The sequence below is a fragment of the Leuconostoc sp. DB-1 genome (genome assembly GCF_013414845.1).
GTDB classification, from domain to species: domain Bacteria; phylum Bacillota; class Bacilli; order Lactobacillales; family Lactobacillaceae; genus Leuconostoc; species Leuconostoc mesenteroides.
In genome coordinates this window covers 1,490,172-1,547,842 of record NZ_JABFNJ010000001.1, presented here as the reverse complement: position 1 = coordinate 1,547,842, position 57,671 = coordinate 1,490,172, and the positions used below count along the sequence as shown (strand labels likewise).

Sequence of the window (57,671 nt, the reverse complement as noted above, 5' to 3'; positions counted from 1 at the left end):
TCGTGAAGGCGAAGGAATGATCTTCTCTAGCGTTGATGAAGCACGAATTGCTTTTGCAAGCAAGGTTGTTCATTATCATACACGAGTAGGTATTCAGACTTCTTCATTCCCAAGCGAAAAGCCATTTACTGACGAGCAACGTTCAAAGATTATGATCACTTCGGTAGGTAAGTTATTCTTTAACGAAATTTTGCCTTCAGATTTCCCATATATCAACGAACCATCAGAAGATAACTTTAAGCGAGTTGATGATAGTTTCTTTATTGATGCTGGTGAAAATATACATGATTATTTGGCTGATACATCGATCGTTAATCCTTTCAAGAAGGGCTTCTTGTCAGATATTATCGCTGAAGTATATAAGCGTTATAAGGTGACAGAAACTTCATTATTGTTGGATCGTATGAAAGATTTGGGTTACGACAAGTCTACTGAATCTGGTTTAACAGTGTCAATGACGGATGTATTGGAATTAGAGGAAAAACCTGCTATTCTTGAAGACGCTCATAGTCAAGTTGCCACAGTAACAAAGCAGTTCCGTCGTGGTTTGATAACTGATTCGGAACGTTATCAACGTGTAACCGAAATTTGGACAAAAGCCAAGGATATTATTCAAGACAAGTTGATTGAATCGTTTGAACCAACGAACCCTATCTTTATGATGCAAGATTCTGGGGCTCGAGGTAACATTTCGAACTTCGTTCAATTAGCTGGTATGCGTGGATTGATGGCTGGACCTGGTGGTAAGATTATTGAATTGCCAGTTACAGCTAACTTCCGTGAAGGTTTGACAGTGATGGAAATGTTTATTTCTACTCACGGAGCTCGTAAGGGAATGTCAGATACGGCCTTGAAGACAGCTAACTCAGGTTACTTGACACGTCGACTAGTTGATGTGGCTCAAGATGTTATTGTACGTGAGTTTGACAATGATTCAGATCGTGGTGTTGCTGTTCAAGCAATTATGGATGGCACATCTGTGGTTGAACCATTGTACGATCGTATTCTCGGTCGTTATGCAATGAAGTCTGTATTTGACCCTGAAACAGATGAAAAGATTGTTTCACGTAATGAAATGATTGATGAAGATGTTGCCAAGAAGATTGTGAATGCTGGTATTAAAGAAGTAACTATTCGTTCAGTCTTTACATCAACAACGGAACACGGTGTTTCAGTGCTTGACTATGGTCGAAACTTAGCATCTGGTGAAGAAGTTGAAGTTGGTGAAGCCGTTGGAACTGTTGCTGCACAATCAATCGGTGAGCCAGGTACGCAATTGACAATGCGTAACTTCCACACGGGTGGAGTTGCCGGTGGTAATGATATTACGCAAGGTTTGCCTCGTGTTCAAGAAATTGTTGAGGCGCGTATTCCTAAGGGACGTGCAGAAATTTCTGAAGTTACGGGTACAATTACTGTGATTGAAGAAAATCCTGCAGACCGCACAAAGTCAGTTACAATTGAAGGCGAAACTGATACAAGAACTTATACATTACCTTTGACAACACGTATGCGTTTTGGTGAAGGTGACGAAATTAAGCGTGGTGAGGCTATCAACGAAGGACCAATTGATCCTAAAGAGTTGTTAGCTGTTACAGACACTTTGACAACAGAATCATATATGCTAACTGAAATTCAAAAGGTTTACCGTTTGCAAGGTATTGAAGTTTCTGACAAACATATTGAAGTAATGATTCGTCAAATGTTACGTAAAATCCGTGTCATGGATCCAGGTCAAACAGACTTGTTGCCAGGAACATTAATGGATATCGCTGATTTCAAGCGCGCTAACGAACCAGCTTTGTTTGAAGGCTTAGTACCAGCGACTGCTCGTCCAGTTCTGTTGGGAATTACTAAGGCTGCGCTTGAGACAAATTCATTCTTATCTGCCGCATCCTTCCAAGAAACAACACGTGTTTTGACAGATGCTGCTATTCGTGGCAAAAACGATCCACTTGTTGGTTTGAAAGAGAACGTTATTATTGGTAAGATTATTCCTGCCGGAACTGGTATGGCTGAATATCGCAAGATCAAGAGTAAAGTTGTCGGGGATGTTATCGCTCAACCTGAGTCTGAAAGCGAAGAAGCTTCAGATATTCCTAAGTTAGACGATGTTGCAAAAACATTTGACAACTAAAAGCATAGTATTAAAAAACACTTATCATATATGATAAGTGTTTTTTTTAATTATAAAAAAAGTATTTTTAAAACAAATGTGCATATTATGCCAAAAATGATACCGTTTATGCCAAAGAGCTTCTCATATTCATTAAAAATAGGTAAACTTAAATAGTTCTGCAGAACATTTATTGAAATTTGTACGCAAGTCAATATAATTGCGTATAATTGAATTATGCATAATTTAAATTACAGACAAATGAACGGATTATCGCTGGCTTATATTGGCGATGCAATCTATGAACTAGAAGTACGACGGCACTTATTGTCTTTAGGCTTAACAAAAGTAAATGAACTACAAAAACGTAGTAAACATTATGTTTCCGCGAAAGCGCATGCTGCGTTATTTGAGCAAATGATGGTAAGCAATATCCTAACCGATGATGAATTAGATTATTTCAAACGTGGTCGTAATGCTAAGTCACATACAAAAGCAAAAAATACTGATGTCATTACGTATCGAATTTCAACAGGTGTTGAAGCATTATTTGGTTATTTGTATATGTCTGAACAACATGAGCGCATCTTAGAACTAATGACATGGATTTTTGAACAGGTGGAGACAGGGAGTACAAACAAATGAAACCAACAGAATCAACAGAATTCGTTTACGGGCATCATGCCAGTGTTGAATCGTTAAAAAGCACGCAAGAAATAAATAAGGTTTGGCTACAAACAGGATTACAAGACAAAATTCGTAACGAAATTACGCAATTGGCCAAGAAGAAGAAGTTGGTTATTCAGCAGGCACCAAAGTCAAAACTAGATGAGCTAACCGATGGTGGTAATCATCAAGGTGTTGTTTTAAGTGTGGCGGCCTTTGAGTACGCGTCAATTGATGATTTATTTGAACAGGCTGACAAAAAAGGCGAAGCACCATTTTTTGTCATTTTAGATGGCATTGAAGATCCACACAACTTAGGGTCTATTTTGCGTACTGCTGATGCAGCTGGAGTTCACGGTATTATTATTCCAAAACGTCGGGCAGTTCAACTGACGGCAACCGTTGCTAAGACATCTACTGGAGCCATTGAACATGTTCCTGTTGCTCGAGTGACGAACTTAGTAAATATAGTGGAAGAGCTTAAGAAGCGTAATGTTTGGGTTTTTGGAACAGACATGGCTGGTGATGATTATCGCCGTTGGGATGCAAATGGCGCGGTAGCGTTGATTATTGGTAATGAAGGGAGAGGCATTTCGCCATTATTAAAGAAAAAAGTTGATGGTATGGTCACGATTCCAATGGTGGGGCATGTTCAGAGTTTGAATGCTAGTGTTGCTGCTAGTTTGTTGATTTATCAAGGATATAATTCACGAAATCCGTTATAAGTAGTTGATTAAACTACTAATATGGCGGGAGTATATAATTGGGGACAGATAGATTAATTGGAGCAGTTATCGCGGCGCAAAGGGGGCACGAATTTGCGTATAATGTATTGATTAAACATTTGAAAGCGGCTATATTTGATGTGCATTCGCGAAAGATTAGCGGTCGAATGAAACAGGATGATTGGTATTCAGAGGGATTAGAAATCCTGATGAAGTGTGTACAAAAGTATGATTGTAATCGACCACGGGCTAAATTTTCGACTTATTTTATTACGGCGTTATCAAATAGGGCTACTGATTTAGTTCGTCATCACTACACTGAAAAAGCGCAATTTAACTATAAAATGCTGGCTATGGATGACGATTTAACGACTATTAATGTGGGAACTGACACATATAATCCAGAACATATTTTTGCATTGCGTGAATCACTTTCAAAAATAAATATGGCTGAATCCGTTGCTTTCAAAGAAGCACTATTACAAATCATAGGGGCACTTAAATATGATATTGAAGATAGTGAAAAAAGACGATTTGAGCAAATGCAATATCGTTTAAAAAAGATCATACAAGAAATTGCTATAAAATAAAAGCAGCCCATCTGGGCTGCTTTTATTGTGGTTTTCGAAAGTTATTATTAGTGTTTTCCTTAAGTATATGTTCTTGTATTAATTTCACAACTTCTGTATTTTCTGGGAGACTTGAATGTTGCGCATCATCTCCAGAAACAGTAATTTGAGTATAGGATTTGACATGTTTTTGGAAAATATACTTTCCGGCTAAAACACTTTGAACTGGAACGATACCGTCATCTGTATAATCTTCTGTACCAGCTATCGAATACATAACCAAATTAGAGGGTAATTTGGTATTTTTTTCAATAAAGTCTTTTAACATGACTGTGCGACGTTGTGATGAGGATTCAGAGAAGTTGAAGGGGGTGCCTAGCGTCATTAAGGTTGCCATATTGAAACTATCAGAACTGTAGTAATTTTCTAAATATCTAGTCCAAATGAGCCCGCCGTTTGAGTGGCCAATTCCTTGGAAATTATGGAAATGATAACGATCTTGTAAATCAATAAGAGCAGTATTTAGCCACTTAGCCTGCTTTTTAATATTGTCGTAACCATCAGCATTGTTTTGAAAGCCAACGACAATAAATGGTTGCTCATCACTAGATCGAATTTTGCCACTGTATACCAACTTACCATCTTTAGTGACCCAAACTTTTAAAATATCGTGTCGCTGGCTCTTAGTGTTGAGCTTAGTTAATAGACTATCAAATCGATTGACTGAAGCACTTGAACCCGGAATTAGAATAATTGGTGACATATGTGATGTTTGTATTTTCGATTGTGTGGTACGAGTGTGGACAACCCAACTATGACTAAAAATACCAATTACTATTAATAATATGAAACTGGATAAGATGATTAGTTTATTTCTCATTTTGTACCTCAGCGTTATCAAGTTCGATAAATGGCTTGTAAATCAATACCGTCAACCCAAAGACTATTGCTACCACAATTAAGGAAGATAATTTACCGCTTCCTAAGAATGCAGTTAATAAATTAGGAGCATTATTTGGTATCACTAGGGAAGCCGGCTTTATCAAATGTGTGGCAATTGCTACATAGCCAACCAAGGTGCCTGCTACGCTAGACAAAATCATAGGAACCAACATCAGAGGTCTTAAGAATAATGGTAATCCAAAATAAAGCAATTGATTATTATTGAATAAGCTAGGGAATACGGATAACAGTCCTAAATTTTGCTTTCTTTTTGATGACATAAATAAAAGCAAAAAACTAATTGCTAGTGTATTGCCAATGCCACCAAGTAATGAAAACGTACCATACACACTATAGAGATTTTCAGGGTATGGCAATGTCGCGTGAGTATTTTTCAAAATAACATCTAAATTTTTGACGACAGCGTTAATTGTTGTTTGATTGGAAGTTAGTTCGTTCGGCAATGCAATGCCTAACCAATACAGAACTGGTGCACATGCTCCTACTAGTAGGAGACCAACGAATGTTGTGAAGAAATTAGATGACAAAATACTACTGATTAGTAACTGTAACGTAGTTTGTTGAACATACGGTTGAACCAAAAAATAGAGGCCAAGGATAAAAGCGGACCAAACTAAAAATCTTGCTGAATAAGGTTGTAGGGTTTTACGAAAGAGTCTTTGGTATTGATAATAGGATTCACTACTGAGCAAAGTTAATACGGTGACCACTAAATATTGTGAAACATTATGTGAAAAATCTTGTGTATTGACAGTGAAAAGGAGGTAGGTGGCCAAAAAATTGGTTAATATTGGTAATATGTTATTTTTTATGCGGCGGTAGATTAGGTATTTATTTGTCAAGGCAGCGGCAAAAATCATGAGAATAACGACGTCCAAAATAGAAAGAATTATTTGCAGGCCTGTTATTTTTAAATTGATATTAAAAATGACAGGGAATAAAGCATTCGGTGCTAAAAATAATACGAACAACAGACGCAAGTAAACGTCGATTGCCAGAACGGGGAGTGTTTGTCGCATTGCTGAGAATATTGCTTGGAAAACATGGTTTTTTAATACAATATTGTCTAGTTTAACAATAAGCGAGAAACATTTTTTAATCATAGTAATCTATCGTTCCATTCTTTGATATATAAATTTAACATTCTGAAATATGTATGTTATAATAAGGTTCATTATATTATTAACGATACTTTAAAGTTAAAATAAATAGCTTTTAAAGAGACAATTTATACGGGGGTTACTGCGAATGTTAAAGCATTTTTTCCAACATCCAGTTATTAATTTTGTTGGGCGTACTGTTTTTTATTTCTTAATCATTTTATCACTTTTGTACTTATACGGCTATTCTGGCGTTGGGGAAGGACATTTTCTTTACAATGAATTTTAAATGGGGGAGCACACATGATTGATAATGTGTTAAAACAGGTTGATCTCATCGCGACAACGCAGCCTAAAAAAGTTGCGTATGATGAATTGGGGAAAAAGCATACTTATGAACAGCTGAAAAAAGCATCTGATAGTTTAGCTCATGCTTTAGATGAACTAAATTTGCCGGAAAAAGCGCCAGTTATGGTGTATGGTGGGCAGCAATTTGAAATGATCGCCAGTTTCTTAGGCAGTGCTAAATCAGGGCATGCCTACATTCCAGTTGATGTTAATTCAGCAGAGGAAAGATTGACAGATATTATTGAAATTGCTAAGCCTGCAGTGATCTTAGCTATTGATGAGTTACCAACATCAATTTCAGATATTTTAATAATTGATAAACAACATCTGGATCGTATATTTTCTACGAATGTACCTTATGAATTGACACATTCTGTTCAAGAAAATGATAATTTTTATATTATTTTCACTTCTGGGACAACAGGGCGTCCAAAGGGCGTTCAAATTTCACATCATAATTTACTAAGCTTTACTAATTGGATGATCGGCGACACATTTGACTGGCAAGAAGGCAGTAATGTGTTATCACAGCCACCATATTCTTTTGATTTATCAGTGATGGATTGGGTTCCCACAATTGTTACGGGTGGGACTTTGAAAGCATTACCCAAATCAGTAGCTGAGGACTTTAAACTATTATTTGCCACTTTACCAAAGTTAGACTTAACTACATGGGTTTCGACGCCATCATTTGCTGATGTTGCCCTTCTGGATCCAGAATTTAATCAAGCGAACAATCCAAATTTGAAGGCCTTTTTGTTTTGTGGCGAAGTACTAACACGTACGACAGCAGAGAAGTTACTAGCGCGCTTTCCAAAGGTGAAAATATACAATACGTATGGGCCGACAGAAGCCACAGTTGCTGTTTCAAGTATACGCATTACCAAGAAGATCATCGAAAACTACGATAAAATGCCAATTGGGTACGTAAAGAAAGATACGTTAATTAGTATTCAAGATAGCAATGACCAAGAAGTTTCTTCTGGGGAAAAAGGCGAAATTGTGATTTCTGGCCCTTCGGTTTCCAAAGGTTATTTGAACAACCCTGAAAAAACAAATGACGCTTTCACGAAATTTAACGGTGAACAGGCATATAAAACCGGTGATTTAGCAACAGTTGATGAAAATGGTTTGTTGCATTATAAAGGACGTAGTGATTTTCAAATCAAATTACATGGGTTCCGAATTGAATTGGAAGAAGTTGCGCAACAATTACAACAAAGTCAATGGATAGAACAAGTAGTCGCTGTTCCACGTTATGACGCTGATGGTAAAGTTAAGCAGCTGTTGGCCATTGTGGTGCCCAAAGAAAATGACTTTTCTAAACCTATGTTGTTAACAAATGCAATTAAAGATGGCATGAAAGACATTATGATGCCTTATATGATGCCGAGTCGATTTATATATCGCGAGTCAATGCCATTAACACCAAATGGTAAAATTGATTTAAAAGGGTTGATTGCTGAGGTGAATGGCAATGCTTAATCTACAACCCTATGCAGATCCGCAGTACTTCATTATTTTATTGTTGGCTCTAGTGCCTCTAGCCATTGGTTTATACTTTGGAAAGCGTATAGCTTGGTATGAAGTGCTGGTCTCACTTGTCTTTATTTTCTTGATGTTTGATGGTGAGAAATACCATGAAGGTATCGCATTAATTATCTACATGATTTGGCAATGGCTGCTTGTTTGGGCCTATACTTTGTATCGTAAAAAGTACAACCAAGCTTGGGTGTTTTATGTCACAACTATTTTAGCTATCTTGCCACTAGTATTAATTAAGGTTGCGCCAGTTGCTAATTGGTTGCAAGTGACAACCTTACTCGGATTTATGGGTATTTCGTATTTGACATTCCGTTCAGTTGGTATGGTGATGGAAATACGTGATGGTTCGATTCAAGAATTTAATCCTTGGCTTTTCTTGCGGTTCATGCTGTTTATGCCAACAATTTCGTCAGGTCCTATTGATCGGTACCGTCGTTTTGTGAAAGATGTTGAGAAAGCACCGACACGCGATAAGTATCTAGAAATGCTTGGCAAAGCTGTCAAATACCTTTTCATTGGTTTTTTGTATAAATTCATCGTGTCTCATGCTTTGGGAACTGTATTAATGCCAAATGTTGAGCGTATGGCGATTATTTCTGCACATGCTCAAGGCGGATGGTCATGGTGGATAATAGCGTACATGTATATTTACGGTTTGAATTTATTTTTTGACTTTGCTGGATATTCAATGTTCGCTGTAGCAACTGGCTACGTGATGGGAATTGAAGTGCCAATGAATTTTAATTTACCATTTTTGTCCAGGAACTTAAAAGAGTTTTGGAATCGTTGGCATATGACTTTATCATTTTGGTTCCGTGACTTTGTCTTTATGAGACTCGTGTTTCTGATGATGAAGAAAAAATGGTTTAAAAGTCGAGTCACAACGTCAAACGTGGCTTATATCATTAATATGTTGATTATGGGATTTTGGCACGGATTGAAATGGTACTATATCGCTTATGGCTTGTTTCATGGTGTTGGTCTTGTTGTCAATGATATGTGGTTACGCTATAAGAAAAAGCATCACGTACCGCATAATAAATTTACGAATGCGTTAGCGATTGTGATAACATTCAACGTAGTAATGATTAGTTTCTTACTATTCAGTGGTTTGTTAGACAAAATCTGGTTCCAACGTTAGTGTAAAGAAAACAAATAGAAAATAATAGCTATTATATAAATGATAGTATTAGAAATCGAGGGAAAATAATGGACTTGAAAGAACAAATAGTAGAAATCTTAAACACAATTATTGGTGAAGACATTTCTGACCAAATGGACGATGATTTTTTTGAGAATGGGTTGCTAGATTCAATGGCAACGGTAGAATTATTACTTGATTTAGAAAGTAAGTTCAATATTCAAGCACCTGTCTCTGAATTTAATCGCGATGAATGGAACACACCAAACAAGGTAGTTGCTAAAGTTGAATCATTGATTGGATAAAAAAATGCTGAAAAAACGGGGGCTATGGTGGATATTTGGTCCAGTAATCTTGGCATTCGTCATGGTTACTGCACTATTTTTGGCACCATTTTCATTAAATTATTTATCAAATAAAGATATTCAAAAAGCGTCTGTGTCATTTTCTAAAAATGTTTTTAAAGGCGAAAGCGTCAAAATGGCGGCCTTTAGTAATTCAAAGACAAATTATGTGCCTTTCTTTGGGTCAAGCGAACTCCTCCGTCTGGATACAATGCATCCATCGGTGTTGGCAGCAAAGTATAAGCGTAATTATCAGCCATTTTTGCTTGGTCAGGCTGGAACAGAATCTCTTTCGCATTACTTGGGGATGCAAGAAATGACACCGGCTTTGCATAAAAAGCAGGCAGTATTTATTATTTCGCAACAGTGGTTTACCAAACGTGATAGTAAGTGGGCATTTCCACAGTTTTACTCACCGTTGCAGACCGTTAATTGGTTACGAAACATTAAGACAATTAGTGCAACTGATCGATTTATTGCGAAACGATTATTGGAACAAAAACAAATTAGTGACAATAGCTTTTATGCTCGTCTCATTACAAAGATTAAAAATAATGAGCCTTTGTCAGAAACTGATCAGAGCTTGTTAATGTTACGAAATAGAATGTTATTGCGCGAAGACCAACTATTCTCAAATTTTTCAGTATCTAATAATTGGGATAAGCAAGTTGAGCCAGCACTAAAGTCGTTACCAAAAACTGATAATGTATCGTTGTTAGAGCGGGAAGCGATGAGAGTTGCGAAGAAGCAAACTGGTAATAATAAATTTGGCATAAAAAACTCGTTTTTCAGAATGCGAGTCAAACCAAGTTTGAAGAAGCTGGAAAACTCTCAAAGTCATTTTGATTACCGACAGTCTGATGAGTATTCCGACTTTCAGGCTGTATTACAAGAGTTTGCAAAAGAGCATACTGACGTTTTGTTCATTATTCAGCCTGTTAATAAAAGGTGGTCAAAGTATACTGGGCTGAGTACAAAAAGATATTATCAGAGTGTGGATAAAGTAAAAAAACAGTTAAAGTCACAAGGCTTTAACCAAATTGCTGACTTTTCTCATGATGGTGGACATAAGTACTTTATGCAGGACACCATCCATATGGGATGGCGAGGCTGGGTAGCTGCTGATACGAAAATAAAGCCCTTTTTTGCACGAGGTTATCAAGAACCAACATATCATATCAATGATAATTATCTATCCAAAAAATGGCAAAATTTGATACCAACAGACAAAAATCTTAAAAACTTTAAATAATAGGGGTCAAAAGGGTTAAGTGTAGGCAAAAAAACTTTGTCAACACTTGACCTTTTGTTACAATAGAACCATGATTATAGGAATTGGAAATGACACAGAAGCGATCAGTCGAGTTGCAGAAATAGTCGAGCGTCAGAAGAGTTTTATAACACTCATTTTGACGCCGGCAGAACGTGCTGCAGCGGCCGAGCGAAAAGGTAAGCACCAAAACGAATATATTGCCGGACGTTTCTCTGCCAAAGAGGCTTTTTCAAAAGCCACCGGCTATGGAATCGGTGAGAAAGTTCAGTGGCAAGATATTGAAATTTTGAATGAGCCAAATGGTCGACCTGTAATGAAAGTGAAAAACTTCCCCTATCATACCTATGTTGCAATCACACATAGCGGTGATCAAGTGAATACGGTTGTTGTTATTGAACGTTTGACACTGCTGGAAAAAATGAGTATAAAGCTGTTTCCTAAACGAGGAGTATTATCATGACAGACAATGATATATTATGTTTACGGCCGACATGGCTAGATATTGATTTAAAGGCAATTCAGACCAACGCTAAATTAATTATGAGGCATGCGGGCGCACAAAGATTGATTGCTGTGGTTAAAGCCAATGCTTACGGACACGGTGCAAAACAAGTTGTGGGGGCTTTATTTGAGGTGGGTGTCTATGATTTTGCGGTAGCGACGATTGGTGAAGGTGTTGACCTGCGTAAATATTATCCCCAAGCAGAAATAAATATTTTTCTACTTGGTGTTCAAGATGTTACCCAAACAGAAGTTATGGTGGAAAATCGTTTATCACCAGCTGTTGGAACAACTGAATGGCTTGATGAGGCAGTAAATTACATCAAAGATGGGCAGAAACTAGATGTTCAATTAGCTGTTGATACTGGTATGGGTCGAATGGGTGCTCATTCAGCAAGTGCTGTTGAAGACATGTATCATCTGATTCAAGGTACTGAAAAGTTTCAATTGGCTGGTGTGTTTACTCATTTTGCCACAGCTGATGATAATAATCAAAACTATTATGATGAACAAGTCCAGCGTTTTTATCAGTGGGTACAATCAGCTGGTATTCCTAAACAGTACTGGCATTTAGCAAATTCAGGGTCTGCGATTTGGCATCATGATGAAATTTATACGGATACGATCCGGGTCGGTTCTGTGCTTTATGGGTATAATCCTGGTGCCCCTGAAAAAAAGATGCCCTTACCCTTGAAACCAGCCCTACAATTGAAATCAAAGTTGGGGTCAGTACATCAATTGACAACTGGCGAGTCAGTAAGTTATGGTGCAACATATACGGCAGAGAAACCACAATGGATAGCTACTTTGCCTATAGGTTACGCAGATGGCTATCTGCGTCGCATGAGTGGTATGAAGGTCTTGGTCGATGGACATATTGAACATGTAATTGGACGTGTCACAATGGACCAGATTGTGATAACATTAAAGCAGAAATACCCTGTTGGAAAAACTGTAACTTTGGTTGGCCTTGAAGGTGAGAATCAAATATCGGTAGAAGAGATTGCGGAATATGCTCAGACGATTCCGCATGAAATACTAACAAATTTTGGTGCTCGGTTGCCTAGAATTTATTAAAAAGCGTCTCACGACGCGTACATAGAAGTGAGAATATTATGACAGAAGAACATCAAGCAGTTATGCGTGGTGACGTATTTTACGCCGATCTAAAGCAAGGAATAGGCTCTGAGCAGGCTGGGGTGCGGCCCGTTTTGATTATTCAAAATGATGTAGGAAATGCCAATTCCCCTACAACTATTGTCGCTGCGATAACGTCCCAAATTTCTAAACCGAAGTTGCCAACACATGTATTATTACCTGAACATATGAGCGGTATGAAAAGAGATTCAGTCATTTTGGCAGAGCAAGTGCGAACAATAGATAAGCGCCGCTTACGTGACAAAATTGCACATATAAATGCTTCTTCAAATGAAATGCAACTTGTGGCACATGCTTTGCGGATTAGTGTGGGGTTGAAGTAAAGTTGTCACTATATTTAACTTATTTTTAACCTACGATTTGTATAATAAATGTAATAAAACAGGTAAACAGGAATATGAAAATGTCAAAAGCAATTAAAATACTATTAATCGAAGACGATGTCAATCTAGCAGATAATGTTGTTGGTTTTTTGCAGGACTTTGCAGATATCAATGCTGTTACAGATGGACTTGATGGTGAATTTGAGGCGCAAGAAGCACCGTATGACCTGATTATTTCTGACCTCATGCTACCTGGCGAAACTGGCTTAGAGTTGATCAAAAATTTGCGCGCAAATGATGTTGAAACGCCAGTTTTGATTTTAACAGCAAAAACTTCACTGGATGATAAAATAGAAGGTTTCAATGTTGGTGCTGATGATTATTTAACGAAGCCCTTTCATCGAGAGGAATTACTTGTTCGTGTAAAGGCACTTTTGCGCCGTTCAGGGGTCTATTCTGAGGATAATACGCTAGCGGTTGGGGATGTGATGATTAACCTAGAAAATCGCGGTGTGCAAGTGCATGGTCAACCGGTTAAATTAGTCGGTAAAGAATTTGATATCTTAACTTATCTTGCACAAAACAAAAATATTATTGTCACTCGTGATCAAATTTTTGATCGCGTATGGGGTATTGATTCAGATACGACAATCAACGTTGTTAATATTTATTTGAATAACTTACGTCGAAAATTAGAAGCCGTTGGACAAAATAATTTAATTAAGACCCTACGTAATATAGGGTTTATTCTAGAGGTAGAGGATGCCGAACGCAATCAATAAAAAGCAGCAAGTACGTGGATTTATCTGGTTACTCGCCAGCTTTTTTGTTATATTTTCAATTTTAGCTAGTGTCATTTTCGTATCATACACTCGAACGGTCTTTAACAGTGCGGATTCTGCAATCAATCAGACGCTTTCGATGTATGATAGTAATGGTTTACTTTCAACTTCTGACAAGGATGTCAAGAAGCCACAACCTTTGTATAATAATACCAGCACGCGAACAGAAACATGGTTATTTGACAAAAATGGTAAGTTGATAATTGATAGCAATACGGAGGATACACGTCAAGCAGCTTTGCAAAAAGCGCTACAACAAGCTATCAAATTTGATAAAGCAACAATGACGGTTAAACCCAATACCTATAAATTTTATGGTAATTATTACCGAATCATTGGTTTTCAGTTCAAGAAAAATGCTGCTAAGGGCTATAATCAAATTGCAGTCCATGGTATGGTAACGGTTAATGTTACAGACACCATGGATAACTTGAATAATTTTAAGAAAGTATTGTTCTGGTCCTTTGGTCTTTTTGGTATTTTGTTAGTGATAGTATCATATTTAATTGCTCGGCGAAATATGAAACCAATATTAAAATCCTGGCAACAACAACAAGACTTCGTTAATAATGCGGCTCATGAATTACGGACACCTATGGCCGTTATTCAAGGTAAGCTAGAGACAATGCTGACAAAACCGGAATCAACGGTTCGTGATCAGTCAAATGCTATTATTTTATCGCTTTCTGAAGTGCGACGGTTAAATTCTTTAACAAATAATATGTTAACGTTAGCAAAAACAGGGTCTAATATGACCACCATTGAAAAAGAATCAACGGATGTCAAGCAATTCTTAGAAAACATTATTACACCATATCAAGAAATGGCAGAGTTTGAAGAGAAAGCTGTGACACTTGAGGTTGATGTAAATCAAGCGATATTTATAGATCAGAAACGAATTCATCAGTTACTAGTTTTGTTACTTGATAACGCATTGAAGTACTCAGATGCTGGTGCGACAATTGCTGTGAAAGCAGGTATTGAAAAGAAAAAGTTTGTCCTCACCATTGCTGATAGCGGTCGAGGAATTAGTGATGAGGCTAAAAAACATGTCTTCGATCGTTTCTATCGTGAAGACAAAACTGGTAATCGTCAAACTGGTGGTACCGGACTTGGATTATCGATTGCTGAATGGGTAGTTCATGCTCACGGTGGTAAAATAACAGTAGCAGATAATCAGCCGCAAGGTACTGTTTTTAAAGTCATTTTACCCCTTTAATGTTTAATTTACTTTATGTCATTATTATGGATATAATAGGGTGTGGATTTTGTCAGAAAAGCAATAATGTACACATATGAAAGGGCGAGTTATGAAAAAGCATTCTTTAATTATCGTTGCTATAGTTTCGGCATTGGTAGCAAGTTTTGTTGTCTATTCTGGATTGCAACCAGATTCTTGGTTCCAGCAACGTACAAATACAACAAAAACAAGCAACTCAGCTGGTACAACAACTATTGCCAAAACAGCTTACACAAGTAGTGATACGGCAACAACGGCTTATAACAAAGTGAAAAACGCTGTGGTTACCGTTCAGAATTTACAGAAAACATCGTCAAGCAGTAGTTGGTCATCATATTTCCAGCAAAATCAGCAAGATAGTAGTTCTGAATTGGAAACAGCATCAGAGGGTTCAGGTGTTGTTTATAAAATTTCTGGTGGCTATGCGTATATTATTACCAATAATCACGTGGTAGCTGATTCTGATGAATTACAATTAATTACCGCTAGCGGTAAAAAAATCCAAGCAACTATCGTTGGCACAGATTCAAGCAAAGATTTGGCTCTGTTAAAGGCAAAAACCACAGATATCAAAACATCAGCATCCTTTGGTAATGCCAAAAAACTGCAGTCTGGTCAACAGGTCTTAGCAATCGGCTCTCCTTTGGGTTCTGATTATGCTACTTCTTTGACTAGTGGTATTGTTTCAGCCCCACGCCGCACACTTTCTGCTGAAGAAACGGGTTCTTCAGCAACTACTGCTATTCAGACAGATGCCGCTATCAATCCTGGTAATTCTGGTGGACCATTGATTAACCTAAAAGGTCAAGTAGTTGGTATTAACTCGTCAAAAATAGCTTCTTCTACGGACGGTACGAGTGTTGAAGGCATGGGATTTGCTATTCCAGCAGATATTGTTCAGACATTTATTAAGAATACCGAAAAGTAGTAACTAACATATTAACGCAACATAGAAAGAGCCCATAATATCACAAGTTTAGTAATTTCTTGCGATATTTATGGGCTATTTTTGGCATTAAAACTAAAGTGTTGAATGATACCAATCTACGATTTCTTTTGGTGTTAGGCGTTCGCCGTGTCCGATACGTGAAATTTCTTGTCCATTTTCAAACAAAACAAAAGATGGAATACCACGCATGTTATGTTTTGTTGCGACATCAATATTTTCGTCTCTATCAGCATCAAACCATTCAGCAGTTTGTGTAACTTCATCTTTGATAGTTTGAATAAAAGGCTTTATGGCTTTACAATCACCACACCAATCTGCAGAAAGAAACATGACATGACGACCGGGCTTGTTTATATGTTCCTCAACAGCTTCATTTGAGTTATGTGTTGGTTCGTACATAATTTATTTACCTCACTAAATTCTAGTAGAATTGTACCATAAAGTAGTTTCTAATGCTGAATATAAAACCGAGATGAAAGAAGATATAAAAAAATACCATGAGAAATATTAAAAACTATTGACATATATCAAATTAAAAGTTATAGTAATAATCAATATAAACGTTGAAAAGATAAGTACATCTTTGAATCTTAGTTAGAGAGCTCGTGTTTGGTGAAAGCGGGTAAGATAATTAGTTGGAAAATGGTCTTGGAGTTTTTTACGGATACGAGCAAGCGAACACTCATATGTGTTACGCGGTAAGTTGAAATCGGGCGTCCCCGTTACTGGACAACGTATAAACCAAAGCTTTCACAGATGTTCTCGACGAAATTTTTTGGCGTACGTTTGGAGGTGTAAACTGGCAATGTTTACATAAATACCGGGTGGTAACACGTCAATTAACGTCCCGTAGTATCTTTAGATACTACGGGACGTTTTTTATTTTTTAAGAATTTGGAGGGAACGTATGAGTGTTATATTAAATAACGGTTTGTTGAAGCGTGAAAGCTTTGTAATCGGTCGTTTTGAAGTATTAGAACCGACTATCAATATACTCTTGGTCAACTTAATGCCTAATCGATTACAGACTGAAAAGCAGTTCACAAGATTGTTGAGTCATTTACCTATCAATGTGCGAGTAACATTTGCAGTACCAAGTGAGCATGAAATTCGCCACGACACGGATGCAATTATGACTAACTATGTCACACTCAACGATATTTGGCACAAAAAATTCGATGGCATGATCGTTACAGGTGCGCCAGTGGATCGCATGAAATTTGAACAAATCGACTATTGGGATGAATTTCGTCATTTACTAGAATGGCGAAAAACACATGTAACTGAAAGTCTATTTGCATGTTGGGCAGCGTATGGCGCTGGCTATGCAGAGAGAAACTTTCCTGTTAAAGCCTTGTCAGAAAAAATTTCGGGCGTCTTTCAAGCTAGCCAAATTTTTAAACGTCATTCATTATTAAAAGATTTGGAAAACATTAGTATGCCACAATCTCGTTACTTTACGGTACCAAATTTTGGTGTGGCTAGACGCTTGAAAGTTGCTGGTGACGATATTTTGGGCGCATTTATTTTGAGGGATGAACATGTAAACTCAACCTACATTACTGGACATTTCGAATACGACACTGAGACTTTAGAGAACGAATATCTTCGTGATATAGCAATTGACCCAAACACAATTAAGCCTAAGAACTATTTTTATAATAATAAACCAACCAATACATGGCAGACTTATGCTGAAAAATTTTTTGTAAATTGGGGGGAACTGTTGATGGAAAAGATGACTTCATCAAGATCAACAATACCAACATTAAATCAAGAGAGGAACAAGCTGGGTCTAGGGACCTCGCAATGTAAATACTTATGAGCATTAAAATTGATACATTATTAGCACAGGGCGGTAACGGCAGTGATGACATTAAAACAGGGGCAGTAGTTAGTCCATTATATTTTTCAACGGCCTATCGACATCCCAATTTGGGTGAATCATCTGGCTTTGACTATGCACGTTTACAAACACCCACACGTCAAATATTGGAAGAGCAGTTAGCGGATTTGGAACAGGGCGTGCAGGCATTTGCTACCAGCTCGGGTATGGCAGCGATTGATCTTTTGCTTGCGTCATTGATTAAAAATGGTGACCATTTTGTTACCTCGGATGATCTATATGGCGGCACATATCGCTATTTCGATGCCATTGTTGAACAGAGTGGCGTGAGCTATGATGTTTGGAATGGGGTGGATGACATTTCGACCTTAATTAACGAAACCACGCGACTTGTTTGGTTGGAAACACCATCTAATCCAACGATGAAAGTAATCGATATTCAGAAGTTAAGTGCAAAAGTAAAAGGCATCAATCCTGATATTTTAATTGCTGTTGATAACACTTTCTTAACACCTATTTTTCAACAGCCATTGACACTTGGCGCGGATATTGTCGTTCATTCCGCCACAAAGTATCTTGGTGGACATAATGATATTTTGGCTGGAGCAGTAATTGTTAATAGTGATGATTTAGCTGAAAAATTAGAAATATCACTGACGACACGCGGACAGGTTTTAGATTCGTTTAGCTCTTGGTTATTGTTACGTAGCTTGAAAACGTTGCATCTTCGGATGCAACGCCACAATGAAAATGGTCAATATTTAGCCAAAAAATTACCGTGTATTCCCGGTATAGATAAAGTCTTATATGCTGGTGTTGGTGGAATGTTGAGTTTTTATTTGTCAAACGATTATGATGTAGATGCTTTTTTGAAAGGATTACAAATCGGGTCTTTTGCGGAAAGCTTGGGTGGTCCAGAAACGCTAATTACGATTCCTGCGGTGCAAACACATCACGATATGAGTCAAGAGCAGCGTGATCACTTGGGTATTACCAATCAATTGGTGCGTGTGAGTGCCGGATTAGAAGGTAAAGAGGACCTATTGGCAGATTTAAGGCAAGCAGTTGAAGGAGCAAAGCGATGAGTGATTGGACAAATATTATTGATGCAGCAACAACAAATGATCCACTGTCAGGTGCAATTAATACACCGATTCAACTAAGTTCAACCTTTAGTCAAAAATCTTTTGATGAATTTGGAGAATATGACTACGCTCGCTCTGGAAATCCCACTCGTGACGCGGGTGAAAAAGCAGTAGCGCAGCTTGAACATGGAAAGTACGGGTACCTTTTTAGTACTGGAATGGCAGCAATTAGTAGTGTGCTGTTTACCTTATCAGCTGGAGATCATATTGTTGTTAGTAAACATGTTTACGGCGGCACATTTCGAGTTTTAGAAGATGTTTTGCCACGCTGGGGTATCACACACGACTTTGTTGACTTTAGCGATTTGGCAGCAATCGAGCAGGCTATCAAACCAGAGACCAAAGCATTGTATATTGAAACACCCTCAAACCCAGTTTTGAACATTACTGATATTCGAGCGGTAGTTGGTATCGCAAAGAAACATCAGTTGTTTACAATTGCTGATAACACATTTTTATCACCATTCTTGCAGAAGCCTTTGGATCTAGGTGTTGATATTGTGGTTCATTCGGCAACAAAGTTTTTGGCAGGACATTCTGATATTCTTGCTGGTGCTGTCGTAGTTAATGATAAAAAATTAGCAGACCAAGTTTATTTTATTCAAAATGCGGTCGGGGCAACACTTAGCGTTTTTGATACGTGGCTGTTGTTGCGTGGTATAAAGACACTTGGTGTTCGTATGACGCATTCAAGTGAATCAGCGCATAAAATAGCTGAGCATTTAGAGGCTCATGAAAAAGTATCAAATGTCCTATACCCAGGGTTAAAAACACATAAAGGCTATGAAATTCATGCTTCACAAGCTAAAAATGGTGGGGCGGTGTTGAGCTTTGATGTAGGCAGTCAAGAAAATGCTAAGAAAGTAGTGGAGTCCTTACATATCCCAGTATTTTCGGTTAGTTTAGGAGCAGTGGAAACAATTATTAGTTACCCGCCAAAAATGAGCCACGCAGAGTTAAACGTTGATGAGTTGGCCAAATGCGGTATTACTCCTGGTTTGTTACGCTTCTCGGTTGGATTAGAGGATGCAGATGATTTGATTGCAGATTTAGATAGTGCATTAGCCTTAATTTAGCTTGATAGATTACGTATAGGTATTAAAATACCGGTGTTTAAGGAGAAAAATATGACAACTACAGAAACAAAAAAATTAAATTATCATTTTGATCAAGTGGGATCTTACTTACGTCCAGAAAACCTGAAAAAAGCGCGTGAACAATACGCACAAGGCGAAATTTCGCATGATGATTTACTAAAAGTTCAACATGATGAAATTAAAAATCTAGTTGATGAACAAGTCAAGGTTGGTCTATCAGCTGTCACTGATGGGGAATTCAATCGTTCATGGTGGCATTTAGACTTTTTAGGTCAACTAGGTGGATTTGAGTTTTATGATCAAAATGACTCGTACAAGTTTCACGGCCAAAAAACGCGATCAACTAATGTTCGTTTAAATGGGAAAGTTCATGCTAATTTAGACCACCCATTCTTTAAGGATTTTGAATATTTGAAGTCAGTGACACCTGAAGGGGTGGAGCCAAAACAAACAATCCCATCACCGAGTTTGATTATTAATCGCGATCACCGTTCTGATTTATGGTCAAAATATTATGATTCATGGTCAGACTTTTTAGACGATTTAGCTCAAGCTTATCATGATACACTGCAGAAGTTCTATGATCTAGGCGCGCGTTATGTACAAATTGATGATACAACTTGGGCATACTTGATAGCGCAGTTAAACGGTCATGCTGACAATCCCGAGGAGCGTGCAAAGTTTGAAAAAACAGCAGCCGATGATGTTTATGTAATTAATAAGGCATTGGCTGGCTTACCAGAGGACTTGAAATTAGCAACACACATTTGTCGTGGTAACTTTAAGTCGACTTATTTGTTTGAAGGCGGTTATGAGCCAATTGCAAAGTATCTAGGTCAACTAAACTACGATGCCTTTTTCTTAGAATATGATAATGATCGTTCGGGTGGATTTGAGCCTTTGAAAGAAATATACAATAATCGTCAAAATGTTGAAATTGTATTAGGATTGTTAACTTCTAAGTCAGCAGATTTGGAAGATGTTGATGAAGTCGTTGCCAGAATTGACGAGGCAGCAAACTATGTGCCTAAGTCTAACTTGGCTCTATCAACACAATGTGGATTTTCTTCAACGGAAGAGGGAAATATCTTAACGATTCCTGATCAATGGAAAAAATTAGCGTTGATCAAACATATTGCTGATGAGCAACTTGCTTGAGAATGAACACATGTGTTAACAATCACACCTGTAAAATGTTAATATAATAGTAACCGCGGCTAACAATAAAGATCATAAGACAGATAAAATGTTGGCAACGTTGTACCGCGCAAAAACGTTCCAACAGCATGTCACTAAGAAGTAGTATGGCACAAAGACGAAAGTCATTAAGCCATTATCTTATCTTGAAGGAGAAAAATAATGTCAGAAACAGTTGTTGAAAGTTTTACTTTGGATCATACAAAGGTTAAGGCACCGTATGTGCGTGTGATTGAAACACAAGCTGGTCCTAATGGCGGCAGCATTACTAATTATGATTTGCGGTTAACACAACCTAATGAAACATCGATTGAAACGGGTGGATTGCATACACTAGAACATTTATTTGCAGGCCTTGTTCGTGATGAAATTGATGGCATTATTGATATGTCACCATTTGGATGCCGTACTGGATTTCATGTTATCTCATGGGTAAATTACGATTCGGAAACATTAGCTAAAGTTTTCAAAAAAGTATTGGAAAAAATTGTTAGTGATGAAGTAACCGAAGTACCCGCAGCAGAAATCGAAAGTTGTGGTAACTATAAAGATCATAGCTTACATTCAGCTAAGGAATGGGCAAAAATCATCTTAGCCCAAGGTATTTCCAGTGATGCGTTTGAACGTAAAATTGTTTAACGTTTAATGAAAAAAGTATTGACAAATTATTATAATATAGTATGATTATTTTAACAAAGAAAAGATAAGTAGTGTTGTAGCGTTAAAAAGAGAGTTTACATTTGGTGAAAGTAGACAACGTGAACACATGAAAATGGTCTTGGAGTTACTGTTATTGCGAACGCACGCTGATTCATTTGTTGAAACGACGCAAGCAATGGCCGGGAGAGCCCGATATAGCGACATCAATTCTCAATATCATGTACAGATGTTCTCGAAGCATGATAAAGATGATTGATATTGAGGTGTGTAGGCTTTTTGTCTACACATAAACACCGGGTGGTAACACGACGAGTCGTCCCGCAGTCTAAATGAATTAGACTGCGGGACTTTTTTGTTGTTTTGTAACCACTACTAAAATTCAAAAAGTACAAGGGGAAAAATTATGACAACACAGACACTAAAGGCACTAGGATTTCAGCATGTTGGTTCATTTCTACGACCAGCTGAATTAAAACAAGCACGGCAAGATTTTGAAGCTGGTAAATTGACACAAGAAGAACTTGAAGGTGTTGAAAATTCAACGATTGCACATTTGGTTGATCAACAAGTGGCTGCTGGAATAGCAGTAGTAACAGATGGCGAATTCCGTCGTTCATATTGGCATCTGGATAATTTCTGGGGATTTGGTGGCGTTGAAAGATTAAGCTACGGCGAAGGCTACTTCTTCGCTCATGAGGAAACACGTGATGATTCAGCACGTTTAAATGGTAAATTGAGCTTTGACGCCAATGTACACCCATTTATTAAGCATTTTAAGTTTCTCAAAGCACTTGCTGATGAAGCGGGCGTAGAAGCCAAAATTACAATTCCGGCGCCATCTCAATTTTATGCAGAACTAGTTCGTGGTACAAATGCTGATGTTGTATCGAACTTCTATGATTCTGATGAAGAATTTTTTGCAGATATTAAGCGTGTTTACCATGAAGAGATTATTGCATTGTATGAAGCAGGTGCTAAAACAGTTCAATTAGATGACTGTACATGGGGCATGTTAGTAGATGCTGATTTCTGGGAAAAAATGGCTGGATCCGGCTTTGATGTTAAACAACTAAAGGCGCTGTATTTGGACTTGAACAATGGTGCAATTGCTAACTTACCAGAAGATTTAACCATTAACACACATATTTGTCGCGGAAACTATCATTCAGATTGGGCAGCTTCTGGTGGTTATGATGCGGTTGCTGATGAATTATTTGGTCAAGAAAATGTATCAAGTTACTTCCTAGAATATGATTCAGAACGAGCAGGTGGCTTTGAACCTTTGGCTAAAGTATCAGGGGATAAAAAAGTTGTTCTCGGCTTGATTACAACTAAAACGGGTGAGTTAGAAAAGAAGGAAGACATTATTAAGCGAATCCATGAAGCGGAAAAATATTTGCCATTGGATCGTTTATGGTTGTCAACACAATGCGGATTTGCTTCTACTGAAGAAGGTAATATTTTAACAGAAGAACAACAATGGGCTAAGTTAGCACTTGTTAAAGAAATCCTCGATGAAGTTTGGGGATAGATGAATACATCATATATGATGTGATATTTGTAAGGAGTAGAAAAATGCAAGCAACAACGCCTAATCGATTTTTTGAGACAACACGAGCATTAAGTACACTTCTTGGTTGTGGTTTAGTGCAAACACGAATGTGGTATCAGTAATAATTTTATTAAATATTGCATAAAAATAACTTACATGAGGAAAATATTCTATGACTAATCCAGAAAAAAAATACGCATTTGAAACACTACAACTTCATGCTGGCCAAGAAGAGCCAGATTCAGCGACAGGTGCGCGTGCTGTACCAATTTATCAGACAACTTCTTTTGTCTTTAAGGATGCTAAACAAGCTGCTGGGCGATTTGCTTTAACAGATGCTGGCAATATTTATGGGCGGTTAACCAATCCAACAAATTCAGCTTTTGAAGCAAGAGTTGCAGCGCTCGAAGGTGGTACAGCGGCTATATCGTTAGCTTCTGGTGCAGCGGCAATTACCGCTGCAATATTGAATGTTGCTGGAGCTGGCGATCATATTGTTGCCGCATCAACGCTATATGGTGGCACGGTCGAGTTGTTTTCAGAAACATTGAAGAAATTATCTATTGATACAACATTTGTTGACCCAGATGATCCTGAAAATTTTGAAAAGGCCATTCAAGATAATACAAAAGTTATTTTCTTCGAAAGCTTAGGAAATCCAAAAATAAATATTATTGATTTTGAAGCCGTTGCAGCAATTGCGAAAAAACATGGTATTATTTCTATTGTGGATTCTACTTTTGCGACACCATTTTTGACTCGTCCGCTGGAATACGGCATTGATGTAGTTGTTCATTCAGCCACTAAGTTTATTGGTGGACATGGTACAACATTGGGTGGGGTAGTGATTGAAAAAGGAGATTTCGATTACGAGGCCTCAGGACGCTATCCTGATTTCACCACGCCAACACCATCGTACAACGGTATTGTTTGGTCTGATCTAAAAGGTGGCGCATTTGTAACTAAAATCCGTGCAGAACATTTACGTGATACAGGGGCAACATTATCACCACAATCAGCGTTTTATCTGTTGCAAGGATTAGAGACACTATCCTTGCGTGTTGAGCGCCATGTAGAAAACACACGTAAAATTGTTTCTTACTTGAATAATAATGACAAAGTGGCTTGGGTCAGTTATCCAGAATTAGATGATTCTCCATACAAGCCACTCGCTGACAAATACTTTAAGAACGGTGTTGGATCGATTTTCACATTTGGCTTAAAAGCTGGCGAAGCTGGTGCAGAAACATTGATAAATAACTTAGATATCTTCTCGTTATTGGCTAATGTTGGGGATGCTAAGTCTTTGATTATTCATCCAAAATCAACAACACACGCCCAGTTAAATGATGAGCAGCTGCAAGCAGCAGGTATTACACCGGATTTGATACGTATTTCAATTGGTATTGAAAATGTAGATGATTTAATTAACGCTTTAGATGAAGCGTTATCATATGTTAAATAAGTAGTGTTTACTACTATGGGAGAGATTTAACAGCATTTGATAGTGATTATTGCTTTTATTAAGTCATAGGCATGTTAAAATGACACTATTAATGTATTTGGGAGCGAGAGAATATGAATAAAAAAATAGTCATTGGTGCAGTAGCTGTTATCGCAGTTGCTGGCATTTATGCTGCAACACGTCCGTCAAAATCAGCGAAAGGTCATACGTTAAGAGTTGCTGTTCAAAACAACATCTCAACATTGGATCCAAATCTAGCTGATCAAGTTGGTGCGAATTGGGCAGAAGTGCAAACACTTGAGGGGCTTTATACAACATCTGCTAATGGCAAAATTATTCCGGGGGTCGCTCAAAAAATAGTTCAACCAACCCAAGGTAATAAGGTTTATACAATTAAGCTCAAGAAGAACCAAAAGTGGTCTGATGGCTCACAAGTAACGGCATCTGATTTTGTTAATTCAGTTAAACGTCAAGTAAATCCAGTTACAAAATCTACTCGTGCTAACCATTTTAAAGATATTGCTGGTTATGATGCTGTATATAATAATAAAGAAAACGTTAATAAGCTTGGTATTAGTGCACCAGACAAATACACGGTGAAAATCGAACTATCTCATCCAGTCCCTTATTTTAATTTTATATTGGCTAACCAACTGTATCCAATTAATTCAGATAAACTAAAAGAGTATGGTAGCAAGTATGGCCAAACAGCTAAGACGAGTGTCTCAAATGGTGCTTATACGATAAAAAAATGGAATCAATCATCGACGACTTGGGAATTTGTCAAAAATAAGTATTATGCTGACGCTAAAAATGTTCATTATGATACCATTAAGGCTACTCAAGTCACTGATGCAACGCTAGCTTCTAAACAATATCTAGCAAAGAAGGTCGACGAAGCAGAAATATCTGGTGGTATTTTAACGGATTTGAAGAAGAGCCATGCTACTGATATTAAATCAACACAAAAGGGACGTGTGGCGTTTATTGTTTGGAATGCTGATGATAAGACAGTCAGCAATACAAATCTCAAGCAAGCTTTGAGTTTAGCAATAAACCGCAAGGAGTTAACAAAATCAGCGTTGGCTGATGGTTCAACACCTGCCAAATCAATTGTGCCAAGTGGTGAAGTAAAAGTAGACGGTAAAGATTTCAATGCGAACTTGTCACTACCTTATAACAAGGCATTGGCTCAAAAGTATTTGAAACAAGCGCAATCAGAATTAAATCAACAAAAAATTACAATTACGCTTAATACAGCTGATACCGATGCTTATAAGGCATTAGGTGTTTACTTGAAACAGAGTATTGAAGCAACGTTGCCTGATGTTACAATTAACCTAAAGCAATTGCCATTAAATGCTGAAATTTCCGCCTTTGAGAGTCATGATTTTCAGGCTGGAACTTTAACATGGTCAACAGATTATAATGATCCCATTGATTTCTTGGATATAGCTTATTCGAAGGGGGCAATTAATTTTACAAATTGGACTAATTCGGAATATGAGAAGATTATCAACAAGGTTTCTGAGCAACATGAGGCCAATGACGCCCGTTATAAGTTGGAACAACAAGCAGCCAAGTTGAATAATGATTTAAATGGTGTTACGCCATTGTATCAAGTATCCAATGTTCATTTATTACGCTCATCGGTTAAAAACTTAGATTATCCTTTGATTGGTTATCAGAACTATAAGTATGCAAAGTGAGTGCAAAGATGAAAAAAGTAGGTATACCAAGTAATAATCTTGTTCATGCGAATGCTCATTTTGGCACCAATTATGTCGATTATATCCAAAAAAATTATATTGATGGTATTAGCGGTGCGAATGCGCTACCTATCGTGTTTCCAATTGGTGATACAAAGTTGGCTAAGGCATACATCGATTCAGTTGATGCTTTGTTATTAGCAGGCGGTCAAGATGTTTCACCAGTGTATTTTGGTGAAGATCCACATATTAATTTACATGAAACCGATGATCGACGTGATGTTTTTGAAGTGGCGCTGGTAATCGAAGCGCTTAAACAAGAAAAACCAATTCTAGGTATTTGTCGTGGATTGCAAATTATTAATGTTGCACTGGGTGGCACTTTGTACCAAGATTTAGGTAGTCAGTATGACGGCTTGTCAGTAAAGCATAATCAATATCCGACAAAATGGTATGTACCAACACACCATATAGTATTGCAACGTCAAAGTTGGCTGAGTGATATTTTTGATGAAAAATCACTTGTTAATTCTTTTCATCATCAAGCAGTGAAAAGATTGGCAGATGGGTTGAAGCTGGACGCCACGAGTTCAGATAACGTTGTAGAGGCATTTTCTGATGACTCACGACGTATTTATGCAGTACAGTGGCATCCAGAAATGTTACTGATGGACAATCCAGATGCTCAAGAATTGTTTGATTCATTTGTGGCAAAGATTGAATAGTTTTATACGAAGAAAAGATAAGTAGTGATTAATGCATTTATAGAGAGCCTGTGTTTGGTGAAAACAGGTAATGTCATATCATGAAGATGGTCTTGGAGTTTCGCTTTAGTGAGCGTGGTAAGATTTTTGAAATCAAAGCGACGTAAACTATGGCCGGGAAAGCCCGTTATAGCTGTTTTGATTTTCTAATCCTGTATTGGAAGACTGAAGTTAAGGTGTGCAACAAAGCATACGAATAACGGGTGGTAACACGAGGAATCGTCCCGCAATCTGAATTTTTTCGGATTGCGGGATTTTTTATGTTTTAAGAGTAGAGAGTTTGCTAAGGTGAGTTTAATTAGCAAGGAGAGAAGATTGTGCGCGTAAATAATCAAACAATTTATTATTTACACACTGATAAAATGACGACGGCAGTTTATTTAAATGGCAGTGGGGCCGTTGATGCGGTTATATTAACTCAATTTTCACTGATTTGGTAGTAAAAATTGAGAGGATATCTATGACTAGAATTACGGACATTTATAAAAAGAAGTCAGCTCCAGTGCTGTCTTTTGAAATATTTCCGCCAAAAACAGAAGATGGACTACACGCTTTGTATAAAACGTTACAAGAAGTAAATCCAAAAGAAACTGGCGTTGATTATATTAGTGTGACATACGGTGCAGGCGGCGGTAGTAATCATAAAAGGACCAAAGAGATTGCGGAATATATCGAAAGGAATTGCGGTATAACAGCTTTACACAACCTCACTGGTATTAACCAAACACCGAGTAGTTTAAAGGGAAATCTTGAAAAGATAAGCGTAGCGGGCGTTGAAAACATATTTGCACTTCGCGGTGACACACCGACAAAAGATTATGTGAATGAATATTATCCGTTTGCAAAAGATCTAATTAAAGAGATAAAAAAAGACGGACGGTTTGATATTGGTGCAGCAATTTATCCAGAAGGACATGTTGATAATCCAACGACAGGAATTAGTGTAACTGGGGTTAAAGAAAAAGTAATTAGTGGTACAGAATTTCTAATTTCTCAGCTATTTTTCGATAATGGCGTTTTCTATAACATGCAAGAGGCACTGAAGGAAAATTATATTAAGGTACCAGTTTCTGCTGGTATTTTACCTATCATTAGTCGTGCGCAAGTCGAACGTATCACTTATATGATTGGTTCATCTTTACCGGCACGCTTGGCAAAGATTGTTCATAAATATGAAGATCAACCAGAAGCCTTGCAACAGGCTGGAATTGAATATGCATTGGAGCAAATCCATGATTTGTTAGATCATGGGGTTGACGGTATTCATTTGTATGCGATGAATCAACCAAATGTTTTGAAGATAATGTTGCCAGAAATTAATAGGCACATTCAATCAAAAATATTAACGCTTTGATGCAATAAACGAAAGAAGAAGCTCATGAAAGTAACATGTCGAAAAGTCTATTACTTGCATGCTAATAAAATTCTAACGGCTGTTTTTCTTACCGGTAGTGGTTCTGTTGATCGGTTTAAATGAAGTTATTTGTCAATTACCAGCTTATTTAAAACGAGGAGAAAAACATGACAAATACAGTAAAATCATCAAACTTAGGTTATCCACGACTAGGCGAACACCGTGAGTGGAAAAAACTACTTGAATCTTATTGGCAAGGTAAAATAGATGAAGCGCAGTTTAATGAAACTGCTAAGAAACTACGTTTAATTAATTTAAAAAAACAAATTGAATTTGGTTTGGATATTGTTCCTGTCGCGGACAATTCAAACTACGACCATGTATTAGATACGATAGCTGCTTTTAACTTAATTCCCACTCGGTTTGGTAGTTATGATCGTCCCTTAACGTTAGATGAATATTTTGCAGTGGCTCGTGGGAACAAAGACAACGTGGCTGCAGATATGACAAAGTGGTTTAATATCAATTATCACTACACGGTTCCTGAATTTGATAATACAACCCCACGTTTGTTAGAAAATCGCTGGCTAAAGTATTGGCAGGAAGCTAAAGATGAATTAGATATCAATGGTAAGCCTGTCATTGTTGGTCCTGTGACATTGATTAAGCTTGGTAAGTTGAGAGGCGAATATGTATCTGCTTCATCTGATATTAATCAATTATTAGAACAAATTTTACCACTCTATGGACAAGTATTTAAGGAACTACAAGCAGCTGGTGTGACATGGGTCCAACTAGACGAACCCACGCTAGTCAAAGTAGCGGATGAAGCTGACGTGGAGCCATATCGCCGTGCTACTGAGTATTTGAATGAGGTGGCACCGCAATTAAACATTGAATTGCAAACGTATTTTGATTCAATTGATCCTTATCAGGCAGTCACTAAATTACCCGTACAAGCAATCGGATTAGATTTCGTTCATGGTCACGGTGAAAATTTCGATAATATTCGCAAGTTTGGATTTCCAGAAGACAAAATATTGGCAGCAGGAATAATTGATGGGCACAACGTTTGGACGGCTAATCTGCAAGAAAAAGCTAATTTTGCTGAAGAACTACGTACGCTAGCACCAAAACTATGGTTACAGCCTTCCAATACGTTGCTTCATGTACCCATTACTAAAAAGTATGAAACTAAGGCAAGTCCTGAACTGTTTGGTGGGTTAGCATTTGCTGACGAGAAAGTGCAAGAGTTAGTTGCTTTAACTAAAAAGTTGAATGGCGATGACGTGACGGCAATATTTGAACAGAATGCCGCTGCTCTGGAGGCATTGAATAGTTCACAAGCTCGGAATAACAAAGTAGTGCAAGAAGCCATACAACATTTATCACAAGAACGGTTCGAGCGCGATTCAAAGTATGCAGAACGTTCTAAGAAGCAACAAGTTAGTTTGCACCTGCCATTGTTGCCAACAACTACAATTGGATCATTCCCGCAATCAGCCGATGTACGAGCTAAGCGTGCAGCCTGGCGTAAGGGTGAACTGTCTGATGAACAATACAATGATTTCATTGAATCAGAAACCAAGCGTTGGATACAGCTACAAGAAGATATTGATCTAGATGTTCTAGTCCATGGCGAATTTGAGCGTACTGATATGGTGGAATACTTTGGACAAAAATTAGCTGGTTTCTTTGCCACACAAAATGGTTGGGTTCAATCTTATGGCTCACGTGGTGTTCGCCCACCAGTTATTTTTGGAGATGTTGATTATGTTGAGCCCATTACTGTGAAGGAGTCAGCTTTTGCACAAGCACAAACTAATAAACCCGTGAAGGGTATGTTAACTGCGCCATTAACAATCATTAATTGGTCATTTGTGCGTGATGATATCCCACGGGCTACAGTTCAGAATCAGATTGCCTTATCTTTGCGTCAAGAAGTTATTAATTTGGAAAAGGCTGGTATTAAGATTATTCAAGTAGATGAACCAGCTTTGCGTGAAGGGCTACCATTGAAACAACGTAATTGGCAAGATTATTTGGACGAAGCAATTTATTCATTTAAAATCACCACAACCGGTGTGCGTGATGAGACGCAGATTCACACACACATGTGCTATTCAGATTTTGAGGATATTATCAGCACTATTTCTGGATTAGACGCTGATGTGATTTCCATTGAAACTTCGCGTTCACATGGTGAAATTATTTCAGCTTTTGAAGATGCACATTATGATAAGCAAATTGGGTTAGGTGTTTATGACATTCATTCACCTCGTATTCCTTCAGTTGCAGAAATTGCGGACAATATCCGCCGTGGCTTGAAAGTTATTGATCATAATCAGTTCTGGGTCAATCCAGATTGCGGTTTGAAAACACGTAATGAAAAGCAAACCCTTGAAGCATTGCAAAATCTGGAAGATGCGCGTAACCTAGTCTTTTCTGAGATATCTAGTAATGAGTAGAATAAAAAAGATGAACCGCAAGGTTCATCTTTTTTTAATGATTGAATTTTTGTATTTGGAAAAAATCAAGTAAGAAAGTCAAAATGGGCAATCCAATAATTAGCCCCCAGACACCAAAAAAATGTTCCATGATAATTAAGTTTAATAAGATAATTAAAATTGGCATGTGTGTTTTCTGAGACATTAGGTGAGGATGTAGGAAGTAAGACTCGAACAGATGTATTAAAGCAACAGCAACTACAATGATGATCACGGTATCCCAATCACCAATAATAAAAGCAGTGATAGTCAAAGGTACCAATGAAATAACGACCCCAAATACAGGAATCAATCCCAACACGAAAATTAAAATAGTAAATCCTAATAAATAGGGGAAATGCAATGACAATAGCACTAAGAACATCAGTGCTGTATTGATGGTACAAATGATGAGTTGGATCTCAAACAATTTACCTAAAATAATAATAAAACGGTGGACGATAATATAAAACTCACCAAAAAATTTTTTGAATGGACTATGTAAAAAATTCATGCTCCATAAACGTAATTTTGGATAAGTCATACTAAATATAAAACTAAATAGTAAAGCTAACACTAATTGATAAATCACGTGTCCAATATGATTTAATTGTGATAAACTCTCAGAAATTAAATCTTTACTATTAAACATAGAAGTATATTGATTAACGTTTTTGTATACATCTTGCAACAGTGCATTGTCTTGCCAATTCCAATTCATGGCCAAAGTAATCATACTCTTGATTTGCTCAATTAGCGTAGCAGCACCGTGTTGGATGGCTAATGACACGACACTGATAAAAATAATGTAAACTAACGCAATTGATACAGCCCGAGATATTTTCAAAAAATGAGCTAATGGCTTAGCAACACTCATAGCTAGGTAAGAAAATATAATTGTTAATAACAGTAAAGACATAAACTGTTTTAAAGCAAAAATCAGAAGAATGATCGCTAACAAAACACCATAACGATAAGGTATTCTTTTCTGAATAGTTTCTAGTAGATTCATGTAACTTCCCCCTAAGTAATTGTATTACCTATTATATCTAAAATTAGAGGAAATGGTTTACGTTTATAAAAATAAAACATTTTCTATAAATGTGTTTTAAATTAATTTAATTAGACTATTGACATTTTACATTTGTCATGTCATAATAATTTTATTAACTAAAAGGAAAAAACTCTTATGAAAAATTTAAGTTCAACTAACTTCACACAAGTCATTAAGATCAACGTCGTCATTATTATTTGACTTCGAGGTTGGTCTACTTTTTGATGCCAGCCTTGAAGAAAGGCTGGCGTGGAGTTGTTGAATTTTTTCGACATACTTTAGGAAGCGCTAGTTTATCTAGCGCTTCCTTTTTTCTTATAGTTTTACCATAATTGTACAAATAATTATGGGGAGAGCAATTATTGTTGATAATACAGGAGGATAAGACCATGGATGCACCATTGTCTACAACACCGGCCAAAGAAGAGGCCAAAACAGTAAGTGATATGAAAGAACAACCACGTAAAGTAAGTGAAGTTGTCTTTGATGTTTCACAAGGAATTTCAAACGCTATTTTAGCTGTCCTTGGTATGGGACTCTTAATGGCATCAATAGGAAATATCTTTCATTACACACCGCTAATCCAGGCTGGGTTGATGGGCCAAAAAATGTTGGCACCAGCTCTAGGCGTCGGTATTGCTATGATGATGCGTGCAAATATCCTGACAACAGGTGCTGCATTAATCGCTGCAACAGTTGGATCAAACGCTGTTTACTTTACATCAGCTGTTTCACCAGCAACACATACTGCTACTGGCTGGGTTGCTGATCAAGCTGCAGGTTCCCTAGTGATGACATCTGGTCAACCAGTTTCCGCTGTTCTTGCAGCGCTATTGGCCGTACTTGTTGGTAACTGGTTAACAGGTAAAACACCATTAGATATGATGTTAGTACCATTGGGTGCCGTATTAGCGGGAACTTTCTTTGGCTTAGCAACAGCGTCTGTCACGACACCATTCTTAAACTGGGTATCTGAAGAATTAGCTTCGACGATGAAGATTAATCCATTCTTAGGGGCATTCGTGGTTGCTGTTGTGTGGTTCCTATTCTTGATGACACCGGCTTCATCAGCCGCCTTGGCCATTGCGGTTATGTTAGATCCCTTATCAGGTGGTGCCGCATTAGTTGGTACAACGGCAGGATTTGTAATGTACACAGCAATGGGTTGGAAGCAAAACGATTTGGGTGCTAACCTGGCGCAAATCATCGTTACGCCCAAAGTGCAATTCCCTAATCTATTAAAAAGTCCCTTATTGTTATTTGGACCAGCATTAATTGCAGGTGTCTCAGCCATATTTGCCGTTGGAATCTTCAACTTCAAGGTCCCTTATGCAATCGCTGGGTTGGGCTTGAATGGTTTCATCGCCCCAATTGCTTTGGCAACATCAGATCCACGTGGTTTTGTCCTAATGATCGTCTTCGGAGCTGTTGTACCAACTGTTGCAGGACTAGTATTCTACTATGTCTTGAAAAAGCTTGGTAAAACCAAGAAGAACGATTTGCATCTTGATGTGGTATAAATATAACTAAAGTTTAGAAACAGACAATCAATGCAAATGTCATCGAGTCGTCACATAGACGGCTTTTTTTACTACACAAAATAGCGTAGAATATGTTGAGTAATAAATAATTGTATTGAGAGAAATGATATGTTTGAAAATATTAAGCGAACATTGATTGGGAAACCGTTGAAGACACTTGATGAGGGTGGTCAATCATTATCTAAAACCAAAGCACTGGCACTTTTATCATCTGACGCTTTGTCATCAGTAGCCTATGGTACTGAGTCAATTACAACTGCTTTATTGGCTGCCGGTGCAGTGGCATTATGGTTACAAATTCCAATTGCATTGCTTGTTTTAGTATTATTAGCTGCTATTGTCATGAGTTATCGGCAGATTATCCATGCTTATCCGTCAGGTGGTGGCGCTTATGCAGTAGCCAGTGAGAATTGGGGCGCAAAAGCGGGGTTAATTGCTGGTGGCTCATTGCTTGTTGATTATATGTTGACTGTTGCTGTTTCCGCCTCAGCTGCTGCCGATGCGATCACAGCCGCTTTTCCGGCTACGCTACCTTTTACGGTGCCATTGTCAATTATTATTGTTTTATTGCTAACTGGTATGAATTTACGTGGGTTACGTGAAAGCGCTAATTTTTTGATGGTACCGGTTTATTTCTTCATTGTAGTGATGGTAAGTATGATTGCTTGGGGTGTGTTCCAGGCGTTGACTGGGCAATTGCCATATCATGCAGCCGCAAAAATTGGCACAAGTTTTAGTGGTTTATCGTTGGTTTTGTTCATGCGTGCATTTTCAAGCGGATCATCATCTTTGACAGGTGTTGAGGCAATTTCTAACGCTGTACCTAATTTTAAGAAACCAAAAGAAAAGCATGCGGCCGCAACATTAGCAACAATGGCTGTTATTTTGGCGACTTTCTTTGGTGGTATCACATTTTTGAGTTACTGGTTAGGTATTACGCCAAATAGTAAGTCGACCGTATTATCACAGATTGCTGCGATAACATTTGGTGGTTATCACGTTGGTTTTTATATTGTACAATTTGCAACAGCAATGATTTTAGCTGTTGCTGCCAACACCGGCTTTTCTGCCTTTCCAATGCTTGCATTAAATTTAGCTCGTGATAAATATCTCCCACATCTTTATATGGATAGGGGTGATCGATTGGGATATTCTAATGGTATTCTATCGTTGGCCTTTGGTGCAATTGTGCTTATCATGATTTTTCATGGGTCAACAGATGCTTTGATTCCACTATATGCTGTTGGTGTCTTCGTACCGTTTACATTATCGCAATCTGGTATGATTATTCACTGGTGGCGTAGTAAACCACAAAATTGGGTGGTTAAGGCGATTATCAATTTTATTGGTGCCTTTATTTCTGCCGTTTTAGTTATCACCCTTTTTGCAACGAGAATTGAACATGTTTGGCCATACCTTTTCATTATGCCAATGATTTTGTTTATGTTCTTGAAAATTAAACATCATTATATGAGTATTGGTAAACAATTACGTTTACAATATCTTAAAAATGATAATGCTGAGCGTCACCATTACGACGGCGCAACAGTTATTGTTTTAGTTTCAAATATTACGAAGGTAACTATGGAGGCCGTTGATTACGCGCAATCTATTGGTGATTACGTAGTGGCTATGCATGTTAGTTTTGATGTTAACCCCAAAAAAGAGTTGAAAACATCAACCCAATTTAAATTAGATTTTCCTGATGTGCGTTATGTTGATATCCATTCTTCTTATCGCTCGATTGTTAAGCCCTCTTTGAGCTTTGTGGATGCTGTAGTTAAACAAGCAAAAAAGCGCAATCATTCAGTAACAGTATTAATTCCACAATTTGTACCAAAACAACCATGGCAAAATATTTTGCATAACCAAAATTCACTTCGTTTACGCGCTGCTTTCGCTGCTCGTGAGGATATTTCGGTATCAACGTATTATTACCATTTATCAGAATAAACTAATGCAGCCTAGTGGCTGTGTACATATAGCAATTTGAAAGGAAAAATGCAGGTTGTATGGTAATCTGTGTTAGTTATAATAATGTCACAAGACACAAAATTAATTCTATTTTTTATTTGGGTAGTCATTGCCATGTTGATTTCAACAGTAGGTCTGGTCATGATTATGCGTTGGTACCATAGAGAAGTTACTAAGGTTAAGAAGCAACAAGCCGAAGAACATCAGAAACTAAATAATCAGGACAAAAATATTTAAAAAGCAACAACTGTTCGGACAGCTGTTGCTTTTTTATGGTTATTAAAATGTCTCTGTTTCAATCACATTTAACTTTGCTTGCCAATCAATAGTCGGATACTTTTTATTTAAGACTGTTGTTAAGACACGCTTAGCTAAATTACCGTTGCGTGTGAAAATCGGTCCATGGAAATATGAGCCGTAGACGTTGCGGTAAATAACACCTTCGGTGTTATCCATACCATTATTACCATTACCGGAAACAACAGTACCTAATGAACGTTCGCTTTCACCTAGGAAAGTACGTCCTTGGTGATTCTCAAATCCATGGTAGGTTTCACCAGTTTCGTTGTTTTTGATCACAATATTACCGGTTAATCGCTCGTCTTTTAGCGTTGTCAATTTTTCATCATGCATATTGGTGGTGTAGTGATCCATTACACCGATACCATCGACTTTTGTTCCATCAGCCATGAGCATATATTTACCTAACAATTGAAAACCACCACAGACGGCTAACAATGCACCATCATTTTCAATATAATCTTGGATTGGTTGCGCTTTAGATTTCAGATCATGGGCGACAATAGTCTCTTCATAATCTTGTCCTCCACCAAATAAGACAAAATCATATGCGGTAGCATTAAATTCATCCCCAAGAGATACCAAATGGTAATCAACGGCAACACCAATTTGCTTAGCATAATAGGTTAAGGCGATTATGTTGCCATAATCACCATAGGTGTTCATTAGGTTGCCATATAAATGAGCCACAGAAATATCATAATCAGCCACTAGAAACCTCCTTTGATGTAGCCCTTAGCGCTTAATTGTTCGCGCAATTGCAGCATTGCCGTATAAGTAGCAGCAATATAAACTTTTTTAGTTGGCAGTGACTTGATAGCCGTCACGACTTCTGAGAGATCTTCATAAACGGCTTGGTCTGTAAAACCAGCCATCTTTAAACGCACGCGTAAATCTTTATAACGTTCGCCACCAGTGGCTACGGCTTGTATTTTTGTATCATGTAATTTCTCAAATTCAGCATCCCAAATCCAACTAGTATCAATGCCATCTGCGTAATTTGCATTTAACAGCGCCAAAAGAGAGAATTCATCTTTTTCGGTGAGCATCATGTCGATTACTGAATTAGTACCGACGGGGTTCTTAATCAAAACGATGATCACATCTTTACCGTCAACATCAATGGCTTCTTGACGCCCAAAAATTTGAGCATTTGATTCAAATGCCTTTTTGATTTGTTCAGGAGTCACACCAAATTCTCGTCCGACTGAGAAAGCTGCTAGGGCGTTGTAGATATTATATAAGCCACCAATTTCAATGCGCAATGGTGTGTTGTCAATGCTAAAAGTTGAGTATCGTGGTGTTAAATGATCCACACCAGTGATGCGATAATTTAACTTGGGGCGCGAAAACTTGTCTGTTGTACTAAAATATTTTCCCAAATTAGCATAAGTAATAAAATCATAGTGGAGTACAGAATTATCGGTTGGTGACAAAATACCATCAGTGTTAATTGGTGCAACATCAGGATTATAATCTGCTGGCACAACGTGATCAAAACCAAAATAACGACGCGTGTTGGTGAAATTACCGCGAGTAAATATAGGTGAATCGCCATTGGCTAGGACAAGCGCTTCAGGTGCATTCTTAATTCCAGTAACAATTTTTTCGTAAGTTGTGTAAATTTCACCATAGCGATCCATCTGATCACGGAAAATATTGGTTAGTACAAACATTTTTGGTTGGATTGCTGCCGTGATTTTTTCAACATTGGCTTCATCAACTTCGAGTACGGCTAGTGGCTTTTTACCGTTAGGTGATTTTTTTACTTTGGTTGTCACTAAAGTTCCGGTAATACCTTGAATCATGTTTGACCCAGAAGGGTTGGTGATGACTTGATAGCCACCAGCTTGTAAGACACGAGTAATCAAGGCGGTCGTGAGTGTTTTTCCGTTGGTTCCAGTGACAATGATCAAATCAAAATCTTGTTGAATTGTTTTTAAAATGTCAGGATCAATCGAAACAGCTAGTTTACCGGGTAAACTGGTTCCACCACGATGTAAAATATTTCGTAAAAACCAGTACGAAGTTTTTGCTGTGACGCGTGCAATTGAACTTTTAACTGTCATAATATCCCCACTTTCATGATTCTAATTTTACCATGAACAAGTGCGCGGTGGGGAATTTCATACAATGTTTGCATAGATACTTGTAAAGTTTAATTTTGAAGGATGTTTTACAGTAGGGTACCAGCCTAACTAAAACGTTCTTCCCTAGTCATGGTAAAATGAAAACGAGATAACAGACGGAAAATCAGCCATAATCTGCTGACTACAATAATATAGTAGCGTGGATTTATTTTGGAAAGGTGTCATAATGAAAAAAATAGTAATCGCATCTAACAATTCAGCTAAAACACGGGAGATTCAACAAGTATTTGCTGAGTTTGGCGTCCAAGTGATCAATTATCGCTCGATAATGAGTGAAAAAACTTTTCCAGAAGAAACTACTGATGATCAATATGAAAATGCTTTAGCTAAGGCACGTTTTATTAAGCAATTTTTGCCAAAAGAATGGATTTTAGCTGATGATACAGGTGCGTATTTTGCTGCTTACCCAGCCAGATTTGGATTAACTATTGCTCGCGAATTTAAAAGTTTGGGACTTAAATCTATCCAGGAAGAAGATGAATATTTATTAGGGTTGTATGCATCAGAGATGGATCGAAGTGCTTATTTAGAGGCTTTATTTGTCTTATTAACACCGGATGATCAAGTGAAGCGCGCAATCGGACGAGGCGGAACTAAGTTAGCTTTGGCAGAACGAGGTCAGTTTTCGGTAGGATTTGATACCTTGTTTGAAGCTGAAAATGGTCAGACTTTTGCGGAAATGCCAATCGACGTTCGCGTATCTTATTCACATCGTGGGCGTGCTGCAAAAAAGTTATTGGCACAATTAAAACCTAGTGAATTGTCAAGTTTGGTTCATAAGTAATCAGTAACTTTCTAGGATTCAAAAATTATTTAATCTTATTATAAGATCCGTTTGTTAAACTGAAGGCGAAGTTTAAGCTGCTTATTTATGAAGGAAACTAAGATAAATGAAATCAAGAAAGAAAGTATCAAGATCAAAATCAAAAAAGCATGCACGGCGTAAGCATTGGTGGACTGTTGCAGTACCTATTGTCATTATTAGTTTAGCCGGAACGTATGCGATCAGAACAAACGTTATCAACCTACCGGATAATATAAAAGCATTACCACAAAAAGTGTTGAAAGCAACGCCATTGAAGAGCACATCACAAAAATTCACAACAATTAGTGGTGAAAAAGTTACTTTAAAGACGACTACCTTAGGGAAAACATTTTTGATTTCAGATACAACTAAAAAGAAGTTGACTGGACTACAAACCATCGGTAAAAAAGAATACCACTTTTCACCTCAAACTGGTGAAATGGTGTATGGTTTGAAAAAAATTGATGGCTATTATTATTATTTTGATAAAAATGGCGTGAATAATTCTGTCACAGCATACAAAAAATTGCCGCGTCTGTTAAAAGTGACAATGAAACCATTGAAAAAGTTATTTCAGGTGGTATGACTTTAGTTGGCAAAAGCCCCTATTCTTATGGTGGCGGTCGTACTGATAGTTCTGTAGCTAAAAACGAATTTGATTGTTCTTCCTTCATTGCTTGGTTTTATCGAAAGGCTGGTTTGCCGTTAGTTGTGCAATCAGCAGCGTCAACAACTTTATTAGCACAAACTGGTACAGAAGTTGAATGGTCTAATATGCAGCGTGGTGATGTGCTGGTGACGCCAAATACCTATACTGAAGACCGTCTCCATGCTGCAATTTACCTTGGTAATGGTTTTATTCTGCATGATTCATCGCCCACTAATGGTGTAGCCATTAGCCGTTTAAATGAGTTGGTCAATTATAAAACGTCTAAAACACTGACATGGGCCGATTTGTTGAAGCCAGGGACGGTTCGTCGTGAAACAAGCGAATGATTTTTATCAATAGTAGATTTGTCTGCTCAAGTCACATAATCGTGGCTTTTTTGTTGTCGTAAATATTGCTATAATATTATTAGTATTGTCTACATTTTCGTTTAGACAAATTTAGACAAATAATGTTGATTATAAATATTATCATTTTTATGATATACACGGACTTTTTTAAGTTAATCAAAAGGAGAATCGTGTTTTCGATTGCTCGTAAGCACAGTAAAAATATGGCACAATTATTCTTTGAATATGGCGCAATGAGTTCCGGAAAGTCTATTGAAATTCTTAAGGTTGCGCATAATTATGAATCACAAGGGCGCAAGGTGTTGCTGATGACACCAATTATGGATACAAGAGCTGGTGTCGGCGTCGTTGCTAGTCGCATCGGTCTTTCTAGAGAGGCTGTGGCAGTCCAACCAGAAGATGATCTATACCATTTGATCAAGGGCATGAAAGATGATCATTTAGCAGTAGTTTTGATTGATGAAGCACAGTTTCTCGCTGCTAAACAAGTTGATCAGCTAGCTTATGTGGTTGACCACTTGAACATTCCGGTAATGACTTTCGGGTTGAAGCAAGATGCCTTCAATCATTTATTCGAAGGATCAAAACGTTTAATAGAGCTGGCTGACAAGTTAGAGGAAATGAAAACCATTTGCTCATTTTGCGGTAAAAAAGCGACAACGCAATTGCGTATTGTTGATGGGAAGCCACAACGGGAAGGTGCGCAAGTTTTTATTGGCGGGGATGAAGCCTATATTCCTACATGTCGTCATCATTGGTTTAAGCCTGATTTAGATAAAATAACTGAGATGTTTCCGGTTAAATAATTCAATTCATCAAAAGACCTTTGGTCTTGTACATAAGAAACAAGATGTTTTGGGCTGAATACCACTAAAAACAATTATTGGAGAGTAAAATGGATCCTATATTTCAATCACTACAAACCGTTATAGATCACTATGATGAGCTCAATGAACAACTGGCTGATCCGGAAGTCATGAATAATGGTCAACATTACATGAAGCTTTCAAAGGAAGCGGGCGAAATACGTCAAACTGTTGAAGTTTACACACGCTATAAACAAGTTATTCAAGATATTCAGGATGCAGAGGAACTGCTGGGCGATGCTGAAATGGCGCCTTTGGCTAAGGAAGACCTTAGTGCCTTAAAACCTGAAAAAGAACAACTGGAAGAACAGTTAAAAATATTGATGCTACCTAAGGATCCAAATGATGATAAAAACATTATTATGGAAATACGTGGGGCAGCTGGTGGAGATGAGTCATCACTGTTTGCTGCGGACTTGTTGGATATGTATCGACGTTATGCTGAACGTCAAAATTGGTCAATGAGCATTATTGATGAAAGCACTACCGAGGTGGGGGGCTACAAAGAAGTAGCTGTCATGATTACTGGGGGCAATGTTTATTCTAAACTCAAATTCGAGTCTGGTGCCCATCGTGTGCAACGCGTTCCGGCTACCGAAACGCAAGGGCGTGTCCATACATCAACAGCTACAGTGGGTGTCATGCCAGAGTTTGAAGAAATTGATTTTGAACTAAATGAATCAGATTTGGAAGAGGAATTTTTCCGTTCAGGTGGTGCTGGCGGACAAAACGTCAATAAGGTGTCAACAGCGGTTCGTTTAATTCACAAGCCAACTGGTATTATGGTTAAGATGCAAGAAGAGCGAACGCAAATTAAAAACCGTGATAAAGCACGTAAGCTGTTAGCCAGTCGTGTTTATGATTTTTATGCACAACAAAATGAATCTGAATATGCAGCACAGCGGAAATCAGCGGTTGGAACTGGTGATCGTTCGGAACGAATCAGAACCTACAACTATCCGCAAAATCGTGTAACAGATCACCGTATTGGTCTAACACTTAATAAGTTGGATCGTATTATGAACGGTGAACTTGGCGAAGTTATTGATGCATTGGTTATTGCTGATCAAACAGCAAAGTTGGCGGAACTAAACAAATGACTGGGAAACATTTTGAAACGCCAGATCAGTTTAAAAAATCCAAATCAGATCCAAAAGTACTTTCGAGCAAATTAAATACACCAAAATGGTTTGAATGGGACGACATCAAAAAGCCAGTTAATCCAGCCACAGTGAAAATTTCATTGCTTGAGGCTAAAAAATGGGCCATCTCAGAGCTAACCAGTGTTGGTATGCCAGCAGACGATGCTAAGGATAATATTGATTTTCTTCTCAGTGGGGCACTGAATGTTAATTATGGTATGCTGCGAGCAAATATGTCACGACAAATGCCGGCAGCTTTAGCCGCACTTTGGCCTAGTTGGGTATCAGAATTAGTTAAAAATAAGCCGCCACAATATATTTTAGGTCATGCACCATTTTATGGACGTGAATTTATGGTAGATGAACGTGTGTTGATTCCACGGCCAGAAACCGAGCAACTGGTTGAATGGATTTTGAAAGATGCTGGTAATACTAAACATCCGGTTTCTGTGTTAGATATTGGTACTGGTAGTGGGGCTATTATCGAAACATTAATGCTTGAGAACGACCGAGTAAAAGGGTTTGCGGCAGATATTTCTCAAGATGCTTTGACGGTAGCTGAGATGAATGCGCAACGTTTTAATTTATCACATCTACATTTCGTTGAAAGCGATGTTTTTAGCGCATTAAGCGGATTGAAATTTGATCTTATTGTTAGTAATCCACCATATATTTCTAATAGTGATGAGAATGAGATGGATGGCAGTGTGTTAACATTCGAACCGCATACAGCCTTATTTGCTGAAAACGATGGGTTAGCAATTTACAAAAAAATTGCGCGTGGATTAGATGCACATTTAACTGAACATGGCCGTGCGTATTTTGAAATTGGTTATAAGCAAGGAAAGGCAGTACAGCAATTATTACAAGCGGCATTGCCTAAAGCTAAGATAACTTTGCGACAAGATTTTTCAGGTCTTGATCGCATGATTCGAGTAGAAAAATGAAAACAAAAATTTTTGAAACCACAAAAAATGATATTGAAGAAGCTAGCCGACTTATCCAAAACGGCGAAGTAGTTGCTTTTCCAACAGAAACAGTTTACGGACTGGGAGCCGATGCAACGAATGAATCAGCAATTAAAAAGGTATTTGTCGCTAAGGGACGACCTGCTGATAATCCTTTGATTATGACCGTAGCAGACGCTGCACAATTGGATGAATTTGTAACTATTTCTGACCAAGCTAGGGGATTGATGGACCATTTTTGGCCGGGTTCGTTAACTATTATCCTACCTATCAAACCAGGAAAGGTGTCCATGTTGGTGACCGGTGGATTACAGACGGTTGCTTTTCGCTTACCTGCTAACGACGCGGCACGTACGTTAATTCGTGCTGCTGGTGTACCAATTGTGGGACCGAGTGCAAATACATCAGGAAAGCCATCCCCAACAACAGCACAGCATGTGTGGCATGATATGCAAAATAAAATTGCCGGAATTGTTGATGATGGACCAACACAAGTAGGTGTTGAGTCAACGGTTGTCGATATGTCAATATCGACACCGATTATTTTACGACCAGGCGCAGTGACCCAACCACAACTTGAAGAAGTCTTACAAATGAAGGTCATTGATGCAACTAGTACAGAATCTGTTGCGAGTAATGTAACACCTAAGGCACCGGGCATGAAATATCGCCACTATGCCCCAGACAAAAATGTCGTAATGTTTGACGGATTAGATGCCTTAGAATTAAAGCAAGTACTTGCACCAAATGATGTTGTAATGGCCAAAGATGATATGATTGAAAAAATGGCATTAACGAATCATCAGGCGTGGTCATTAGGAAATACCTTAGAAACGGCTACTGAACAGTTATTTGCTGGGTTACGTTTTTACGATGATGATAGTCAGATAACCACGATTTACGTTCAAAAGATGCCACCGATTGGTATTGGTAAAGCCTTTAATAATCGTTTAGGTAAAGCAGCGGGAAATCAGGAATTTCAAAACTAAAAATAAAAGGAACTAAATCTGCTAATAGGTCTAGTTTCTTTTTATTTTTAATTAAGACAGTTTTCTAAATAATGATCAATGATGACACATTTCTTCAAATGAAATGATAAAATGATTATTAACTAAAAATATTCTAATAGGAGCTATGTATGACGACACAACATGATTTATTTGATTCAGTTAAAGAGCAGACTATTTTGACACAAATAGCTGCACTTTCAGGTTGGGATGCTTTGACGGGGATGCCAAAGGATGCGGGACATTTTCGTGCAGAGATGGACGCATATTTAGCTGAAAAGTTATTTCAAGTTTCAACTGGAAGTGCTCGAAAAAAGATATTAGAAGATTTGGAAGCTGACGATTCATCATTAGATAGTCTAGGTCATCTTGTGCTTCAAAAGGCACGTAAAGATTTTGATATGACAGGGAATATTCCTGAACAAGATTTTATTGCTTTTCAGAAAACACTTTCGGAAGCACAAGATTTTTGGGCAAGAGCGCGTGAGGCTAATGATTATAAAGTTTATCAGCCATATTTGGAACGAATTATTAGCTATTTGAAGCAATTCATTCCGCTATGGCAAAAAAATGAAAAAACACCATACGATGTTTTATTAAATCAATATGAACCAGGATTAACTGTCGAAAAATTGGATGCAGTATTCGACCAAGTTAAGAATGGTATCACAACATTGCGTCACAAATTGTCAGCCAATGATTCGATACCTAACGATGAATTTTTAAGTCGTAAGGTCACTAAGGTACAACAAAGTAAGTATGCTATGGCGGCTGCACAAAGATTGGGTTACAACCTAAATAAGGGCCGGCTGGACGATACTATCCATCCATTTATGGAAGCTCTGAATCGTGATGATGCTCGTATCACCACACGCTGGGACGAAAATAATTTTCAAATGGCAGTTCTAGGCATTCTCCACGAGGCAGGCCATGGACTCTTTGAACAAAATGTTGATTCTAAGTATGACGATGTACGTTCAGTTTTGCCAATCAGCATGAGTATTCATGAATCACAATCGTTGTTTAATGAAGTTATGGTTGGAAGATCAAAAGAATTTTGGGCAGTTGAATATCCAAAGTTACAAGCAATTGTGGCACCAACATTTGATGATATTAATTTTGATCAATTTTATCAAGCGTGGTTAAAAACTGAAGCCACACTGATTCGTACTGAAGCGGACCCGCTAACCTATCCACTGCACATCATTATTCGTTATGAAATTGAAAAAGCAATTTTTAACGATAACGTTGATATAAGTGATTTGCCAGCACTCTGGAATAAGAAATATAAAGAATATCTTGGTTTAGAAGTGCCAGATGATTTGACTGGTATTTTACAGGACATTCACTGGGCGGGCGGATCATTTGGGTACTTTCCAAGTTATGCACTCGGTCATTTATATGCAGCTCAATTTAGAGCAACCATGACAAAGACGTTAGATTTTAAAGCTATCTTTGAATCGGGAGATTATTCACCAATTTTTGAATGGCGTAAGGAGCATGTTTGGCAATATGGTGGAGCTGTAGACCCTAATAAAGTATTGGAAGATGCTACGGGAGAACCTCTAAATCCACAGTACTGGCTAGACTTTGTTAATGGCCTGTATGAAAATTTTAAGTGAGAAAAAAGCGTTGAACTGATGATGTTTAACGCTTTTTTATTGTGGATATAAGTTGTTTCAAGTATGAACAATCTATTTTTCAGAAAAGAGGACGCAAAATCAATGTAAACGTTTTCATTGAAAAAGCCGGTAAATAGGCATTTCTAGCTTTAGTGCTTGATATAACAATGATTTGTGCAATATTCTACTTGATATTTTGTAAGCGCTTTGATAAACTATATTCAGAAGCTGATTAACAGCACAAAGGAGAATTTTAAACATGGCACAATCAAAAGACTTTCATATCATCGCAGAAACAGGTATTCACGCACGTCCAGCAACTTTGTTAGTACAAGCAGCTTCAAAGTTTGCTTCAGATGTTACTTTGTCATATCAAGGTAAGGATGTTAACTTGAAGTCAATCATGGGTGTAATGTCATTGGGTGTTGGTCAAGGAGCCGATGTTACTATTAAGACTGAGGGTGCTGATGAAGAAGCAGCAATGACAACAATTGCTGAAGCAATGGCTACAGAAGGACTAGCAGAATAAAATGACGAAAAACTTCAAAGGAATCGCGGCAAGTAACGGCGTAGCAATTGCTAAAGCCTACTTGTTAGTTGATCCAGATTTGTCTTTTGAGAAGACAACAGTAACAAATGTGGCGGCTGAACAAGCACGTGTCGACGATGCTTTGAAGGCTTCTAGTGATGATGTTAAATTGATAAAGGCAAAGGCAACCGAAAGTTTAGGTGCTGCAGAGGCTGAAGTATTCGAAGCACACCTAATGGTTTTGGCTGATCCAGAAATGTCTGGTGCAATTAAACAAAAAATAGAAGATGACAAAGTTAACGCTGAACAAGCTGTCAAAGAAGTCACAGATATGTACATCAGTATGTTTGATGCGATGACGGATAATGAATATATGCAAGAACGTGCAGCAGATATTCGCGACGTAACGAAGCGCATTTTGTCACATTTATTGAACATTTCTTTGCCTAATCCAGCACTAATTGATGAAGAAGTAGTTCTTGTATCAAAGGATTTAACTCCTTCCGATACAGCGCAACTAGATCGTCAGTTCGTAAAAGGTATTCTAACTGACCTTGGTGGTCGAACAGCTCACGCATCAATTATGGCACGTACGTTGGAAATTCCAGCGGTGGTTGGTTCTGAAAAAGCAACAGTTGAGGTTTCTAGTGGTGATTTGGTCATTGTTGATGGCTTGACAGGTGATGTAATTGTTAATCCTGATGCCGATACACTTGCTACTTATCAAAAAAAGGCAGCCGATTATTTCGCACAACGTGCGGAATGGGCTAAGTTAAAAGATGAGAAATCAGTGTCTGCTGATGGTAAAGAATTTATCGTTGGTGCTAACATTGGCGCACCAAAAGATATGCAAGCTGTTTTAGACAATGGTTCTGAAGGCGTTGGTTTGTATCGAACAGAATTCTTGTATATGGAATCTGATCATTTACCAACCGAAGATGAACAGTTTGAGGCTTACAAATCTGTTGTCGAACAAATGGGTGACAAGCCCGTTACAGTTCGTACGATGGACATTGGTGGCGACAAGCATCTTGATTATTGGAAATTACCTGAAGAAGAGAATCCGTTCTTAGGTTATCGTGCCATTCGTATTTCATTGGATCAGACTGATATTTTTCGCACGCAATTACGTGCATTGATACGGGCATCTGCGTTTGGCAACTTATGGATTATGTTCCCAATGATTGCAACATTAAGCGAATTCCGTGCTGCTAAAAAAATTTACCTTGAAGAACGTGAAAAGCTTGAAAAAGCGGGTGTGGCTACGGGTGAAGTTAAGTTGGGCATTATGATAGAAATTCCAGCTGCAGCAATTTTAGCCGATAAATTTGCCAAAGAAGTTGATTTCTTCTCCATTGGTACGAATGATTTGATTGCCTATACAATGGCTGCGGATCGTGGAAATGATCGTGTGGCGTATTTGTATCAACCATATAATCCGTCTATCTTACGATTAATTAATACTGTGATTTCAGCTGCACACAAAGAAGGCAAGTTTGTCGCAATGTGTGGTGAGATGGCTGGTGATCCTGTGGCAGTACCACTATTAGTGGGTATGGGATTAGATGAGTTTTCAATGAGTGCACCATCTGTTTTGCAAACTCGTTCCTTGATGAAAAAGCTCAATACAGCTGACATGAAAGTGTTGGCTGAAAAAGCATTGGACGTTGAAACGAATGACGAAGTGATTGAGTTAGTTAAGGAAGCAACAAAGTAATATTTAGAAAAAGCGCCATTGGCGTTTTTTTTTGTGCTCTATAACGGTTTTTATGATTACTAATAAATATAACAATTCTCATTCAAGTTTTATTATTTGTGATAAAATTAAACTTATGAAGATTTTAGCATTTGATACAAGTAACCAACCACTAACAGTGAGTTTGGCAGAACATAATAGCGTAAAAAACGTTTTCACTACCAATGTAGCACGTAACCATTCCATTCAGTTGCTACCAGCCATTCGAGATATTGTGGCTGCTGAAAATTGGACACTACAAGATATTGATCGTGTTGTTGTGGCTCAAGGGCCAGGATCGTTTACGGGATTAAGAATTGGTGTCACAGTGGCAAAAGTTTTAGCCGATACCTTGGGTGCTGAATTATGTGGTGTATCTAGCTTAGCAATTTTAGCGGAACAAGTTAAAGCTGACGGGCTAGTGGTACCATTATTTAACGCCCGCAATAGAAACGTTTTTGCTGGTGTATATCAAAATGGTGTGAGTATATTTACTGAATCTCATCAGCCAATTACAAATTTATTTGCTTTTTTGGAAGCAAAGGACGAACCAATTACTTTTCTGGGTGACACCTCAGAATTTAGCGATGAAATGCAAACGCTTTTTGGTGAGCGCGCAAAAATTTTGTCACCAGAAGAGAGTTTACCGGATGGGGTGGGTATTGTAACACTTGGATTGCAAGAAACACCTACAGAGAATATTCAGGATTTTAATCCAAATTATCTACGCAAAACGCAAGCAGAGCTGAACTGGATTGCTGCTCATCCTGGTGAGGATAAACCAGAAAACTATGTTTTTGAAATTTAGAAAATCAAAGCATTTATTAAATAGTTTGCCAAAATATACCGAAAAAGTCGTTGATGTCCAAGGGACAACATTTTTATTAAGGCGAGCTACGATGTCAGACATCGATATGCTAATAAAAATTGAAGAAGCAGTTTATAATGGTTCAGCACCATGGCTTTTACGTGATTTTGTGAGTGAACTGTCACGTCCGCATGTCCGACTGTATTTAGTCATTGAACGGCGTGGTCAAATTGTTGGTTTTGCTGGTGCTGCTTTGCGCACTGACATTCATGACATGCATATTACTAATATAGCTGTCCTACCGGTGTGGCAAAATAGCGGCTTGGGCACGATACTCATGCAAGAGTTAAAATTGTTTACCAAAAAAACAGGTGTGTCATCAATGACTCTGGAGGCCAGAGTGTCCAACCTGGGCGCACTGGCATTGTACGAACGACTGGGCTATAAGCAAACAGGTATTAAGAAAGGATATTACCTCGATAATCGCGAAGATGCGGTATCGATGGCATTACACTTTGATGATTCGACGAGCAACAACTGAAGATATTGACTTGATATGGCATATAGCCGATGCTGCTTTTGGATCATCCCCTTGGCCCAAAAGCGTTTTTGAACATGATTTAGCTAGTCCCAGGACAGCTTATTTTATCGGGGATGGTGGCTTTGTTGGTGTCACAACAATACTTGATGAAGCTGAAATTGTTAGTGTTGCAGTACATCCTGATTATCAAAAACAAGGTGTGGCACAGAACATTTTTAAACATATTTTTAATATGAAGCAAGTTACTCGATTTTTGCTTGAAGTATCTGCACAAAATGGTGGCGCCCAAGCATTATATAGAAAGCTGGGATTTACAGAGTATTATCGTCGTGAAAAATATTATAGAAATGGTGATGATGCAATTATGATGGAGAAAAAAATTGACTAAAATAATTTCCTTTGAATCAAGTGCGGATGAAACAAGTGTCGCCATTGTTGAAGACGGTCACATTGTGCTAAGCAACAGTGTGGCTACCCAAATTAATTCACATCAACGCTTTGGTGGTATTGTTCCTGAAGTGGCCAGTAGACATCATATTGAATGGATTACTCGGGTACTAAATGATGCTTTAAACACGGCTCATGTAGAACTCAAAGCGCTTGATGCGGTTGCTGTGACATATGGGCCGGGACTAGTCGGCTCTTTATTAGTTGGTTTAATGGGGGCGAAAACATTTGCTCTGGCGCATGGTTTGCCAGTTATTCCAGTTAATCACTTAGCAGGTCATATTGCGGCGGCAAATTTTAACAAGCCAATTAAATATCCAGCGATGGCATTAATGGTTTCTGGTGGACATACTGAACTTGTATTGATGCGTGAAGAAAACCAATTTGAAGTCATTGGCGAAACACGTGATGATGCAGCTGGAGAAAGCTTTGATAAAGTTGGGCGGCTATTAAATTTGCCGTATCCTGCTGGGAAGACAATTGATGAGATGGCTCATAGAGGCCAACCAACCATTAAATTTCCAACTGCCATGGCACATGAAGATAACTATGATTTTAGTTTTTCTGGTTTGAAGAGTGCGGTAATTAATTATGTACATCACGCCAATCAAAAAGAGGAAACAATCAATCAGAATGATTTGGCGACTAGCTTTCAAAATGCTGTTGTTGATGCATTAATTGGTCGGACAAAACGAGCATTAGAAAATTTTCCTGTTAAAAGTTTTGTATTAGCTGGTGGTGTCGCCGCAAATTCTCAATTACGTGAAGAATTGACTATGCTATTAAACGATTTTCCAAAGACAGAATTTATCCCTGTTCCGATGCAGTATACAGGGGATAATGCAGCAATGATTGGTGCTGCGGGTTATTGGAATTACAAGAAAAATATTTTTGCTGATTTAGATTTAAACACGGATCCGGGATTGGATTTTGAATTGTTATAATCCTGACATCATTGTGAAAACATCACTATCTTTTGGTAAAACCTTTTATATATGGTATACTAGTTATGCAAAAGTTCACAAGTTTAATTAATGGAGATAATTATGACTCAACAACCTAAAATACCGCGTGCAACTGCTAAGCGGCTACCTATATATTTTCGTTATCTAACATTCTTACATGATGCTGGCAAGGAACGGATTTCTTCCTCAGAGTTGAGTGAAGCTATTAAGTTCGATGCGGCAACAATTCGTCGAGATTTTTCATATTTTGGTGCGCTAGGTAAGCGTGGCTACGGTTATGATGTCAAAGCGCTTTTAGATTTCTTCGCTAATGTATTGGACCAAGACAGCTTAATTAATGTGGCTTTAATCGGTGCTGGTAATCTTGGACAAGCTTTATTAAACTTTAATTTCCATCAATCATCAAATATGCGTATTGCAGCAGCATTTGATGCAGACGAAAAGCGTACAGGCACAATTTTGTCAGGTGTACCAATTTATTCAATGGAAGAGTTACAAGAGCAAATAACAGCACAACGTATCAATATTGCCATTCTAACGGTTCCACAAGGTGTTGCACAAGAAATTACCAACCAGTTAGTCGAAACGGGTGTCAAAGGTATTTTGAACTTTACACCAGTACGTGTGACTGTTCCAACTGGTGTTCGTGTGCAAAACGTTGACTTAACAAATGAATTACAGACGTTAGTTTATTTCATCGAAAACTACGGCTCAATTACGACAGGACTATAATTTCACATGACTATTTTAAATTTAGATGATTCCAAAAAAGTAACTGATTATCAGCAATTCGTTCGTGAAAATCCCCGTGGACAAGTAACACAAGATCCATTGTGGGGAGAGTTGAAATCTAACTGGGGACACATTTATGTTTACCACGAAACTGACGGAAAAATTGATGCCGCTATGTCTATTTTAACCGTCGAAGCAGTACCAGGAAAACTATTAGCTTATGTTGGCCGAGGGCCAGTAGCTGATGTTGAGGACATTGACTTGATTAAGTCAATGATTAATGAAGCATTGACAGCTTTGCCAGATAATGTATTTTTGGTACGTATGGATCCTGAGGTGTCATATTCTGATGCATTAAATCAAAAGTATCTTGATGCTGGATTTAAAACAAGAAATAAACAAGTTAAGCATATGCATGGGAACATTCAACCACGTAAGAATGTTGTTTTGTACTATGATGGTCGCGGTGAAGGGGCTAAGCCCATTACAAATGAAGATGAGTTAATGCTTCATTTTAAGCCGAAAGTCAGAAATGATATTCGTCGTGCTTTTCGTGACGGGGTTACTGTTACAAGTGGTGATAGTGAAGAAGACATTCGCGCATTGTTTGATACATATGTGTCGATGGCGAAGAGCCATGGCATTACCCATCGACCAATTGACTATTTCTTACGAATGCAAAAATTATGGGCTGGTACGGGATTATTCCGTGTTTATCTAGCGCATTATGAAGATCAAGTTATTGCCAGTGGCCTTGGATTCTCTTATGGCGATGAGATTTGGTACATGTACGCTGGTTCATACCGTGAATTTGGAAAGCATAATGCGCCTGCTGCTATCCAATACGAAATGCTCAAATGGGGACTTGAATTAGGCAAAGTTGAGTACGATTTTGGTGGCATTGGTGAATTTGATAATTCAGATGGATTATACAAATTTAAGCATGAATTTGCTTACCATGATCCCCATGCTGAGTACATTGGTGAACTAGATTGGGTAATTGATGAATCTGGTTATCAAGAATATCTTAAACAATTTGAATGAAATTAGCGCTTAACGGCGCTTTTTTGGTACAATTGAAAGATAGTATTTACGAGTAGGAGACAAGTAATGTCAATTAAATTAATTGCGTCGGACATGGATGGCACGTTTTTAACGGCAAATGATGAATATAGTCAAGCTAGATTTGAACGCGTTTTATCAGTTATGGAGACACGCGATATGCGTTTTGTTGCGGCTTCAGGGCGTCAAGTTAAAAATCTACAACAATTGTTTGCCCCAACAATTAATAATGGCTTTGAAATGGATTTTGTTGGTTCCAATGGTGCAGTTGTATCAACATTTGAACAACAATTGTATTCAGTACATTTGTCAGCTAATCAATTAGAAAAGGTCATTGACTGGAATGCTAAAAATCCGGAGTCAGCGGAAAACATTATTATCATGACAGGTGATAAAGGAACATATGTGTCTAACCATGCGACAGGTCAAGTCGCGGAAATGGTTTTTCAATTTTATCCCAACGTCAAGCAAGTTGAAAAATTAATGCAAGTTGATGATCACATTTTGGGTATTACTTTTGTGTGGCCAAATAATGAAGTGCATCAACATGTGTCTGCGCTGAGAAATATTTTTGGCAACGAATTGCATGCAACTGGGTCAGGATTTGGCTCTGTTGATGTTTTAGGAAAAGGTGTGGATAAGGCAGCCGGACTACAAGTTTTGCAAGATTACTACAATGTTTTAGATAGTGAAGTAATGGTGTTTGGCGATAATGGCAATGATTTAGAGATGCTGACTAAATACGAAAATGGGTTCGTGATGCCTAATGCGGAGCCGTTTATGCAACAAAGAGTAACTAAAAAAGCCGTCGATGTGAACACAAACGATGGCGTTTTGAAGACAATTGAGCAATATTTAGGTATTTAAAAAAGCGGCTCACGTCGCTTTTTTTGGTGACCAGAATCGGTTAATCGCGATTGCTATGACCACGCCGATGAAAGTATCAATGATACGATCAATGACATAAACTATGGTTGCACCAGCTGGAATGTTTAATGAAATCATTAATAAGGCAGCCATGGCCCCAATAACACCACTATTGTAGTTGAAGCCATCTAATAAAACAATTACAACAATAACAAGTAGAGGTAAAAGAATCATGGAAACCCAGGCAGCTTGATGTGTTTGTTGGTGAACAATGAAATAAAATAGCGCAAAAGCACCACCGACTGTGTTAGAAATCAACCGCACTTTGGCAAAGTTGAGCGTTTTATCCCAACTTTCCCGCAGTGCAAAAACTGCCGCTAAACACGCAACAAAAGGCGGACGATTAAAAAAATAAAATGACGTGATGATTAGCATAACGGCTAGAGCAGTCTTTAATGTACGTAATCCTAATCGAAACTTCCCGAATTGCATAAATTTCTCCAATTAATATTTTATTATTTTATCATAATTTTATGGTACTATCTAGTTATGAATATTATTTGGTTTCATGAAAGGATTTTACTATGTCTAACCCAACCTTAGATGTGCTTAATCAACATATGTCCATACGTTCCTTTACAGATGAAATGGTCTCTGATCAACAGGTTTCAGAAATTATTCGTGCGGCAACTGCTGGGCCTAATATGAATAATTACCAACCAGTAACTTTTATAGAAATTACATCACAAGATATAAAAGCTGATATTACCACTAAGGTAGGCATGAAATATATTGAAACTGCGGCAAGATACTTTGTTGTAACAGTTGACTACAATAAAGATTTAATAGGCTTAAACAATGAGCAGCGCCGCCAGGCAGAAGAGAACATACAGAGCTATGCATTACTTGAAGGTGGTATTGTGAGTGCCGGCATTGCTCTTGGACGGGCTCAAGTCGCTGCTGAATCGCTGGGATTAGGTAGTGTGACCATGGCTGGTGCATTAGGGGCCTTTGAAATTTACGAAGAGCATCTCAACTTGCCACGCTATGTGAAAGCAGTGATGGGCTTTTCAATTGGTCATCCGGCGGATAATCCTGGTATTAAGCCAAAACTTGGTGAAAGCGGATTTTTGATGAAAGATCGCTATAATCAAGTACAGCTAGAAGAGGCAGTTTCCGCGTATAATAAAGTGATGGTTGAATATTATGCGAATCGAGGTATTGAACGTTCTTGGACAGAAAACAATGCCCGAATGTTAACTCGTGAACGAAAAACAACACCATTATTGACGCAGTATGCTAAAGATAAAGGATTTAACCTAAAATAAAATTTTTTTGAATAAAAATGAAAGCGATTACATTATGACAATATTACATTTACAAGCAGAGTTACATGAAAAGATGTGGGGTGGAAACGCCTTGGAAGACTTTAATTATAAAATCCCGAGTGATCACACTGGGGAGGCTTGGACAATTGCTGCCCATAGCAATGGACAATCTACTGTAATTAACGGGAAATTAGCAGGTCAAGGATTGAGTCGAGTTTGGCAAGATCATCCAGAATTGTTTGGTGGTCATGGACGTGATGAAGCATTTCCACTATTAGTGAAAATTTTGGATGCCCATGAAAATCTATCAATTCAGGTTCATCCGAATGATAAACAGTCTCACGAAAAATTTGGCAAAACAGAAAGTTGGTATATTTTAGATGCAAAGCCAGGTTCTAAAATATATTATGGTCATCATGCGAAAACACGAGATGAACTTAAAAAGATGGTTGATCAAAAAGAATGGGACAAGTTATTACGCACAATTCCAGTGCAGAAGGGAGATTTCTTTTATGTCGCTTCTGGTACATTTCACGCTTTAGGGGCTGGTATTATTGCTCTTGAGATACAACAGAGTTCTGACACAACTTATCGATTCTACGACTTTGATCGAATTGATGCCGCCACAAAAGAAAAGCGTCCGCTTCAAATTGAAGAGGCCTTAGCAGTCACTACTGTACCTCATGTAGATCCTACCTTAATTCAAGATACCACGATTGTTGACCAAACTGTCATTGAACGTTTGGTAGTAGCAACAAAATTTACCATAGATAAGTTGTTGGTTCGCGGTCCATCATTGTTTGAACTAACTCACCATTATGAACTGTTTACGGTGATCGAAGGGTCCGGTTTTATTGATGCCGATCAAATCAAAAAAGGTGATAGTTTTATAGTATTGAGTGATGCAAAAAATTACCGATTAGATGGAGATATGACGCTCATACGCAGTTTTGTCACACCTACAACAACAAATAAAGACGTATTTGTGAGATGAATTTAGAAGATGTCGCTAGATTGTAAGTTATTATTTCATTAGTTTTCATCGCAATTTACCTTTTGAAAAAATATTTTATGAAAAGAAAATACAAGGTATGTAAGAAAAAGTGAAAGCTTGTACTTTTTGGTAAACTAGGATTATAATTAAATATGTAAACGGTAACAAAAAACTTACTTGAAAGCGTTTACAAAACTGTTTTGTTCCGTTATAATCATATAGTAAGTATTTTAATGAGAAGGAGATAACCGGATGGTTAATCTAATTATTGCCAGTCATGGAGACTTTGCTAAAGGCATACTGATGTCAGGCTCAATGATTTTCGGTGAACAAGAAAATGTTGAAGTTGTTACATTTTTGCCTAACGAAGGGCCAGACGATTTAGATAAGCATTACCAGGAGGCATTGGCGAAGTTTAATAATGATGATCAAATCCTATTTTTAGTTGATTTGTGGGGAGGATCACCATTTAACCGCGCTAGTTTAATTCAGAAGCAAAATCCAGAAAAAATGGCTATCATTGCAGGGTTGAATTTACCAATGTTAATTGAAGCCTATGCTGGCCGTTTGAGCCAAGATACAGCCGCTGGATTGGCTACGTATTTGGTTCCTGTTGCTAAGGATGGTGTGAAGTCAGTTCCAGAAGCCAAAGAAGAAACGGAAGCTAAAACCTCCGAAAAAATTGTTGGCTTAAAAGAAGGACACATCAATATTAAGCTAGCCCGTTTGGACACACGTTTACTTCATGGGCAAGTGGCCACGGCTTGGACACCTGATTCAAAAGCAAATCGTATTATTGTTGTTTCAGATGCGGTGGCCAAGGATGAGCTGCGTAAGAGCTTGATCCAACAAGCTGCGCCTAACAATGTGCGCGCAAATATTGTACCAATCAGTAAAATGATTGAGGTGGCTAAGGACGATCGCTTTGGTGGTGTTGACGCATTCCTGCTGTTTGAAACGGTTGAAGATGTGTTAACTGCTGTAGAAGGTGGCGTACCGATTAAGTCATTGAATGTTGGTTCAATGGCACATTCAGAAGGAAAAACAATGGTCAACAAAGTTTTGTCTATGGATAAAAATGATGTTGCCACTTTTGAAAAGTTACGCGACTTAGGCGTTGAATTTGATGTTCGAAAAGTGCCTAATGATAGTAAGGCTAACTTGTTTGATTTAATCAAGAAAGCAAATGTTAAATAATTTGACATGCAAAATGTTTAATTAAGAAAGGTGTCTAATATGTCTGTTATTGCGATAGTTTTAGTCGTAATCATTGCCTTCTTTGCAGGTATGGAAGGTATTCTGGATGAATTTCAAATTCATCAACCGCTAGTTTCAGCCACGCTAATTGGTTTAGTAACTGGTCATCTGACAGCGGGTATAATTTTAGGTGGTACATTGCAAATGATCGCCTTAGGTTGGGCTAATATTGGTGCGGCTGTTGCCCCTGATGTGGCCTTGGCCTCAGTAGCTTCCTCAATCATTATGGTTAAAGGTGGCGATTTCTCTAGTACAGGAATCTCAGTGGCCGTAGCTTCAGCTATTCCTTTGGCTGTTGCTGGTTTGTTCCTGACAATGCTTGTTCGTACTGTTGCGGTTGGATTGACTCACGGAGCTGATGCTGCTGCTAAAGAAGGGAAAATTGGTACTATTGAACGCTTACATCTATTTGCACTTGTACTACAAGGTCTACGTATAGCTGTACCTGCTGCTATTTTAATTGCTGTACCTGCTGCGGCAGTGAGAGCAGCTTTGACATCTATGCCAGAATGGTTAACTGGTGGCATGGCTATAGGTGGTGGTATGGTTGTCGCCGTTGGTTATGCATTAGTTATTAACATGATGGCAACTCGTGAAGTATGGCCATTCTTCGCTATTGGTTTTGCGTTAGCAGCTGTTAGTGAACTAACGTTGATCGCGTTAGGAGCAATTGGTGTTGCACTTGCTTTGATCTACATCAACTTGTCAAAAATGGGTGGTAACAGTAACGGTTCAAATGGCGGCGGTGGTAGTGATCCAGTCGGCGACATTTTGAACAAGTACTAGAAAGGGGCAAGATGATGGCTGAAAGAAAAATTGAATTAACTAAAAGAGATCGTATGTCAGTTGCATGGCGTTCACAATTCCTCCAAGGTTCTTGGA

General features: G+C 38.1%; 60 protein-coding genes and 2 other annotated features (2 of these 62 cut by a window edge). Of the genes, 53 read left to right on the top strand and 7 right to left on the bottom strand.

The genetic code is table 11. From position 1 onward, the window contains the following. The 4 genes from rpoC to HFP47_RS07600 all read left to right on the top strand — a co-directional run. Positions 1–2,137 carry the 3' portion of a DNA-directed RNA polymerase subunit beta' gene (rpoC, locus tag HFP47_RS07615; protein WP_011680407.1) on the top strand. It extends 1,526 nt beyond the left edge of the window, so 2,137 of the gene's 3,663 nt are visible here — the last part of the coding sequence; the start codon falls outside the window, past its left edge; the stop codon is at positions 2,135–2,137. 216 nt (positions 2,138–2,353) lie between these two features. Then, positions 2,354–2,761 carry a Mini-ribonuclease 3 gene (locus tag HFP47_RS07610; protein ID WP_010287891.1) on the top strand — a complete coding sequence of 136 codons (408 nt, stop codon included), beginning with the start codon at positions 2,354–2,356 and terminating at the stop codon, positions 2,759–2,761. Next, on the top strand, positions 2,758–3,507 hold the full coding sequence (gene rlmB / locus HFP47_RS07605; RefSeq protein WP_010287895.1) for a 23S rRNA (guanosine(2251)-2'-O)-methyltransferase RlmB: 750 nt from the start codon (positions 2,758–2,760) through the stop codon (positions 3,505–3,507). The genes HFP47_RS07610 and rlmB overlap by 4 nt, the downstream gene beginning before the upstream one ends. A 38-nt stretch (positions 3,508–3,545) precedes the next feature. After that, the gene (locus HFP47_RS07600; protein WP_042252369.1) at positions 3,546–4,097 is read left to right on the top strand and encodes a sigma factor; all 552 of its coding nucleotides are present in this window, start codon (positions 3,546–3,548) and stop codon (positions 4,095–4,097) included. A gap of 22 nt (positions 4,098–4,119) precedes the next feature. On the opposite strand, the gene HFP47_RS07595 is transcribed toward HFP47_RS07600, so the two are convergent. Both HFP47_RS07595 and HFP47_RS07590 read right to left on the bottom strand, forming a co-directional pair. Continuing rightward, entirely contained in the window at positions 4,120–4,956 is an 837-nt protein-coding gene (locus HFP47_RS07595) for an alpha/beta hydrolase (protein WP_042252365.1), read from the bottom strand. Next, positions 4,946–6,142: a PTS sugar transporter subunit IIC gene (locus tag HFP47_RS07590; protein ID WP_179876290.1), complete on the bottom strand. Its 1,197-nt coding sequence runs from the start codon at positions 6,140–6,142 to the stop codon at positions 4,946–4,948. Before HFP47_RS07590 ends, HFP47_RS07595 begins: the two co-directional genes overlap by 11 nt. A 145-nt stretch (positions 6,143–6,287) precedes the next feature. Here HFP47_RS07590 and HFP47_RS07585 point away from each other — a divergent pair, with 145 nt between their 5' ends. The 11 genes from HFP47_RS07585 (at position 6,288) to HFP47_RS07535 (ending at position 15,782) form a co-directional block, all read left to right on the top strand. Continuing rightward, positions 6,288–6,428, top strand: a complete 141-nt coding sequence (locus tag HFP47_RS07585; protein ID WP_002815850.1) for a teichoic acid D-Ala incorporation-associated protein DltX — start codon at positions 6,288–6,290, stop codon at positions 6,426–6,428. Positions 6,429–6,442: 14 nt separating this feature from the next. Then, the gene (gene dltA / locus HFP47_RS07580) at positions 6,443–7,972 is read left to right on the top strand and encodes a D-alanine--poly(phosphoribitol) ligase subunit DltA (protein WP_096639540.1); all 1,530 of its coding nucleotides are present in this window, start codon (positions 6,443–6,445) and stop codon (positions 7,970–7,972) included. Further along, positions 7,965–9,173 (top strand): D-alanyl-lipoteichoic acid biosynthesis protein DltB, encoded by a 1,209-nt coding sequence (gene dltB, locus HFP47_RS07575; protein ID WP_042252359.1) that lies wholly within the window; start codon positions 7,965–7,967, stop codon positions 9,171–9,173. The genes dltA and dltB overlap by 8 nt, the downstream gene beginning before the upstream one ends. 68 nt (positions 9,174–9,241) lie before the next feature. Continuing rightward, positions 9,242–9,478 carry a D-alanine--poly(phosphoribitol) ligase subunit DltC gene (dltC, locus tag HFP47_RS07570; protein WP_010292689.1) on the top strand — a complete coding sequence of 79 codons (237 nt, stop codon included), beginning with the start codon at positions 9,242–9,244 and terminating at the stop codon, positions 9,476–9,478. A 4-nt stretch (positions 9,479–9,482) separates the two neighbouring features. Next, complete coding sequence (gene dltD / locus HFP47_RS07565; protein WP_115231322.1) at positions 9,483–10,769, top strand: D-alanyl-lipoteichoic acid biosynthesis protein DltD; 1,287 nt, start codon at positions 9,483–9,485, stop codon at positions 10,767–10,769. A 70-nt stretch (positions 10,770–10,839) separates the two neighbouring features. Continuing rightward, on the top strand, positions 10,840–11,250 hold the full coding sequence (acpS, locus tag HFP47_RS07560) for a holo-ACP synthase (RefSeq protein ID WP_002815841.1): 411 nt from the start codon (positions 10,840–10,842) through the stop codon (positions 11,248–11,250). Beyond that, positions 11,247–12,368 (top strand): alanine racemase, encoded by a 1,122-nt coding sequence (gene alr / locus HFP47_RS07555; protein ID WP_011680399.1) that lies wholly within the window; start codon positions 11,247–11,249, stop codon positions 12,366–12,368. Before acpS ends, alr begins: the two co-directional genes overlap by 4 nt. A gap of 38 nt (positions 12,369–12,406) precedes the next feature. Beyond that, a complete protein-coding gene (locus tag HFP47_RS07550) occupies positions 12,407–12,772 on the top strand; it encodes a type II toxin-antitoxin system PemK/MazF family toxin (RefSeq protein WP_002815839.1) in 366 nt (121 codons plus the stop codon). An 80-nt stretch (positions 12,773–12,852) separates the two neighbouring features. Further along, a complete protein-coding gene (locus tag HFP47_RS07545) occupies positions 12,853–13,554 on the top strand; it encodes a response regulator transcription factor (protein WP_011680398.1) in 702 nt (233 codons plus the stop codon). Continuing rightward, positions 13,535–14,833, top strand: coding sequence for a cell wall metabolism sensor histidine kinase WalK (locus tag HFP47_RS07540; protein WP_010280580.1), 1,299 nt, complete (start codon positions 13,535–13,537; stop codon positions 14,831–14,833). Before HFP47_RS07545 ends, HFP47_RS07540 begins: the two co-directional genes overlap by 20 nt. A 91-nt stretch (positions 14,834–14,924) precedes the next feature. Beyond that, positions 14,925–15,782 (top strand): S1C family serine protease, encoded by an 858-nt coding sequence (locus HFP47_RS07535; RefSeq protein ID WP_010280582.1) that lies wholly within the window; start codon positions 14,925–14,927, stop codon positions 15,780–15,782. A 93-nt stretch (positions 15,783–15,875) separates the two neighbouring features. Here HFP47_RS07535 and HFP47_RS07530 read toward each other — a convergent pair whose 3' ends face one another. Continuing rightward, positions 15,876–16,202 carry a thioredoxin family protein gene (locus tag HFP47_RS07530; protein WP_002815833.1) on the bottom strand — a complete coding sequence of 109 codons (327 nt, stop codon included), beginning with the start codon at positions 16,200–16,202 and terminating at the stop codon, positions 15,876–15,878. A gap of 155 nt (positions 16,203–16,357) precedes the next feature. Then, positions 16,358–16,656 (top strand) — a binding site (T-box leader). A gap of 54 nt (positions 16,657–16,710) precedes the next feature. On the opposite strand from HFP47_RS07530, the gene HFP47_RS07525 reads away from it, so the two are divergent. The 13 genes from HFP47_RS07525 to metE all read left to right on the top strand — a co-directional run bounded on the left by HFP47_RS07525 (position 16,711) and on the right by metE (position 31,060). Further along, entirely contained in the window at positions 16,711–17,628 is a 918-nt protein-coding gene (locus HFP47_RS07525; RefSeq protein WP_048592423.1) for a homoserine O-succinyltransferase, read from the top strand. Then, positions 17,625–18,734 carry a PLP-dependent aspartate aminotransferase family protein gene (locus HFP47_RS07520; RefSeq protein WP_179876289.1) on the top strand — a complete coding sequence of 370 codons (1,110 nt, stop codon included), beginning with the start codon at positions 17,625–17,627 and terminating at the stop codon, positions 18,732–18,734. The genes HFP47_RS07525 and HFP47_RS07520 overlap by 4 nt, the downstream gene beginning before the upstream one ends. Then, entirely contained in the window at positions 18,731–19,870 is a 1,140-nt protein-coding gene (locus HFP47_RS07515; protein ID WP_014325117.1) for a PLP-dependent aspartate aminotransferase family protein, read from the top strand. Before HFP47_RS07520 ends, HFP47_RS07515 begins: the two co-directional genes overlap by 4 nt. Before the next feature lie 51 nt (positions 19,871–19,921). Beyond that, positions 19,922–21,049: a vitamin B12 independent methionine synthase gene (locus HFP47_RS07510; RefSeq protein ID WP_025268485.1), complete on the top strand. Its 1,128-nt coding sequence runs from the start codon at positions 19,922–19,924 to the stop codon at positions 21,047–21,049. Between the two features lie 201 nt (positions 21,050–21,250). Continuing rightward, positions 21,251–21,727, top strand: coding sequence for an S-ribosylhomocysteine lyase (locus tag HFP47_RS07505; protein ID WP_002815828.1), 477 nt, complete (start codon positions 21,251–21,253; stop codon positions 21,725–21,727). Between the two features lie 127 nt (positions 21,728–21,854). Further along, entirely contained in the window at positions 21,855–22,004 is a 150-nt protein-coding gene (locus HFP47_RS07500; protein WP_002815827.1) for a hypothetical protein, read from the top strand. Positions 22,005–22,151: 147 nt separating this feature from the next. After that, positions 22,152–23,279 carry a 5-methyltetrahydropteroyltriglutamate--homocysteine S-methyltransferase gene (locus HFP47_RS07495; RefSeq protein WP_042252339.1) on the top strand — a complete coding sequence of 376 codons (1,128 nt, stop codon included), beginning with the start codon at positions 22,152–22,154 and terminating at the stop codon, positions 23,277–23,279. Between the two features lie 193 nt (positions 23,280–23,472). Beyond that, on the top strand, positions 23,473–24,765 hold the full coding sequence (locus HFP47_RS07490) for an O-acetylhomoserine aminocarboxypropyltransferase/cysteine synthase family protein (RefSeq protein WP_014325114.1): 1,293 nt from the start codon (positions 23,473–23,475) through the stop codon (positions 24,763–24,765). 113 nt (positions 24,766–24,878) lie between these two features. Then, entirely contained in the window at positions 24,879–26,474 is a 1,596-nt protein-coding gene (locus tag HFP47_RS07485) for a peptide ABC transporter substrate-binding protein (RefSeq protein WP_179876288.1), read from the top strand. A gap of 8 nt (positions 26,475–26,482) precedes the next feature. Continuing rightward, entirely contained in the window at positions 26,483–27,199 is a 717-nt protein-coding gene (locus tag HFP47_RS07480; protein WP_179876287.1) for a gamma-glutamyl-gamma-aminobutyrate hydrolase family protein, read from the top strand. After that, positions 27,200–27,468, top strand: a binding site (T-box leader). It begins immediately after the preceding gene. An 87-nt stretch (positions 27,469–27,555) separates the two neighbouring features. Further along, the gene (locus tag HFP47_RS10730; protein WP_002815820.1) at positions 27,556–27,678 is read left to right on the top strand and encodes a hypothetical protein; all 123 of its coding nucleotides are present in this window, start codon (positions 27,556–27,558) and stop codon (positions 27,676–27,678) included. Between the two features lie 20 nt (positions 27,679–27,698). After that, on the top strand, positions 27,699–28,592 hold the full coding sequence (locus HFP47_RS07475) for a methylenetetrahydrofolate reductase (RefSeq protein WP_002815819.1): 894 nt from the start codon (positions 27,699–27,701) through the stop codon (positions 28,590–28,592). Positions 28,593–28,759: 167 nt separating this feature from the next. Further along, complete coding sequence (gene metE, locus HFP47_RS07470; RefSeq protein ID WP_105296244.1) at positions 28,760–31,060, top strand: 5-methyltetrahydropteroyltriglutamate--homocysteine S-methyltransferase; 2,301 nt, start codon at positions 28,760–28,762, stop codon at positions 31,058–31,060. A 34-nt stretch (positions 31,061–31,094) separates the two neighbouring features. Here metE and HFP47_RS07465 read toward each other — a convergent pair whose 3' ends face one another. Continuing rightward, a complete protein-coding gene (locus tag HFP47_RS07465; RefSeq protein WP_061515081.1) occupies positions 31,095–32,090 on the bottom strand; it encodes an AI-2E family transporter in 996 nt (331 codons plus the stop codon). A gap of 431 nt (positions 32,091–32,521) precedes the next feature. Between HFP47_RS07465 and HFP47_RS07460 the strand changes: the two genes are divergently transcribed. From HFP47_RS07460 to HFP47_RS07450, 3 genes are all read left to right on the top strand, one after another. Next, a complete protein-coding gene (locus HFP47_RS07460) occupies positions 32,522–33,652 on the top strand; it encodes a PTS transporter subunit IIC (RefSeq protein ID WP_011680387.1) in 1,131 nt (376 codons plus the stop codon). Positions 33,653–33,781: 129 nt separating this feature from the next. Then, positions 33,782–35,626: an APC family permease gene (locus HFP47_RS07455; protein WP_048592411.1), complete on the top strand. Its 1,845-nt coding sequence runs from the start codon at positions 33,782–33,784 to the stop codon at positions 35,624–35,626. A 69-nt stretch (positions 35,627–35,695) separates the two neighbouring features. Then, on the top strand, positions 35,696–35,884 hold the full coding sequence (locus tag HFP47_RS07450) for a hypothetical protein (RefSeq protein WP_048592410.1): 189 nt from the start codon (positions 35,696–35,698) through the stop codon (positions 35,882–35,884). A 42-nt stretch (positions 35,885–35,926) separates the two neighbouring features. On the opposite strand, the gene HFP47_RS07445 is transcribed toward HFP47_RS07450, so the two are convergent. Both HFP47_RS07445 and HFP47_RS07440 read right to left on the bottom strand, forming a co-directional pair. Beyond that, a complete protein-coding gene (locus HFP47_RS07445) occupies positions 35,927–36,658 on the bottom strand; it encodes a type 1 glutamine amidotransferase (RefSeq protein ID WP_050884427.1) in 732 nt (243 codons plus the stop codon). Continuing rightward, positions 36,658–38,016, bottom strand: a complete 1,359-nt coding sequence (locus HFP47_RS07440; protein ID WP_002815811.1) for a Mur ligase family protein — start codon at positions 38,014–38,016, stop codon at positions 36,658–36,660. The genes HFP47_RS07445 and HFP47_RS07440 overlap by 1 nt, the downstream gene beginning before the upstream one ends. 247 nt (positions 38,017–38,263) lie before the next feature. Between HFP47_RS07440 and HFP47_RS07435 the strand changes: the two genes are divergently transcribed. The 17 genes from HFP47_RS07435 (at position 38,264) to HFP47_RS07360 (ending at position 53,210) form a co-directional block, all read left to right on the top strand. Continuing rightward, complete coding sequence (locus HFP47_RS07435) at positions 38,264–38,881, top strand: non-canonical purine NTP pyrophosphatase (RefSeq protein ID WP_042252310.1); 618 nt, start codon at positions 38,264–38,266, stop codon at positions 38,879–38,881. 106 nt (positions 38,882–38,987) lie between these two features. Next, positions 38,988–39,488, top strand: a complete 501-nt coding sequence (locus tag HFP47_RS10965) for a hypothetical protein (protein WP_373562329.1) — start codon at positions 38,988–38,990, stop codon at positions 39,486–39,488. After that, complete coding sequence (locus HFP47_RS10960) at positions 39,485–39,898, top strand: C40 family peptidase (protein ID WP_373562328.1); 414 nt, start codon at positions 39,485–39,487, stop codon at positions 39,896–39,898. The genes HFP47_RS10965 and HFP47_RS10960 overlap by 4 nt, the downstream gene beginning before the upstream one ends. A 224-nt stretch (positions 39,899–40,122) precedes the next feature. Further along, positions 40,123–40,725, top strand: a complete 603-nt coding sequence (locus tag HFP47_RS07425) for a thymidine kinase (protein WP_025268476.1) — start codon at positions 40,123–40,125, stop codon at positions 40,723–40,725. Positions 40,726–40,814: 89 nt separating this feature from the next. After that, complete coding sequence (gene prfA / locus HFP47_RS07420) at positions 40,815–41,885, top strand: peptide chain release factor 1 (protein WP_042252304.1); 1,071 nt, start codon at positions 40,815–40,817, stop codon at positions 41,883–41,885. Continuing rightward, positions 41,882–42,874 (top strand): peptide chain release factor N(5)-glutamine methyltransferase, encoded by a 993-nt coding sequence (prmC, locus tag HFP47_RS07415; RefSeq protein ID WP_179876286.1) that lies wholly within the window; start codon positions 41,882–41,884, stop codon positions 42,872–42,874. Before prfA ends, prmC begins: the two co-directional genes overlap by 4 nt. Further along, the gene (locus tag HFP47_RS07410) at positions 42,871–43,884 is read left to right on the top strand and encodes an L-threonylcarbamoyladenylate synthase (protein ID WP_011680379.1); all 1,014 of its coding nucleotides are present in this window, start codon (positions 42,871–42,873) and stop codon (positions 43,882–43,884) included. The genes prmC and HFP47_RS07410 overlap by 4 nt, the downstream gene beginning before the upstream one ends. A gap of 149 nt (positions 43,885–44,033) precedes the next feature. Next, a complete protein-coding gene (locus HFP47_RS07405) occupies positions 44,034–45,524 on the top strand; it encodes a carboxypeptidase M32 (protein ID WP_060461512.1) in 1,491 nt (496 codons plus the stop codon). A gap of 259 nt (positions 45,525–45,783) precedes the next feature. Next, positions 45,784–46,053 (top strand): phosphocarrier protein HPr, encoded by a 270-nt coding sequence (locus tag HFP47_RS07400; RefSeq protein WP_002815800.1) that lies wholly within the window; start codon positions 45,784–45,786, stop codon positions 46,051–46,053. 1 nt (position 46,054) lies between these two features. Beyond that, the gene (gene ptsP / locus HFP47_RS07395) at positions 46,055–47,770 is read left to right on the top strand and encodes a phosphoenolpyruvate--protein phosphotransferase (RefSeq protein ID WP_011680377.1); all 1,716 of its coding nucleotides are present in this window, start codon (positions 46,055–46,057) and stop codon (positions 47,768–47,770) included. A gap of 115 nt (positions 47,771–47,885) precedes the next feature. Beyond that, positions 47,886–48,596 (top strand): tRNA (adenosine(37)-N6)-threonylcarbamoyltransferase complex dimerization subunit type 1 TsaB, encoded by a 711-nt coding sequence (gene tsaB, locus HFP47_RS07390; RefSeq protein ID WP_011680376.1) that lies wholly within the window; start codon positions 47,886–47,888, stop codon positions 48,594–48,596. Continuing rightward, positions 48,580–49,137, top strand: coding sequence for a ribosomal protein S18-alanine N-acetyltransferase (rimI, locus tag HFP47_RS07385; RefSeq protein ID WP_014325103.1), 558 nt, complete (start codon positions 48,580–48,582; stop codon positions 49,135–49,137). Before tsaB ends, rimI (HFP47_RS07385) begins: the two co-directional genes overlap by 17 nt. Continuing rightward, positions 49,115–49,525 (top strand): ribosomal protein S18-alanine N-acetyltransferase, encoded by a 411-nt coding sequence (rimI, locus tag HFP47_RS07380; protein ID WP_011680374.1) that lies wholly within the window; start codon positions 49,115–49,117, stop codon positions 49,523–49,525. The genes rimI (HFP47_RS07385) and rimI (HFP47_RS07380) overlap by 23 nt, the downstream gene beginning before the upstream one ends. Next, positions 49,518–50,528 carry a tRNA (adenosine(37)-N6)-threonylcarbamoyltransferase complex transferase subunit TsaD gene (tsaD, locus tag HFP47_RS07375; protein ID WP_179876285.1) on the top strand — a complete coding sequence of 337 codons (1,011 nt, stop codon included), beginning with the start codon at positions 49,518–49,520 and terminating at the stop codon, positions 50,526–50,528. The genes rimI (HFP47_RS07380) and tsaD overlap by 8 nt, the downstream gene beginning before the upstream one ends. A gap of 102 nt (positions 50,529–50,630) precedes the next feature. Beyond that, a complete protein-coding gene (locus tag HFP47_RS07370) occupies positions 50,631–51,281 on the top strand; it encodes a redox-sensing transcriptional repressor Rex (protein WP_011680372.1) in 651 nt (216 codons plus the stop codon). Between the two features lie 6 nt (positions 51,282–51,287). Beyond that, the gene (locus tag HFP47_RS07365; protein WP_025268470.1) at positions 51,288–52,325 is read left to right on the top strand and encodes a peptidoglycan bridge formation glycyltransferase FemA/FemB family protein; all 1,038 of its coding nucleotides are present in this window, start codon (positions 51,288–51,290) and stop codon (positions 52,323–52,325) included. 66 nt (positions 52,326–52,391) lie between these two features. Beyond that, the gene (locus HFP47_RS07360) at positions 52,392–53,210 is read left to right on the top strand and encodes an HAD-IIB family hydrolase (protein ID WP_025268469.1); all 819 of its coding nucleotides are present in this window, start codon (positions 52,392–52,394) and stop codon (positions 53,208–53,210) included. Positions 53,211–53,219: 9 nt separating this feature from the next. Here the strand turns inward: HFP47_RS07360 and HFP47_RS07355 are convergent, their stop codons facing one another. Next, positions 53,220–53,702, bottom strand: coding sequence for an aromatic acid exporter family protein (locus tag HFP47_RS07355; RefSeq protein WP_011680369.1), 483 nt, complete (start codon positions 53,700–53,702; stop codon positions 53,220–53,222). Positions 53,703–53,794: 92 nt separating this feature from the next. Between HFP47_RS07355 and HFP47_RS07350 the strand changes: the two genes are divergently transcribed. From HFP47_RS07350 to HFP47_RS07330, 5 genes are all read left to right on the top strand, one after another. Further along, entirely contained in the window at positions 53,795–54,538 is a 744-nt protein-coding gene (locus HFP47_RS07350) for a nitroreductase family protein (protein WP_014325098.1), read from the top strand. A gap of 34 nt (positions 54,539–54,572) precedes the next feature. Continuing rightward, on the top strand, positions 54,573–55,532 hold the full coding sequence (locus HFP47_RS07345; RefSeq protein WP_042252284.1) for a type I phosphomannose isomerase catalytic subunit: 960 nt from the start codon (positions 54,573–54,575) through the stop codon (positions 55,530–55,532). Positions 55,533–55,784: 252 nt separating this feature from the next. Then, positions 55,785–56,729 (top strand): mannose/fructose/sorbose PTS transporter subunit IIA, encoded by a 945-nt coding sequence (locus HFP47_RS07340; protein ID WP_011680366.1) that lies wholly within the window; start codon positions 55,785–55,787, stop codon positions 56,727–56,729. 39 nt (positions 56,730–56,768) lie between these two features. Then, on the top strand, positions 56,769–57,575 hold the full coding sequence (locus tag HFP47_RS07335) for a PTS mannose/fructose/sorbose transporter subunit IIC (protein WP_011680365.1): 807 nt from the start codon (positions 56,769–56,771) through the stop codon (positions 57,573–57,575). A gap of 14 nt (positions 57,576–57,589) precedes the next feature. Beyond that, positions 57,590–57,671, top strand: partial view of a PTS system mannose/fructose/sorbose family transporter subunit IID gene (locus HFP47_RS07330; RefSeq protein ID WP_011680364.1) — the 5' portion only. 833 nt of this gene lie beyond the right edge of the window; 82 of the gene's 915 nt are visible here — the first part of the coding sequence; it begins with the start codon at positions 57,590–57,592; its stop codon lies beyond the right edge, outside the window.

What these genes read in the sequence shown, in the direction of transcription:
- HFP47_RS07610 (WP_010287891.1), top strand. Translation starts at nt 2,354, where the DNA reads ATGCATAATTTAAATTACAGACAAATGAACGGATTATCGCTGGCTTAT.
- rlmB (WP_010287895.1), top strand. Translation starts at nt 2,758, where the DNA reads ATGAAACCAACAGAATCAACAGAATTCGTTTACGGGCATCATGCCAGT.
- HFP47_RS07595 (WP_042252365.1), bottom strand. Translation starts at nt 4,956, where the DNA reads ATGAGAAATAAACTAATCATCTTATCCAGTTTCATATTATTAATAGTA.
- HFP47_RS07590 (WP_179876290.1), bottom strand. Translation starts at nt 6,142, where the DNA reads ATGATTAAAAAATGTTTCTCGCTTATTGTTAAACTAGACAATATTGTA.
- HFP47_RS07585 (WP_002815850.1), top strand. Translation starts at nt 6,288, where the DNA reads ATGTTAAAGCATTTTTTCCAACATCCAGTTATTAATTTTGTTGGGCGT.
- dltA (WP_096639540.1), top strand. Translation starts at nt 6,443, where the DNA reads ATGATTGATAATGTGTTAAAACAGGTTGATCTCATCGCGACAACGCAG.
- dltB (WP_042252359.1), top strand. Translation starts at nt 7,965, where the DNA reads ATGCTTAATCTACAACCCTATGCAGATCCGCAGTACTTCATTATTTTA.
- dltC (WP_010292689.1), top strand. Translation starts at nt 9,242, where the DNA reads ATGGACTTGAAAGAACAAATAGTAGAAATCTTAAACACAATTATTGGT.
- dltD (WP_115231322.1), top strand. Translation starts at nt 9,483, where the DNA reads ATGCTGAAAAAACGGGGGCTATGGTGGATATTTGGTCCAGTAATCTTG.
- acpS (WP_002815841.1), top strand. Translation starts at nt 10,840, where the DNA reads ATGATTATAGGAATTGGAAATGACACAGAAGCGATCAGTCGAGTTGCA.
- alr (WP_011680399.1), top strand. Translation starts at nt 11,247, where the DNA reads ATGACAGACAATGATATATTATGTTTACGGCCGACATGGCTAGATATT.
- HFP47_RS07550 (WP_002815839.1), top strand. Translation starts at nt 12,407, where the DNA reads ATGACAGAAGAACATCAAGCAGTTATGCGTGGTGACGTATTTTACGCC.
- HFP47_RS07545 (WP_011680398.1), top strand. Translation starts at nt 12,853, where the DNA reads ATGTCAAAAGCAATTAAAATACTATTAATCGAAGACGATGTCAATCTA.
- HFP47_RS07540 (WP_010280580.1), top strand. Translation starts at nt 13,535, where the DNA reads ATGCCGAACGCAATCAATAAAAAGCAGCAAGTACGTGGATTTATCTGG.
- HFP47_RS07535 (WP_010280582.1), top strand. Translation starts at nt 14,925, where the DNA reads ATGAAAAAGCATTCTTTAATTATCGTTGCTATAGTTTCGGCATTGGTA.
- HFP47_RS07530 (WP_002815833.1), bottom strand. Translation starts at nt 16,202, where the DNA reads ATGTACGAACCAACACATAACTCAAATGAAGCTGTTGAGGAACATATA.
- HFP47_RS07525 (WP_048592423.1), top strand. Translation starts at nt 16,711, where the DNA reads ATGAGTGTTATATTAAATAACGGTTTGTTGAAGCGTGAAAGCTTTGTA.
- HFP47_RS07520 (WP_179876289.1), top strand. Translation starts at nt 17,625, where the DNA reads ATGAGCATTAAAATTGATACATTATTAGCACAGGGCGGTAACGGCAGT.
- HFP47_RS07515 (WP_014325117.1), top strand. Translation starts at nt 18,731, where the DNA reads ATGAGTGATTGGACAAATATTATTGATGCAGCAACAACAAATGATCCA.
- HFP47_RS07510 (WP_025268485.1), top strand. Translation starts at nt 19,922, where the DNA reads ATGACAACTACAGAAACAAAAAAATTAAATTATCATTTTGATCAAGTG.
- HFP47_RS07505 (WP_002815828.1), top strand. Translation starts at nt 21,251, where the DNA reads ATGTCAGAAACAGTTGTTGAAAGTTTTACTTTGGATCATACAAAGGTT.
- HFP47_RS07500 (WP_002815827.1), top strand. Translation starts at nt 21,855, where the DNA reads ATGAAAATGGTCTTGGAGTTACTGTTATTGCGAACGCACGCTGATTCA.
- HFP47_RS07495 (WP_042252339.1), top strand. Translation starts at nt 22,152, where the DNA reads ATGACAACACAGACACTAAAGGCACTAGGATTTCAGCATGTTGGTTCA.
- HFP47_RS07490 (WP_014325114.1), top strand. Translation starts at nt 23,473, where the DNA reads ATGACTAATCCAGAAAAAAAATACGCATTTGAAACACTACAACTTCAT.
- HFP47_RS07485 (WP_179876288.1), top strand. Translation starts at nt 24,879, where the DNA reads ATGAATAAAAAAATAGTCATTGGTGCAGTAGCTGTTATCGCAGTTGCT.
- HFP47_RS07480 (WP_179876287.1), top strand. Translation starts at nt 26,483, where the DNA reads ATGAAAAAAGTAGGTATACCAAGTAATAATCTTGTTCATGCGAATGCT.
- HFP47_RS07475 (WP_002815819.1), top strand. Translation starts at nt 27,699, where the DNA reads ATGACTAGAATTACGGACATTTATAAAAAGAAGTCAGCTCCAGTGCTG.
- metE (WP_105296244.1), top strand. Translation starts at nt 28,760, where the DNA reads ATGACAAATACAGTAAAATCATCAAACTTAGGTTATCCACGACTAGGC.
- HFP47_RS07465 (WP_061515081.1), bottom strand. Translation starts at nt 32,090, where the DNA reads ATGAATCTACTAGAAACTATTCAGAAAAGAATACCTTATCGTTATGGT.
- HFP47_RS07460 (WP_011680387.1), top strand. Translation starts at nt 32,522, where the DNA reads ATGGATGCACCATTGTCTACAACACCGGCCAAAGAAGAGGCCAAAACA.
- HFP47_RS07455 (WP_048592411.1), top strand. Translation starts at nt 33,782, where the DNA reads ATGTTTGAAAATATTAAGCGAACATTGATTGGGAAACCGTTGAAGACA.
- HFP47_RS07440 (WP_002815811.1), bottom strand. Translation starts at nt 38,016, where the DNA reads ATGACAGTTAAAAGTTCAATTGCACGCGTCACAGCAAAAACTTCGTAC.
- HFP47_RS07435 (WP_042252310.1), top strand. Translation starts at nt 38,264, where the DNA reads ATGAAAAAAATAGTAATCGCATCTAACAATTCAGCTAAAACACGGGAG.
- HFP47_RS10965 (WP_373562329.1), top strand. Translation starts at nt 38,988, where the DNA reads ATGAAATCAAGAAAGAAAGTATCAAGATCAAAATCAAAAAAGCATGCA.
- HFP47_RS10960 (WP_373562328.1), top strand. Translation starts at nt 39,485, where the DNA reads ATGACTTTAGTTGGCAAAAGCCCCTATTCTTATGGTGGCGGTCGTACT.
- HFP47_RS07425 (WP_025268476.1), top strand. Translation starts at nt 40,123, where the DNA reads ATGGCACAATTATTCTTTGAATATGGCGCAATGAGTTCCGGAAAGTCT.
- prfA (WP_042252304.1), top strand. Translation starts at nt 40,815, where the DNA reads ATGGATCCTATATTTCAATCACTACAAACCGTTATAGATCACTATGAT.
- prmC (WP_179876286.1), top strand. Translation starts at nt 41,882, where the DNA reads ATGACTGGGAAACATTTTGAAACGCCAGATCAGTTTAAAAAATCCAAA.
- HFP47_RS07410 (WP_011680379.1), top strand. Translation starts at nt 42,871, where the DNA reads ATGAAAACAAAAATTTTTGAAACCACAAAAAATGATATTGAAGAAGCT.
- HFP47_RS07405 (WP_060461512.1), top strand. Translation starts at nt 44,034, where the DNA reads ATGACGACACAACATGATTTATTTGATTCAGTTAAAGAGCAGACTATT.
- HFP47_RS07400 (WP_002815800.1), top strand. Translation starts at nt 45,784, where the DNA reads ATGGCACAATCAAAAGACTTTCATATCATCGCAGAAACAGGTATTCAC.
- ptsP (WP_011680377.1), top strand. Translation starts at nt 46,055, where the DNA reads ATGACGAAAAACTTCAAAGGAATCGCGGCAAGTAACGGCGTAGCAATT.
- tsaB (WP_011680376.1), top strand. Translation starts at nt 47,886, where the DNA reads ATGAAGATTTTAGCATTTGATACAAGTAACCAACCACTAACAGTGAGT.
- rimI (WP_014325103.1), top strand. Translation starts at nt 48,580, where the DNA reads ATGTTTTTGAAATTTAGAAAATCAAAGCATTTATTAAATAGTTTGCCA.
- rimI (WP_011680374.1), top strand. Translation starts at nt 49,115, where the DNA reads ATGATTCGACGAGCAACAACTGAAGATATTGACTTGATATGGCATATA.
- HFP47_RS07370 (WP_011680372.1), top strand. Translation starts at nt 50,631, where the DNA reads ATGACTCAACAACCTAAAATACCGCGTGCAACTGCTAAGCGGCTACCT.
- HFP47_RS07365 (WP_025268470.1), top strand. Translation starts at nt 51,288, where the DNA reads ATGACTATTTTAAATTTAGATGATTCCAAAAAAGTAACTGATTATCAG.
- HFP47_RS07360 (WP_025268469.1), top strand. Translation starts at nt 52,392, where the DNA reads ATGTCAATTAAATTAATTGCGTCGGACATGGATGGCACGTTTTTAACG.
- HFP47_RS07355 (WP_011680369.1), bottom strand. Translation starts at nt 53,702, where the DNA reads ATGCAATTCGGGAAGTTTCGATTAGGATTACGTACATTAAAGACTGCT.
- HFP47_RS07350 (WP_014325098.1), top strand. Translation starts at nt 53,795, where the DNA reads ATGTCTAACCCAACCTTAGATGTGCTTAATCAACATATGTCCATACGT.
- HFP47_RS07345 (WP_042252284.1), top strand. Translation starts at nt 54,573, where the DNA reads ATGACAATATTACATTTACAAGCAGAGTTACATGAAAAGATGTGGGGT.
- HFP47_RS07340 (WP_011680366.1), top strand. Translation starts at nt 55,785, where the DNA reads ATGGTTAATCTAATTATTGCCAGTCATGGAGACTTTGCTAAAGGCATA.
- HFP47_RS07335 (WP_011680365.1), top strand. Translation starts at nt 56,769, where the DNA reads ATGTCTGTTATTGCGATAGTTTTAGTCGTAATCATTGCCTTCTTTGCA.